The organism is Kitasatospora sp. NPDC003701, from assembly GCF_053587085.1.
On record NZ_JBSFNM010000016.1, the window covers coordinates 113,403 to 171,073 of the forward strand.

General features: G+C 72.4%; 44 protein-coding genes, 1 tRNA gene and 2 pseudogenes (2 of these 47 cut by a window edge). 24 read left to right on the forward strand and 23 right to left on the reverse strand.

Translation table 11 applies throughout. From position 1 onward, the window contains the following. On the reverse strand, positions 1–92 hold the 5' portion of the coding sequence (locus tag ACWDRR_RS17725) for a S1C family serine protease (RefSeq protein WP_449773097.1). It extends 1,606 nt beyond the left edge of the window; 92 of the gene's 1,698 nt are visible here — the first part of the coding sequence; its start codon is at positions 90–92; its stop codon lies beyond the left edge, outside the window. A 440-nt stretch (positions 93–532) separates the two neighbouring features. Between ACWDRR_RS17725 and ACWDRR_RS17730 the strand changes: the two genes are divergently transcribed. The 4 genes from ACWDRR_RS17730 to ACWDRR_RS17745 all read left to right on the forward strand — a co-directional run bounded on the left by ACWDRR_RS17730 (position 533) and on the right by ACWDRR_RS17745 (position 5,318). Further along, positions 533–2,002, forward strand: coding sequence for a purine-cytosine permease family protein (locus ACWDRR_RS17730; protein ID WP_449773098.1), 1,470 nt, complete (start codon positions 533–535; stop codon positions 2,000–2,002). 120 nt (positions 2,003–2,122) lie between these two features. Beyond that, on the forward strand, positions 2,123–2,947 hold the full coding sequence (locus tag ACWDRR_RS17735; protein ID WP_449773099.1) for a glycerophosphodiester phosphodiesterase family protein: 825 nt from the start codon (positions 2,123–2,125) through the stop codon (positions 2,945–2,947). Between the two features lie 653 nt (positions 2,948–3,600). Then, positions 3,601–4,041, forward strand: a complete 441-nt coding sequence (locus ACWDRR_RS17740; protein ID WP_449773100.1) for a hypothetical protein — start codon at positions 3,601–3,603, stop codon at positions 4,039–4,041. 290 nt (positions 4,042–4,331) lie between these two features. Continuing rightward, positions 4,332–5,318, forward strand: a complete 987-nt coding sequence (locus ACWDRR_RS17745; protein WP_449773101.1) for a DUF5926 family protein — start codon at positions 4,332–4,334, stop codon at positions 5,316–5,318. 340 nt (positions 5,319–5,658) lie between these two features. On the opposite strand, the gene ACWDRR_RS17750 is transcribed toward ACWDRR_RS17745, so the two are convergent. Continuing rightward, positions 5,659–6,297 (reverse strand): bifunctional DNA primase/polymerase, encoded by a 639-nt coding sequence (locus tag ACWDRR_RS17750; protein WP_449773102.1) that lies wholly within the window; start codon positions 6,295–6,297, stop codon positions 5,659–5,661. 591 nt (positions 6,298–6,888) lie between these two features. On the opposite strand from ACWDRR_RS17750, the gene ACWDRR_RS17755 reads away from it, so the two are divergent. Together ACWDRR_RS17755 and ACWDRR_RS17760 are read left to right on the forward strand one after the other, a co-directional pair. Then, a complete protein-coding gene (locus ACWDRR_RS17755; protein WP_449773103.1) occupies positions 6,889–8,391 on the forward strand; it encodes a PP2C family protein-serine/threonine phosphatase in 1,503 nt (500 codons plus the stop codon). 182 nt (positions 8,392–8,573) lie between these two features. Next, positions 8,574–10,073, forward strand: coding sequence for an aminopeptidase P family protein (locus ACWDRR_RS17760; protein ID WP_449773104.1), 1,500 nt, complete (start codon positions 8,574–8,576; stop codon positions 10,071–10,073). 52 nt (positions 10,074–10,125) lie between these two features. Here ACWDRR_RS17760 and ACWDRR_RS17765 read toward each other — a convergent pair whose 3' ends face one another. Continuing rightward, positions 10,126–11,535, reverse strand: coding sequence for a hypothetical protein (locus ACWDRR_RS17765; RefSeq protein ID WP_449773105.1), 1,410 nt, complete (start codon positions 11,533–11,535; stop codon positions 10,126–10,128). Beyond that, a complete protein-coding gene (locus tag ACWDRR_RS17770) occupies positions 11,532–12,224 on the reverse strand; it encodes an RNA polymerase sigma factor (RefSeq protein ID WP_449773106.1) in 693 nt (230 codons plus the stop codon). Before ACWDRR_RS17770 ends, ACWDRR_RS17765 begins: the two co-directional genes overlap by 4 nt. A 288-nt stretch (positions 12,225–12,512) precedes the next feature. Between ACWDRR_RS17770 and ACWDRR_RS17775 the strand changes: the two genes are divergently transcribed. Further along, the gene (locus tag ACWDRR_RS17775) at positions 12,513–13,550 is read left to right on the forward strand and encodes a helix-turn-helix domain-containing protein (RefSeq protein WP_449773107.1); all 1,038 of its coding nucleotides are present in this window, start codon (positions 12,513–12,515) and stop codon (positions 13,548–13,550) included. A 26-nt stretch (positions 13,551–13,576) separates the two neighbouring features. Here the strand turns inward: ACWDRR_RS17775 and ACWDRR_RS17780 are convergent, their stop codons facing one another. Then, entirely contained in the window at positions 13,577–14,353 is a 777-nt protein-coding gene (locus ACWDRR_RS17780; protein ID WP_449773149.1) for a MerR family transcriptional regulator, read from the reverse strand. A gap of 264 nt (positions 14,354–14,617) precedes the next feature. On the opposite strand from ACWDRR_RS17780, the gene ACWDRR_RS17785 reads away from it, so the two are divergent. Next, the gene (locus tag ACWDRR_RS17785; RefSeq protein WP_449773108.1) at positions 14,618–15,376 is read left to right on the forward strand and encodes an aquaporin; all 759 of its coding nucleotides are present in this window, start codon (positions 14,618–14,620) and stop codon (positions 15,374–15,376) included. Between the two features lie 17 nt (positions 15,377–15,393). Here the strand turns inward: ACWDRR_RS17785 and ACWDRR_RS17790 are convergent, their stop codons facing one another. The 7 genes from ACWDRR_RS17790 to ACWDRR_RS17820 form a co-directional block, all read right to left on the reverse strand. Then, positions 15,394–16,614 carry a hypothetical protein gene (locus ACWDRR_RS17790; protein WP_449773109.1) on the reverse strand — a complete coding sequence of 407 codons (1,221 nt, stop codon included), beginning with the start codon at positions 16,612–16,614 and terminating at the stop codon, positions 15,394–15,396. Between the two features lie 163 nt (positions 16,615–16,777). Further along, positions 16,778–17,977 carry an LPXTG cell wall anchor domain-containing protein gene (locus ACWDRR_RS17795; RefSeq protein ID WP_449773110.1) on the reverse strand — a complete coding sequence of 400 codons (1,200 nt, stop codon included), beginning with the start codon at positions 17,975–17,977 and terminating at the stop codon, positions 16,778–16,780. A gap of 423 nt (positions 17,978–18,400) precedes the next feature. Further along, entirely contained in the window at positions 18,401–18,979 is a 579-nt protein-coding gene (locus tag ACWDRR_RS17800) for a flavodoxin family protein (protein WP_449773111.1), read from the reverse strand. Positions 18,980–19,090: 111 nt separating this feature from the next. After that, complete coding sequence (locus ACWDRR_RS17805) at positions 19,091–19,966, reverse strand: NAD(P)-dependent oxidoreductase (protein ID WP_449773112.1); 876 nt, start codon at positions 19,964–19,966, stop codon at positions 19,091–19,093. A gap of 210 nt (positions 19,967–20,176) precedes the next feature. Further along, on the reverse strand, positions 20,177–20,590 hold the full coding sequence (locus tag ACWDRR_RS17810) for a YunG family protein (RefSeq protein WP_449773113.1): 414 nt from the start codon (positions 20,588–20,590) through the stop codon (positions 20,177–20,179). Between the two features lie 43 nt (positions 20,591–20,633). Continuing rightward, positions 20,634–21,050 carry a PPOX class F420-dependent oxidoreductase gene (locus ACWDRR_RS17815; protein WP_449773150.1) on the reverse strand — a complete coding sequence of 139 codons (417 nt, stop codon included), beginning with the start codon at positions 21,048–21,050 and terminating at the stop codon, positions 20,634–20,636. A gap of 260 nt (positions 21,051–21,310) precedes the next feature. Beyond that, positions 21,311–21,871, reverse strand: a complete 561-nt coding sequence (locus ACWDRR_RS17820) for a GlcG/HbpS family heme-binding protein (RefSeq protein ID WP_380572535.1) — start codon at positions 21,869–21,871, stop codon at positions 21,311–21,313. Between the two features lie 281 nt (positions 21,872–22,152). On the opposite strand from ACWDRR_RS17820, the gene ACWDRR_RS17825 reads away from it, so the two are divergent. Both ACWDRR_RS17825 and ACWDRR_RS17830 read left to right on the forward strand, forming a co-directional pair. Then, positions 22,153–23,415, forward strand: coding sequence for a sensor histidine kinase (locus tag ACWDRR_RS17825; RefSeq protein WP_449773151.1), 1,263 nt, complete (start codon positions 22,153–22,155; stop codon positions 23,413–23,415). Then, complete coding sequence (locus tag ACWDRR_RS17830; protein ID WP_449773114.1) at positions 23,412–24,056, forward strand: response regulator; 645 nt, start codon at positions 23,412–23,414, stop codon at positions 24,054–24,056. The genes ACWDRR_RS17825 and ACWDRR_RS17830 overlap by 4 nt, the downstream gene beginning before the upstream one ends. A 552-nt stretch (positions 24,057–24,608) precedes the next feature. On the opposite strand, the gene ACWDRR_RS17835 is transcribed toward ACWDRR_RS17830, so the two are convergent. Beyond that, positions 24,609–25,181, reverse strand: a complete 573-nt coding sequence (locus ACWDRR_RS17835) for a hypothetical protein (protein WP_449773115.1) — start codon at positions 25,179–25,181, stop codon at positions 24,609–24,611. Between the two features lie 248 nt (positions 25,182–25,429). Between ACWDRR_RS17835 and ACWDRR_RS17840 the strand changes: the two genes are divergently transcribed. The 3 genes from ACWDRR_RS17840 to ACWDRR_RS17850 all read left to right on the forward strand — a co-directional run bounded on the left by ACWDRR_RS17840 (position 25,430) and on the right by ACWDRR_RS17850 (position 28,485). Beyond that, positions 25,430–26,095 (forward strand): TetR/AcrR family transcriptional regulator, encoded by a 666-nt coding sequence (locus ACWDRR_RS17840; protein WP_449773116.1) that lies wholly within the window; start codon positions 25,430–25,432, stop codon positions 26,093–26,095. Positions 26,096–26,367: 272 nt separating this feature from the next. Beyond that, positions 26,368–27,147: an alpha/beta fold hydrolase gene (locus ACWDRR_RS17845; protein WP_449773117.1), complete on the forward strand. Its 780-nt coding sequence runs from the start codon at positions 26,368–26,370 to the stop codon at positions 27,145–27,147. A gap of 213 nt (positions 27,148–27,360) precedes the next feature. After that, positions 27,361–28,485 carry a nucleotide disphospho-sugar-binding domain-containing protein gene (locus tag ACWDRR_RS17850; protein ID WP_449773118.1) on the forward strand — a complete coding sequence of 375 codons (1,125 nt, stop codon included), beginning with the start codon at positions 27,361–27,363 and terminating at the stop codon, positions 28,483–28,485. 118 nt (positions 28,486–28,603) lie between these two features. Here the strand turns inward: ACWDRR_RS17850 and ACWDRR_RS17855 are convergent, their stop codons facing one another. Further along, the gene (locus ACWDRR_RS17855) at positions 28,604–31,084 is read right to left on the reverse strand and encodes an ABC transporter permease (protein WP_449773119.1); all 2,481 of its coding nucleotides are present in this window, start codon (positions 31,082–31,084) and stop codon (positions 28,604–28,606) included. After that, positions 31,081–31,815, reverse strand: a complete 735-nt coding sequence (locus ACWDRR_RS17860) for an ABC transporter ATP-binding protein (RefSeq protein WP_449773120.1) — start codon at positions 31,813–31,815, stop codon at positions 31,081–31,083. The genes ACWDRR_RS17855 and ACWDRR_RS17860 overlap by 4 nt, the downstream gene beginning before the upstream one ends. Positions 31,816–31,900: 85 nt before the next feature. Here ACWDRR_RS17860 and ACWDRR_RS17865 point away from each other — a divergent pair, with 85 nt between their 5' ends. After that, the gene (locus tag ACWDRR_RS17865) at positions 31,901–32,509 is read left to right on the forward strand and encodes a response regulator transcription factor (protein WP_449773121.1); all 609 of its coding nucleotides are present in this window, start codon (positions 31,901–31,903) and stop codon (positions 32,507–32,509) included. An 85-nt stretch (positions 32,510–32,594) separates the two neighbouring features. Here ACWDRR_RS17865 and ACWDRR_RS17870 read toward each other — a convergent pair whose 3' ends face one another. The 3 genes from ACWDRR_RS17870 to ACWDRR_RS17880 form a co-directional block, all read right to left on the reverse strand. Next, positions 32,595–34,718, reverse strand: coding sequence for a histidine kinase (locus ACWDRR_RS17870; protein WP_449773122.1), 2,124 nt, complete (start codon positions 34,716–34,718; stop codon positions 32,595–32,597). 709 nt (positions 34,719–35,427) lie between these two features. Then, the gene (locus ACWDRR_RS17875) at positions 35,428–35,940 is read right to left on the reverse strand and encodes a very short patch repair endonuclease (protein WP_449773123.1); all 513 of its coding nucleotides are present in this window, start codon (positions 35,938–35,940) and stop codon (positions 35,428–35,430) included. 101 nt (positions 35,941–36,041) lie between these two features. Next, the gene (locus tag ACWDRR_RS17880; RefSeq protein ID WP_449773124.1) at positions 36,042–37,484 is read right to left on the reverse strand and encodes a hypothetical protein; all 1,443 of its coding nucleotides are present in this window, start codon (positions 37,482–37,484) and stop codon (positions 36,042–36,044) included. A gap of 1,123 nt (positions 37,485–38,607) precedes the next feature. On the opposite strand from ACWDRR_RS17880, the gene ACWDRR_RS17885 reads away from it, so the two are divergent. Together ACWDRR_RS17885 and ACWDRR_RS17890 are read left to right on the forward strand one after the other, a co-directional pair. Beyond that, positions 38,608–43,212, forward strand: a complete 4,605-nt coding sequence (locus ACWDRR_RS17885) for a tetratricopeptide repeat protein (RefSeq protein ID WP_449773125.1) — start codon at positions 38,608–38,610, stop codon at positions 43,210–43,212. 185 nt (positions 43,213–43,397) lie between these two features. Further along, positions 43,398–44,461 (forward strand): annotated as a pseudogene (locus tag ACWDRR_RS17890) (IS630 family transposase). 328 nt (positions 44,462–44,789) lie between these two features. On the opposite strand, the gene ACWDRR_RS17895 reads toward ACWDRR_RS17890, so the two are convergent. Continuing rightward, a tRNA-Gly gene (locus ACWDRR_RS17895) sits at positions 44,790–44,860 on the reverse strand. Between the two features lie 278 nt (positions 44,861–45,138). Here ACWDRR_RS17895 and ACWDRR_RS17900 point away from each other — a divergent pair. Both ACWDRR_RS17900 and dcd read left to right on the forward strand, forming a co-directional pair. Next, positions 45,139–45,360: a hypothetical protein gene (locus ACWDRR_RS17900; protein ID WP_449773126.1), complete on the forward strand. Its 222-nt coding sequence runs from the start codon at positions 45,139–45,141 to the stop codon at positions 45,358–45,360. A gap of 71 nt (positions 45,361–45,431) precedes the next feature. Beyond that, positions 45,432–46,007: a dCTP deaminase gene (gene dcd, locus ACWDRR_RS17905; protein ID WP_449773127.1), complete on the forward strand. Its 576-nt coding sequence runs from the start codon at positions 45,432–45,434 to the stop codon at positions 46,005–46,007. Between the two features lie 85 nt (positions 46,008–46,092). Here dcd and ACWDRR_RS17910 read toward each other — a convergent pair whose 3' ends face one another. From ACWDRR_RS17910 to ACWDRR_RS17925, 4 genes and pseudogenes are all read right to left on the reverse strand, one after another. Then, positions 46,093–46,983 carry a metal-dependent hydrolase gene (locus tag ACWDRR_RS17910; RefSeq protein ID WP_449773128.1) on the reverse strand — a complete coding sequence of 297 codons (891 nt, stop codon included), beginning with the start codon at positions 46,981–46,983 and terminating at the stop codon, positions 46,093–46,095. Positions 46,984–47,116: 133 nt separating this feature from the next. Then, positions 47,117–48,157, reverse strand: coding sequence for a YIP1 family protein (locus tag ACWDRR_RS17915; RefSeq protein WP_449773129.1), 1,041 nt, complete (start codon positions 48,155–48,157; stop codon positions 47,117–47,119). Positions 48,158–48,361: 204 nt separating this feature from the next. Continuing rightward, positions 48,362–49,435 (reverse strand): annotated as a pseudogene (locus tag ACWDRR_RS17920) (sugar phosphate nucleotidyltransferase); the annotation flags it as partial. 363 nt (positions 49,436–49,798) lie between these two features. Then, positions 49,799–52,012: a (Fe-S)-binding protein gene (locus ACWDRR_RS17925; RefSeq protein WP_449773130.1), complete on the reverse strand. Its 2,214-nt coding sequence runs from the start codon at positions 52,010–52,012 to the stop codon at positions 49,799–49,801. Positions 52,013–52,330: 318 nt separating this feature from the next. Between ACWDRR_RS17925 and dnaK the strand changes: the two genes are divergently transcribed. The 6 genes from dnaK to ACWDRR_RS17955 form a co-directional block, all read left to right on the forward strand. Beyond that, on the forward strand, positions 52,331–54,169 hold the full coding sequence (dnaK, locus tag ACWDRR_RS17930; protein WP_449773131.1) for a molecular chaperone DnaK: 1,839 nt from the start codon (positions 52,331–52,333) through the stop codon (positions 54,167–54,169). After that, a complete protein-coding gene (gene grpE, locus ACWDRR_RS17935; RefSeq protein ID WP_449773132.1) occupies positions 54,166–54,786 on the forward strand; it encodes a nucleotide exchange factor GrpE in 621 nt (206 codons plus the stop codon). The genes dnaK and grpE overlap by 4 nt, the downstream gene beginning before the upstream one ends. A 165-nt stretch (positions 54,787–54,951) precedes the next feature. Continuing rightward, a complete protein-coding gene (locus ACWDRR_RS17940; protein ID WP_449773133.1) occupies positions 54,952–55,110 on the forward strand; it encodes a hypothetical protein in 159 nt (52 codons plus the stop codon). Further along, entirely contained in the window at positions 55,107–56,261 is a 1,155-nt protein-coding gene (dnaJ, locus tag ACWDRR_RS17945; RefSeq protein ID WP_449773134.1) for a molecular chaperone DnaJ, read from the forward strand. The genes ACWDRR_RS17940 and dnaJ overlap by 4 nt, the downstream gene beginning before the upstream one ends. Positions 56,262–56,268: 7 nt before the next feature. After that, positions 56,269–56,775: a heat shock protein transcriptional repressor HspR gene (locus tag ACWDRR_RS17950; RefSeq protein WP_449773135.1), complete on the forward strand. Its 507-nt coding sequence runs from the start codon at positions 56,269–56,271 to the stop codon at positions 56,773–56,775. 213 nt (positions 56,776–56,988) lie between these two features. Then, positions 56,989–57,671 carry the 5' portion of a hypothetical protein gene (locus tag ACWDRR_RS17955; RefSeq protein ID WP_449773136.1) on the forward strand. The gene runs 307 nt beyond the window's last position, so the window shows 683 of its 990 coding nt (coding positions 1–683); it begins with the start codon at positions 56,989–56,991; its stop codon lies off the right edge, out of view.

Sequence of the window (57,671 nt, forward strand, 5' to 3'; positions counted from 1 at the left end):
GGACCGTCATGAGCGGGACCCACTACCCCCTGGCCGTCGGAGGGCTGCTCCCCCTGTGGCCCGGTGGGCCCAACCTCGCGCTCGGTGCTCACGGACGACCTCCATAGCTGACAGGACCAACAACCATAGTTTTTCGCACACTCGATTCGATTGCCGTAAGGACCCCTCTGAAGAACTCATAAGAATCCTTAGCCCGGCCCGACAACCGGACCGCCAACCGGCCCGCCGACGGCCCCGTCCGGTGCCCCGGACCCGACCCGGACCCGCCCCCGACGCCCCGCGCGGGGCACCCGCGGGACGCGTCACGCGCCCACCCCGCGGCGTCCCGCGATGCGGACCGCCGGATGCCTGGCCTTGGCGTTCACCCCCGCGCCGGTTAGCCTGTCGCGACAAACTGACACGCGGGAGCTTGGACCCACCAGGCTGAGAGTGCGCCGGTCGACCGTACGCCACGGCATCCGTGGACGGACCGTCGAGGGGGCGCAGACCGCCGGAACCTGTCCGGGTAATGCCGGCGTAGGGAGTATCGGCCATGCCGCCTGCTTCGCCATCCTCTTCTTCGGGCGCCCCCGCGTCCAAGGGTTTCCCCGAGTCGTCCACGACCGTTCCTTCCGACGCCGCCGACGGCGCGCCCGGTTCCACGGGTGCCGCCACCGCCGTGCTGGACCGTCCGGAGCGGGCCGACCGGGTCGAGGCCCCGCTCGTCCTGGACACCGAGCCGCCGCGCACGCTCCGCTTCCGGGACCACTTCGCGCTCTGGATGAACCTCGGCGTCAGCCTGATCGGCTTCACCACCGCGGCCACCGTGCTCGGCGCGCCGGGCAGCGAGCTGTCGCTGGCCGCCGCCATCACCGCGATCGTGGCCGGCACCGTGGTCGGCACCGCGATGCTCGGCGTGGCCGCGCTGATCGGGGCCCGGACCGGCGCGCCGGCGATGGCGAACCTGCGCGGGCTGTTCGGCACGAAGCTCTCCTACGTGCCGACGGTGCTGAACATCGTCCAGTGCATCGGCTGGGGCGTGTACGAGCTGCTGGTCATCGCGATGGGCGCGCAGACGGTGGCGCACACCGAGGGCTACCGCTGGGTCTTCGTCGTGCTGGCGGGCGCGGTGACCACCGCGCTGACCATCTGGCCGCTCGGCGCGATCGCGGTGCTGCGTCGCTTCGTGGCCGCGGCGGTCGCGGTGGCGATGGTGTACTTCACCGTCCAGCTGGGCCGGGGCGGCGTGTCCGACCCGGGCGCGGGCAACTGGCACGGCTTCCTCAAGGCCACCGACGCGATGATCGCGGTGTCGATCTCCTTCGTCCCGCTGGCCGCCGACTACACCCGGCACTCGCGCACCGCCCGCTCCGCCTTCTGGGGCAGCTTCTCCGGCTACACGGTCGCCCAGGTCTGGTGCTACGTGCTCGGCCTGTTCGCGCTGCTGCAGGCCGACGGCGACGCCACCCGGATCTTCGACTCCTTCCTGGGCGTCTGGGCCGGCTGGTTCTTCCTGCTGGTGCTGGTGCTGCGCGAGACCGACCAGTCCTTCGCCAACGTGTACTCGACCGCGATGTCGATCCAGAACCTGCTCCCGAAGGTGGACCGCCGGGTGCTGACCGGCGGCACCGGCCTGCTGATCACCGTGCTGGCGCTGCAGATCACCGAGTTCACCGACTCCTACTACGCCTTCCTCGGCCTGATCGGCTCGGTGTTCGTGCCGATGTTCGCGGTGCTGGCGGTCGACTACTTCCTCGGCGCCGGCCGGCGCGGCTGGAACCTCGCCGCCGACGCGCCGTCCCGCTGGCTGATGCTGCTGCCCTGGGCGCTCGGCTTCGCGGTCTACCAGCTGATCGCGCCGACCGCGATCGCCGGCTGGTGGACGGACTTCTGGACGTCGGTGCAGGAGGCGCTGCACTTCACGCCCCAGGAGTGGACCTCGGCGTCGCTGTTCGGCTTCCTGGTGCCGGCCCTGGCCACCTGGGCGCTCACCCCGCTCACCCGCCGCACCACGGCGGCCTGACCGACCCGGACCGGCCTGACCGGCCTGACCGGTCCGGCACCCGGCACCGCAGCGAAGACGGCCCCGCAGGTTGGGGCCGTCTTCGCCTGCGTGTCACTTCCGCCGCCTATCGTGGACGGCGTGACCAGCCCAGACCTCTCCCCGGCGGCGGCGCGCACCGCGCCGCCCGTCCAGGTGATCGCCCACCGCGGTTCCTCGCACGCCCTGCCCGAGCACACGCTCGCCGCCTACCGCCGGGCGCTCGACGAGGGCGCGGACGCGGTCGAGTGCGACGTCCGGGTGACGGCCGACGGGCACCTGGTCTGCGTGCACGACCGCCGGATCGGCCGGGTCTCGGACGGCCGCGGCACGGTCTCCGCGATGACGCTGGCCCAGCTGGAGGCGCACGACTTCGGCGCCTGGAAGACGGGCGAGCCGAGCGCCGACCCGGACCTGCGCGGCGTCCTGCGGCTGGAGAGCCTGCTGGAGCTGGTCGCCGACTGCGGGCGACCGGTGGATCTGGCGATCGAGACCAAGCACCCGGTCCGCTTCCGGGGCCGGGTGGAGGCCGAGCTGCTGCGGATGCTCGACCGGTTCAAGATCGGCGGCACGCCGGAGGGCGACCGCCCGCAGGCCCGGATCATGAGCTTCTCGTCGCTGGCACTGACCAGGGTGGCCGCCGCCGCACCGGAGTACCCGCGGGTGTTCCTGTTCGAGCGGACGCTGCCCCTGCAGGGCCGGCTGCGCCCGGGCGCCTCGCTGCCGGGCGGGGCCCGCATCGCCGGTCCGGGCATCGATCTGGTGCGGGCCAGGCCCCGGCTGGTGACACGGCTGCGGGAGCTCGGCCACCAGGTGCACGTCTGGACCGTGGACGAGCCGGCCGATGTCGCGCTCTGCCTGGAGCTCGGGGTCTCGGGGATCATCACCAACCGCCCGGCGGAGGTCCTGGCCCAGCTCGGCCGGTGAGCCGGGCCGCCCCTGCGGGCGCTCCGCGCTCCCGGGCCCACGGGTTTCCGGGCACCGTGTTCGGACCCCGTGCCCGAGCACGATTTCCGAACACCAGGTGTTCCTCGGCAGGCGCCATTGCGCGGCGGCAGGCACTGTCGAGTCCCATCAGTCCCACCGGACTTTTCGTACCCCGTGAAGCCCGGTGACCACTCGCCTCGCTTCGGCCCTGTCCGACACTTCAGGCCCGTCGGTCGACGATCGCTTTGGTAGGGACTCAAACCTTCCCCGTCGTTTCCTGTCGGAGATTATGCGTTCTCACGACAGAGGGTGAGCGCGGAATCACCTGCCGCGCACCGTGTGTCGCTCGGCTTGAAATGTCCGCGCGGGATCGCCGTACGGTCGTTTCCGACGCATTACCAAGGGGCATCCATCCCTCGGCATACGCTGAAGGAGGTCCGGGGGTGGCGTTGATGGTGGCGCGTGAAGTGCCGACTTCATCGACCATGGCAGTGCCGCACGGCCCAGCGAGTGTCGGGGTCGCACGGCGCCGACTGCGTCGAGATCTGGGAGACCGGCAGATACCCGAACCGGTCATTGATGATGCTGTTCTGATCCTTTCCGAACTGCTGAGTAATGCATGTCGTTACGCGCGGCCGCTCGGCCCGCTGCCGGTGCTCGGTCGCAGCGCCCGGGCGGAGATCGTCGACCCGGTACTCGTCGGCGTCCCGTCGGGGCCGTCCGAACCGGTGCGGGCGCCCGGCGCCGCCGCGTCGAGCGGATCCCCGGCCCACCCCGAGGGGCCGGGCCAGGGGCAGACCGCGGCCCAGGCCCGGCCGGACGACGGCGAGGGCGACGGCGGCGTCCTGGTTCGCTGGCAGATGCACGCGGACGGGGTCCTCACCCTGGAGGTGACCGACGGCGGTGCCCAGACCCGGCCGTCCCCCGCCAGCCCGTCGCTGACCTCGCGCGGCGGCCGCGGACTGAGCATCGTCGACCAGCTGGCCAGCGACTGGGGCGTGCGCGACGCGCCCGGCGAGGTCACGGTCTGGGCCGCTCTGCCCGCCCGGGCCCGACACGCCAGGCGCACCGGCGGTGATGCCCGCAGCGCCTGACCGCCGTCCGAACGACCCCTCGCGACCCCGCACGGTGCCCCGGCCGACCGGAGGCACCCGGCACCGCCCGACCCCGTACGGCGGCCCCGTACGGCGGGTCCGTAAGGCGGCCCCGTACGGGCCCCGCGCGCCCGGCCACCGCCCCGGCGACGCGGCCCGGCGGCACCCGGTCCGGCACCGCCGCGAAAGCCTCCGCGGGGCGCTCCCCGCCCCGGCGCGTGCCCACGCGCCGGGGGAACGTCAGTAGGCTGCCCGGAGCACACCGAAACCGCCACCGGGAGAGCCGCACCATGGGCAAGAAGGCCGCCAAGAAGGCGCCGCAGCGCAGCCAGTCCACCACCGCCGTCACGGGTGAGATCCCCGTGGTCGGAGCCCGCGAAGACTGCCCGTGCGGTTCGGGCCGCCGGTACAAGGCGTGCCACGGCCGGGAGGCCTCGCACGCCGTGCAGGAGCTGGTGCACCGCCCGTTCGAGGGTCTGCCCGGCGAGGCCGACTGGGTGGCGCTGCGCGAGCTGGTCCCGGCCGCGACGGTGCCGCTGACGCTGGCCGCCGGGGTGGCCGAGAGCGCCAACGGCGACGTCCCGTCGGTGACGCTGGCCACCGTGCTGCCGCTGGCCTGGCCGGCGCTGCGCCGCCAGGACGGCTCGATCCTGCTCGGCCTGCAGACCCAGTCCGCCTCCGGCGACCTGAGCCGCGACCTGGCGGACGCCCTGGAGCTGGCGCTGGCCGCCGAGCCGGGTTCGCCCGTCCCCGCCCGCCGGACCGTCCCGGGCGGCCGCCGCCTGCAGGACCTGCTGGACGCCTCGGCCGCGTTCACGCCCGCCGTGCACACCGGCTTCGAGTTCTGGCTGGAGGACGCCGAGACCGCCACCGGCGAGGTGGCCGCCTCCCTGGAGCGCGCCAACGCCTCGGCGATCCCGACCGAGAAGCTGGCCGGCGTGGACTCCGCGTACTGGTGCGGCACCCCGGACAAGAACCACCTGCGCTGGGTGATGACCGTGCCGGAGGAGCAGCTGCTGGACGCGCTGGCCCGGCTCACCGCCGCCGACCGGTCCTCGCTCGGCCCGGACACCCGCCTGGTCGGTTCCTTCCGCGCGCACGGCCTCACCGTCCCGGTCTGGGACCTGCCGCTCGCCATGACCGCGACCGACTGCGAGAAGCCGGCGGCCGAGTTCGCCGAGCGGCTCGCCGCGACGCTGGCCGACCCCGCGCCGCTGACCGGCGAGGAGCGTCGGGCCCGGGCCAACCTGGTGAACCGTCAGGTCACCTTGAACTAAAGGGGACTCGGATCCGGGTGATACGCGTCACATTGTCCGCCGGTACCGCAATTTCCGGGCGGGCAGGGCCTCTTGGAAATTGGCGCGGGCGCGGATCCTTGTTACTGTCTAAAGAGTCCGGTCGCTGGTGCATCCCCCGTCGCCAGCGGCCGGATCTTTTGTTTTTCCGGCCCGGCCGGTGAACCGTGCCCGATCAGTACGCCGACCAGCGCCGCCGACCACGGCCGGCCCGGGCCCCGGCGAGGTCGGGGGCACGGACCGGACCGCCGACGGGAGCACGGACCGAACCGCCGGCAGGACCGCGGACCGGACCGCCGGCGGGAGCCCGCCGAAGCGCCGGTCAGTACGCCGAGCGCCCGCTGTCCAGTTGGACCGTCGCCTCGACCAACTCCCCCAGCAGCGGCCCGACCTCGGGCAGCCACACGCCGCCGTCCGCCGCCGGACGCGGCGGCAGCACCCAGCGCACCCCGCCCCCCAACCCGCCGCCGGGCGGCAGCGGCAGGAAGCCGCCCGACCCGTGGTACCGCAACGAGCCCGGCACCCAAGGCAGTTGGGCGAGCATCTCGCCGAGCGCGTCCAGCGAGTACGGGGCCACCAGCATCGCGTACCGGCCGGGCATCGACAGGACCGGGCCGAGCGGCAGCCGCAGCGCGGCGAGGTAGGCCAGCGCCCGGGCACCGGCGGCCGCGGGCAGGCTGACCGCCGAGAGCGTCCCGCCGGTCGCCGCGAGCACCGGCGCGTCCGGGCTCTGCCGCTCCCACCACCAGCGGACCATCCGGGCGTCGGTGGTGGCCGCCAGCAGCGGCGGATCGTGCGGGTGGGCGCCGGGCACGGAGCAGTCCTCGTCGCCGCACGAACAGCGGCCGCCGCGCAGCAGCGTGCCGGGGACCACCGGCCAGCGGTGGTCGACGGCGGCGGCCAGGGCGGCCGCCAGCCGGGTGGAACGTGCTGCCGACCAGCTCCTCGAGTTCTCGCGCATGGCGCTCGTTCCTTTCCGTGACCGCTCGGGTCGCTCCGGCCCCGCCGGCCCACATCGGGGAACGCCGCACCGGCCCGAACCGGGCCGGCGGGCTTGGCGAACGGCGTGGCGGGGGTGGAGCACGGTGTGGAGCACGACATGAAAGAGCCGCGATCAGAACAGCCCTTGGAACGAGAATCCCGTATGCGACCGGATGGACGCCGCCCGGGCGCGGTTGGTTCCACCGTACGAGTGAGTGACTTCCGGCCGACCCGGCCGACGGGCGGCGAAAGCATACGATCCGGACGCCCGCGGGAGCCGTCCTGACCGTTCTGCCCGTTCTCGGCCGCTCCATGCCCACGGGGCCGGCCGGGGCGCGCACGAACGGAACGGGCCCCGGGCCGGGCCCGCGCAGGACGTGGAACCGGCCACCCGCGTCGTCATGGATCTGGACATGCCCCGAATGGCCTGTGTAGAAGTGGTGGCATTGCTGTCGATCAATGACGAGTAGTAGCGAATCGAGGCGAAACACGCCCTTTTGGCCGTGCTCGCTCCAATCGGCCGTACCTGGGGGTTCCGCATGACACGTACCACCGCGTCAGGAGTGGCGGCATGACCGAGTCCCACCCACCGTCGACATCCTCCGAGCCGGGCGACCCCCGTCGCCCCCGCGGGCTCTCGGTGCTCGACCACCCGGGCTTCCCCGCACCCCCCGCCGGACCGGCCGGGCAGCAGGTCTGCCCCGCCGACGAGCCCCGGGCCGCCGACGGGCCGCCGGCCGCCACCGAGCCGGCCGGCGCCCCGGAGGCCCGCACCGCACCCCCGGCCGGCGTGCAGGACCGTTTGGCCGGACGGCTGTCCGATTTCACCAGCCTCCACGAGCACACCGAGCGGCTCGCCCGCGCCCGCGGCCTGACGGCCACCCTGGAGGCCGTACTGGCCTCCGGCGCCGCGCTGCTCGGCGCCCGCCGCGCCCTGCTGGTCACCGTGCTGCCCGGCGGCGGGCACAGCCAGCCGATCGGGTACGGCCTCGACCGCGCCAGCCTCGGCGCGCTGGAGACGGTCCCCACGGAGCAGAGCCCGGTCGCCCGACTGCTGCGCGAGCACGACCGGCCCGCCCGGCTGGAGTCGCACGACCTCGCCGACGACCCCGCGATCGGCGCCCGGCTGCGCGAACTCGCCGCCCACCTCGGCCTCGGCGGCTGCCACGGCCTGCCGCTCGCCACCGAGGAGGACGGCCCGCTGGCCGCCGTCCTCTGGTTCTACGACGAGCCCGCCGAGCCCACCGAGCGCCAGCGCGAGCTGGTCCGCCGGTACTGCGACGTCGCCGCTCCGCTGCTGGCCAAGCAACTGGACGCGGAGCAGGTCCGGCGCACCACCGAGGCGCTGCGCCGCGGCCTGCTCCCGGACCGCCTCCCGCAGCCCGCCGGCCTGCGGCTGGCCGCCCGGCTCGTCCCGGCCGGGCTGGACCGCTCGGTCGGCAGCGACTGGTACGACGCCATCCCGCTGCCCGACGGCACCGTCGGCCTGACGGTGGGCAGCGTCTCCGGCGACGGCCCGGGCGCCGGCCCCTGCTCCGCCCCGGGCGCGGCGGCCGCGATGGGCCGGGTCCGGGCCGCGCTGCGGGCCTACGCCGTACTGGAGGGCGAGGACCCGGTCTCCGTCCTGGGGGACCTCGAACTGCTGCTCAAGACCACCGAGCCGGCCCGCAGCGCCACCGCCCTCTACGCCTGGATCGAACCCGAGGAGCGCAGGATCACCCTGGCCGGGGCCGGGCACTGCCCGCCGGTGCTGGTCACCCGGCAGGGCGCCGAGTTCGTGGAGACCTCGCTCTCCGCGCCGCTCGGCATGCTCTCCTGCTGGGAGGCGCCGGGCGTCGAGCTGACCGCCGGGCGCGGCGACACCCTGGTGCTCTACACCGAGGGCCTGGCCCGCCGCTGCGGCCCGACCCTGCACGCCGGGCAGGCCAACCTGCGCCGGGCCGCCGCCGACGCCCCGCGCGACGTGCGGATCGACCCGGACCGGCTCTGCGCCCACCTGCTGGCCGTCTGCGCGGACCGGGACACCGGGCCCGCCACCGATGACCTGATGCTGCTGGCCGCGCGCTTCGAGTAGCCCGCGGCGCCCGCGGCGGCGGCCCCGCGGCGGTACCTCCCCGGCCGAAGGCCGCCGGAGGTCGAGCGGCCGGGCGTCCGTACCATGGACGCACGGCCGCCCACGTGTGTCGCGATCCGACGCCCCCCGGCCTTCGCCCGGGGGACCCCCATGGGCGGCACCCGCGCAAGGAGGCGACGTACGTGACCGAGGACCGCACCCCCGCGGTGGCCGAGAACCCCGAGGCCACCGGCGGCGAGGAGCCGCAGGAGTTCAAGGGCCGCAAGAACGGCCTGTACTCGGAGGTCTCCGACGAGCTGGCCGCCTCGATGAAGTCCGGCTGGGCCGACACCGAGCTGCACGGCCTCACCCCGGTCGCCCAGGCCCCGTACGCCGCCGAGCGCCGCGCCCGGCTCTCCGCCGCCTTCCCCGGCGAGCGGCTCGTCGTCCCGGCCGGCACCCTGCGGGTCCGGGCCAACGACACCGACTACAACTTCCGCGCCGCCAGCGAGTACGTGCACCTCACCGGTGACCAGACCGAGGACGCGGTGCTGGTCGCCGAGCCCACCGGCGAGAGCGGCCACGCCTTCGGCCTCTACCTGCTGCCCCGCTCCGACCGCGAGAACGGCGAGTTCTGGCTGGACGGCTACGGCGAGCTGTGGGTCGGCCGCCGCCACAGCCTCACCGAGCAGGAGCAGCTGCTCGGCCTGCCGGTGCGCGACGTCCGCAAGGCCGCCGAGGAGCTGGCCGAGCGCGCCAAGGCCGACGCCGTCCCGACCCGGATCGTGCGCGGCTACGACGCCGGCCTGGAGGCCGCGCTCACCGACGTGCTGGACGCCGACCAGGACGCCGGGCTCAAGGAGTTCCTGAGCGGTCTGCGACTGGTCAAGGACGAGTGGGAGATCGGCGAGCTGCGGGCCGCCTGCACCGCCACCGTCAACGGCTTCACCGACGTGGTCCGCGAGCTCGGCCAGGCCGTCGCCACCTCCGAGCGCTGGATCGAGGGCACCTTCTGGCGCCGCGCCCGGGTCGAGGGCAACGACGTCGGCTACGGCTCCATCTGCGCCGCCGGCCCGCACGCCACCACCCTGCACTGGGTGCGCAACGACGGCGAGGTCCGCCCGGGCGAGCTGCTGCTGCTGGACGCCGGCGTGGAGACGCACACCCTCTACACCGCCGACGTCACCCGCACGCTGCCGATCGACGGCCGGTTCAACGCGCTCCAGCGCAAGATCTACGACGCGGTGTACGACGCCCAGGAGGCCGGCATCGCCGCGGTCCGGCCCGGCGCCCGGTTCCGCGACTTCCACGACGCCTCGCAGCGCGTGCTGGCCGAGCGCCTGCTCGCCTGGGGCCTGCTGGACGCCTCGGTGTACGACCTGGAGAAGGTCCTGGAGCTGGGCCTGCAGCGCCGCTGGACCCTGCACGGCACCGGCCACATGCTCGGCCTGGACGTCCACGACTGCGCCCACTCGCGCACCGAGGAGCACGTCGACGCGCTGCTGGTGCCCGGCATGGTGCTCACCGTCGAGCCCGGCCTGTACTTCCAGCAGGACGACCTGACCGTGCCCGAGGAGTACCGCGGCATCGGCATCCGGATCGAGGACGACATCCTGGTCACCGCCGACGGCAACGAGAACCTCTCGGCGGGCCTGCCCCGCCGCGCCGAGGACGTCGAGGCGTGGATGGCCTCGCTGGCCTGACCGACGCACCGCGGGCCCGGCTCCCCGAACGGGGGGCCGGGCCCGCGGCATGCTACTTGGCGACGACCTTCAGCGGGATGACGACCTCACCGGGGACGGCGTAGCTCCCCGTGTCCGGCACCGGGCGGGCGTACCGGATACTCAGCGGGAAGGTGTCCGGCTTCTCCGTCGCCGCGATCTTCAGGCGGTACTTCACCGTCGCGCTCTGGCCCGGCGCCAGGGGCAGTACCGGAACAGTGTCCGGGTCGGACGGCAGCCAGAAGTCCAGCGGCTTCCAGTTCGCTCCGTCCAGGCGCTCCAGGGTGCCCTTGGGGAACTCTTCCGCAGTTGTGTACAGCCCGGGGTAGAAGTAGACCTTGGCGCCCGAGTAAGTCGTCCTGCCGGTGTTCTTGAACGTCACCGAGAACTCCACCGGGGTCCCGTCGTTCGGGACCGCCTGCCCTGCGCTGAGGCCGGTGGTCGAGACCGTCACATCACCCGAGTACGGCGCCGGGTGGCCACTGACGTCCAGGCTGTTGACGATCGCCTGCAGTCCGGCCTGGTAGTCGGACTTGAGACCGATCGCCGACACGAACACCTGGTCCTTGGGCAGGGCCCACATCTGCGCCGTGAAGGACTCCTTCGGGTTGCAGGTGACCTGCCACTGCGACTTGCGCGCGGGGCGGCCGGACACGGTGGGCGTGGTCTTCACCGGGCCGGTGCTCGTCAGTCGTTCGGAATCGGTGGGAATATGGGGATTGTCCCAGACCGGGCAATTCGGCTGCGAACTCCAGCCTCCGGGCGAATCCATGAAGTACACCGACGGCCAGGACTCCGCCTCCACGTCGAACACGTTCAGCGTCACGCCGTACGGGTCGCAGTCGCGGGAGGTCGCGTTCTGCGGTGCCCCGGGGCTGAGAACGCAGAGTCTGTCGCTGCTGGCGGCGTCCGCGGCAGGAGCGGCCCGCCACCCCGCCGGGATCTTGAGCTTCACGCCCCGGAAGGTGTACGGCGTCGACGGCGCCGCCGGGGGCGTGGTGGTGGTCGCGGTGGTCGGGGTGCCCGTCGTGCTCGGGACGCCGACCGGTGCCTCGGTCACGGGGTCGGCCGCCGGCGTGGTGGTCGCGGCCGTCGCCGAAGGGCTCTCCGACGGGGTCGGCTCCGCGGTCGGGCTCGCGCTCGGGCTCACGGTGGCCGTGACGGTGGCCGCCGGGCCCGGGTCCTCCTGCTTGGCCACGGTGTCACCGCGGAAGCCGAGCACGCCGAACGCCATCGCGGCGGCCAGGCCGAACAGCGGCACGGCGGCGAGGTGGACCGGCTTCAGCCGGCGCATCCGCCGGCTCGGCGGGGCGGCCGGGCGCAGGTCGTGCGCGGTGATCTGCATCGCCCGGGCGCTCATCGCCTCGCGGAGCAGCCGTTCCATCGGGGTGTCGTCCGGCCCGTCACCGTCACCGCCGGACCGGCGGGGAAGCTTGTCGGTCATCGAACCTTCTCCAGATGCTTTTCCAGGGCGTCCAGTGCCCGGCTGGCGGTGGACTTCACGGCGCCCCGGGACAGCCCCAGGGTCTCGGCTATCTGTGCTTCGGACATGTCCGACCAGTAGCGCAGCACCAGCACCTCGCGCTGGCGGGAGGTCAGCTCCTGCAGGGCGACCAGGACGCGCCGGTGCTCGTCGTTGAGCACGGCGTGGTCCTCGGCCGACGGCGCGTCGGCCTCGTGCGGGGGAACGTACTCGCGGGCCGTCTTCCGGCGGCGCAGCATCGACCGGGCGCCGTTGACCACGCTGGTGCGCAGGTAGCCGAGGGCGTTGTCCAAGTCCTCCAGCTGCTCGCCGTGCCGCTGGTAGAGCTGGGTGAAGGCCTCCTGGACGACGTCCTCGGCGAGGTCCTGGTGGTCGACCAGCAGGACGGCCATCCGCACCAGGCCCAGCCGGTGCGCATGGTAGAGGTCGGTCAGGGTGGGCCGCTCCTCCGGCTCCGGCTTCCGGCCGCCGCGCAGCAGCCGGAAGCCCGACCGCCGCTGCACCACCTCCTGTTCGGAGCTCGCCGGGGCACTGTCGAGGGCGGGTGCTCCGCCTGCTTCCTGCGCACCGAAGAGCAGCCCGATCAGCCCGGAGCCGAAGAAGCCGCCACTCCTCCCGCGTCCCGCAATCGGCCCGATGGCCATGGACATCCGCGTTCTGCTTTCCCCCGGGACGGTGCCCGGCGTGGACCGGACCGTCATGACACATGATCAAGATCGTGATCGGCGGGAATCCTGCCATTGCCGCGGCTGTCGGCAGTATCCGCCCCCCTGTGGTGATGGACGCGCGACAACGCCCGGGGTTGCAGGTGACTTCCGAGAAGATTTCGGCCTGGCCGGGACGGCTACACTCACCGGCATCCCGCCACCCGGCACCCCGCCGGCCGGCATCCCGCCACCCGCCACTCAGCCACCCGACACTCAGCCCGAGGGGACTTCATGGCCGACCAGCAGACCACCCGCCCGGTGGCCGTCGCGATCGGGCGGCGGCCGGAGCCGGTGCACGACGTCGCGGTGTACGCCTTCGACGGCATGACGCCGTTCGAACTCGGCGTGGTGGTGGAGGTGTTCGGGCTCGCCCGACCCGAGCTGAGCGGGCTGCTGGCCGCCCCCTGGTACGGGCTCAAGGTCTGCGCCGACCGGCCGGACACCGCGCTGCGGTCGGTCGGCGGCTTCTCCCTGACCGCCCATCACGACCTGGAGGACCTCGCCGCCGCCGACACCGTGGTGATCCCGGGGGTGCCGAACGCCTTCAGCGGCGAAGTCTCCCCCGGACTGGTCGCCGCCCTGCGCACGGCGCACGAGCGCGGCGCCCGGATCGTCTCGATCTGCTCCGGCGCCTTCGCACTGGCCGCCGCCGGTCTGCTGGACGGCCGCGAGGCCACCACCCACTGGCGGTACGCCGAGCTGCTCCAGCAGCGCCACCCGTCCGTGCGGGTCAACCCGGACGTGCTGTACGTGGACAGCGGCTCCGTCCTGACCAGTGCGGGCAGCGCGGCCGGGATCGACCTCTGCCTCCACCTGGTCCGCCGGGACCACGGCGCCAAGGTGGCCAACAGCGTCGCCCGCCGCTTCGTGGTGCCACCGCACCGGGACGGCGGGCAGGCCCAGTTCATCGAGGCGGCCGTCCGGCCGGTCGAGGAGGAGGACGACGGCGTCGCCCGCTCCATGCAGTGGGCGATGGACCACCTGTCCGACCCGCTGACGATCTCCCTGCTGGCCCGGGCCGCCCGGATGTCCGACCGCTCCTACCTGCGGCACTTCACCGCCCGCAACGGCACCAGCCCGATGCGCTGGGTCGTCACCCAGCGCATCGCGGCCAGCCTGCCGCTGCTCGAATCCCCGGACGGCTCGGTGGAGGAGATCGCCACCGCCGTCGGCTTCGAGAGCGCCGCGACCTTCCGGCACCACTTCGGCCGGGTGATGCGCACCTCCCCGACCGCCTACCGGCGCAGCTTCGGCAGCGGCGCGGCCTGACTCCCCCGCGGCCGCGGGGCCGGTCCCTACGCCTGCTCGCCGGTGCGCAGGGCCGCGTTGGCGAGCATCGCGTCGTGCAGCCACCGGGCGAGGCCCGGGGCGAGCTGCTCGTAGGTGGCGGTGAACCTCGGGTCGGCGAGGTACATCCCGGCGATGCCGCGGTGGATCTCGAAGGTGCAGTCGTAGAAGTTGTCGCAGATGTGCTGCCGGTGGACCTCGGCGAGGTCCATGGCCGGGCCGCCGTCGGCCGGTTCGCCGGCGGTGAAGGCCTCGACCAGGCGGGCGTTGAGCGCGTCCGTCTCGGCCTTGATCCGCTGCCAGTCGTCCTTGCTGTAGCCGCCGGTCCGGCGCTGGGACTGCGCCCAGGCGTCGGTGTCGCCCCAGCGCTGCTCGGCCTCGGTCTCCCAGTCCTCCTGGTAGGACTCGCCGAAGACCTCGAACTTCTCCTCCGGGGTCAGCTGAATGCCCATCTTCCGTGCCTCCATGGCGTGTTCGACAGCCGCGGCCAGTTCCTGGAGGTGGCCGATGCGATCGGTCAGCAGCTTGTGCTGGCGCCGCAGGTGCTCGCTCGGGCTGACCGAGTCGTCGTCCAGGATGGCCGCGATCTCTTCCAGGGGGAACCCGAGTTCGCGGTAGAACAGGATCCGCTGCAGCCGGTCGAGGTCGGAGTCCTGGTACCGGCGGTAGCCGGCCGGGGTGCGCCCCTGGGGGGCGAGCAGTCCGATCTCGTCGTAGTGGTGCAGGGTGCGGACGGTCACCTTGGCGATCTTCGCCACGGCACCGACCGAGTAGCCGCCGCTCATCCGGGTCGCTCCCTTCTCGCTGACCACGACTCTCCCGCCTCCCGTTGCGTGAGGGTCAAGCCCAGTCTCGCGGGGAGCGCGCCACGAGCCGCGTACGGCCGGTCCGCCCCGCCGGCCCCGGCTGCCCGGCCCGTCCCGCCGGCCCCGTCGGCCCCGGGGGCCGACGGCCCCGTGCGAGTCTCCGAGCGGACCGCCCCGGACGGGCCCCGGCTTGGACGAAGCCGCCTATTGCCGGGGCCGGACGGCAGCCGCGACCATGGCGCCATGACCACCACCGCTGCGCCCCTGGTACGACGACTGGCCGCGGAGGCGGTCGGCACGGCCGCGCTGGCCGCCGTCGTGGTCGGCGCGGGCATCCAGGCCGCCGCGCTCAGCCAGGACGGCGGGGTCCGGTTCCTGGCCGACGTCGGGGCCTCCGCACTGGCCCTGGCCGTGCTGATCGAGCTGTTCGGCCCGGTCTCCGGCGGGCACTTCAACCCCTTGGTGACGGTCGGCGCGTGGTGGGCCGGCCGGCGCGACGGCAGCGGTCCGACACTGCCCGAACTCGGCGGGTACGCCGCCGCGCAGGCGGTCGGCGCGGTCACCGGGACGGGCCTGGCCAACGCGATGTTCGGGCGGCCGTTCGTCGAGCCCTCCGGGCACGGCCGGGACGGCGCCGCGCTCTGGCTCGGCGAGGCGGTGGCCACCGGGACGCTGCTGCTGGTGGTCGCCGGGCTGAGCCGCAGCGGGCGCGGCCGACTCGTCCCGGCGGCGGTCGGCCTCTGGGTCGGCGCGGCCTGCTGGGCCACCTCCTCCGGCGGGTTCGCCAATCCGGCGGTGACCCTCGGGCGGGCGCTGACCGACAGCTACACCGGGATCGCGCCCGGCTCCGTGCCCGGGTTCGTGCTCGCCCAACTGGCCGGGGCGGTGGCCGGTCTGGCGCTGGCGGCGGCGCTGTTCGGCCGCTCCGGGCCCGCCCGGCCCGCCTCCGTGCCGGACGACGCGCGCGATCTCGTCCCGGGCCCGGCGACCGCGGCCGGCTGAGCCGGCCGCACCACCGGTCAGCCCGCGGCGCCCACCAGCGCCCGCTCGCGCCGCCGGGCGGACCGGCCGCCGCCGTCTCCCCCGGAACGCGGACGGCGGTCCTGCCGGGTGGGCCAGAGCAGCACGTACGCGGCCGACAGCACCACGAAGGCCAGCCGGACGAAGCCGCGCGCCGAGTCGGACGGGATCAGCAGCGTGCCGCCGTAGAGCGCGGCCAGCGCGATCCAGCTCCACCACGGCACCAGCCGCTTCTGGCCGACCGCGTCCCAGAGCAGGGTGCCGAGCAGGATCGACGCGCTGTAGTAGGTGTAGACGCTGGGGTCGAACAGGATCCGGGCGTCCGCCCCCAGTAGCACCACGGCCGGCCACCGACCGCGCCACACCGCGATGCTGCCCAGCGCCAGGCCCAGGCCGAACTGCAGCGGCCGGTCCCACCACGGGGTGGTCGGGTCGGTCACCCCGAACCAGCGCAGCGCCGAGGCCGGCTGGTTGGGGATGGTGAACTTGGCGGCCGCCACCGTGTCCAGGTTGCCCAGGTAGAACGGCAGCCAGGCGACGGCCACCAGGGCGACGAACCACAGCGCCGTACGCAGCCAGGCGGGCCGGGGCAGCGCGAGGATCAGCGGGGCGAAGGCCAGCGCCCAGGGCTTGGAGTCCACCGCCAGCGCCAGGTAGACGCCGACCTGGACGGCCCGGCCCCGGCTGAGCGCGTGCGCGGCGAGGGTGGTGAAGAACAGCGCCAGCACGTCGTCCAGGTGCGCGAAGCGGACCGAGACCTCCACCCACATCGGGATGAACGCCAGCCCGGCGACCAGCAGCCGCTGCTGCAGCCGGCGGTGGTTGGTGCCGGTGCCCAGGTAGTACCAGGCGGCGGTGCGGCCGACCAGCACGAGCATCACCAGGCCGAGCCCGGACATCGCCGCCTCGGCCACCACCTGACCGGTGTGCGCGGGGAACGGGCTGAAGAGACGGGCGACGGCCAGGCTGACCGGGCCGATCTGCAGCTCGGGGTGGTGGGCGTAGAGCGAGAGCCCGCCGTCGGCCTGTCCGCTGAAGAGCAGCTCCTCGCCCTGGCGCAGGTAGTGCCAGGAGAAGCCGCCGCTGGGCTCGACCAGCAGGAACCAGAGGATCGTCCAGCCGACCAGCAGGACGTGGTGTCTGCGCACCGGCAGACCGGCGATCCGCCCGGTGGCGGCCTCGTAGTCGGTGGTGGACCGTGCCGTCCGTGCTCCCCGCACCCCTGTACCTCTCCCGACGCCGAGCCCCCCTTCGGCCGGTCATCCTATGTGACCTGACGGAAGGCGAACGCGCCCCTCGGGTGTCCGGTGGAGGGACACCCGAGGGGCGCGGTCGACGGCGGGGCCGGAACCCGGCGCGGCCGGGGGCTCAGCGGAGCCGGTGTCAGCCCTGCTGGGCGGACTTGCGGCGACGGAGCAGCACGAGGGTGCCGGCACCGGCCGCGAGGACGGCGCCACCCGCGATGGCGATGACGGTGGTGTCGTCACCGCCACCGGTCTGGGCCAGCGCCTTGTCGGCGTTGTCGGCCGCGGTCTTGGCCTTGGTGACGGCGGCCGGGGTGAGCTTCGGCGGCGTCACGGTCGGCACGGTCACCGGGAAGTCGATCGGCTCCTGGGTGCCGGTCCCGCCGGTGGCCGGGGCGGAGGTGGTCGCACCGGTCGGCTGCGCGGTCGCGGAGGACGACGCGGTGGCGGACGCCGAGGGGCTGGCCGACGCCGAGGCGGTGGGCGTCGCGGACGACGTCGCGGTGGGCGTCGTCGACGGCGTGGTGGTGGCGGTCGGCGTGGGCGTCGCGGTGGTGGTCGCCGTGGCGGTGGCCGTGGGCGTCGGCGTGGCGGTCGCCGAGGGCGAGTGGCTCGGCGAGCCGCTGGGCGACTGGCTGGCCGACGGGCTGCCGGTCGGCTTCACCGTGGGGCTCGGCTTGCCGGTGCTCGGGCTGGCGGTCGGCTTGCTCCCGGCCTTGATGGTGAAGCCGGCGCCGGTGATGCCGTCGCAGCTGAAGTGACCGTTGCCGACGGGCTCGTGGGTCTGGTCGTCGAGCTGCTCGGAGAAGACCACCGGGACCACGCCGGCCTTGCCGAGCGGGGCGTCCTTGGTGAACGAGGCGCGGACCTTGATGGAGACGTCCTTGCCCCGGTTCACGCCGAGCAGCGCGTCGTCGGAGTCGACCCCGCCGAGCAGGATGAGCACCGCGTCGTCGTCGGAGTCCCCGCCGCCGGGTGCCACCGAACCGGGCAGCCAGCCGCCGCCGGGCAGCTGGTACTCGACCTTGAGGTCACCGGCCTCCAGGCTGCCCGCGCGGTTCTTGAACTTGAGCAGCGGGATAAAGACGAAGTCGTGCCGGGTCGAGTTGTCGATCCGGAAGGTGAACTCGCGGGCGTCGCCGCCCGCGATGAAGGTGTCCGGCACTCCGCGCACGGAGAGGTCCAGGCTCTGGCGCGAGGCCTTGTCGGCCTGCGGCGTCGCGGCGGCGGACGGGGAGCCGGTGGTGCCGACGGCGACGGCGCCCTGGGCACCGGCCAGCACCATCGAGGAGGCGAGGGCGGCGGCGCCGGCAAGGGCGAAACTGCGACGTATGGACATGGGCAAGGAAGACCTCACGAGAGAGTCCGGGCGCGGCCCGGGAGCGCGGAAGGACGGGGCTGTCCGAACAGTGGTCCCCCCACAAGCTGAAAGTCCGACGGAGACTACCGAAAGATCCAGCCACTCCGGAAGGCGGGTGCCACCCTTCGTGCACCACCCTGACCGGATACTGTCCGATTGGCCCAACTCCGTCACTTCATAAGGCTTTTGTGTCCGACCGTCAGCTGATCCCAGTGTGACCGGTACACGTCCGGAACGCTGCGTCGGGTGGGCGGGCGGTGGCCGAAAATCGCTGTCGGGCGGCCGGTCCACGACCTGCCGCCCCTCAACGGCCGCGTCAGCGTGCGTCAGCCCGCGTCAGCGTGCGCCCGTGTCGGCCCGGACCAGCCCGGACCGGCCGGTGCCGGCCGGTGCCGGCCGGTGTCAGCCGGCGAAGAAGGACTTGGCGGCGACCAGCGCCCGCTCGTCGTTCAGCACGTCCCCCGGGCGGGTGCCGTTGCCGAGCAGCGCGCCGCCCCAGCGCATGCCCATGTAGTCGGCGCAGAGCCGCAGGGTGGCGATCAGCGGATCCGCCTTGTCAGGCTCGGTGGCCAGGGCGGTGACGGCCCAGATGGTCCCGCCGGACAGCCGGGCGCGGAAGTCCGCCCCGGGCACCCGCAGCCAGGCGGACCAGTGGTCGAGGTAGAGCTTGGCGCTGGTCGGCAGCGAGTACCAGTACACCGGCGCCACGAAGACCAGGTCGGTCGCGGCCAGGGTGGCGTCCAGCAGGGTGCGTTCGTGGCCGACCGGCTCGCGGAAGCCGCCGTCGTCGCTGTGCCGGCGGTCCTCGAACAGCGGCAGCGGGTACTCGCTCAGCCGCAGCCAGCGCTGCTCGGCACCGGCCGGCAGGCTCGCCTCGGCCGCCAGGCGGGCCAACCGCTCAGAGTTGCCGTCCGGGCGTGAACTGGCGTTCAGGAAGAGGAAGGAACGCGGCGCTGCGGCGCCGGCGGTGTGCTCGGACATCAGGACCCCCGTGCGGACGGTGACAGAAACCCCGAGCCTACGACAGCGCGCCGACGGCTCCGCCGGGCGTGCGGCACCACCCACCGACGCCACCACGGCGCCCGGTGGCCGCTACGCCGGCAGGCCCGCCCGGCGGCGGGCGACGGCCGCGACGGCCGCCCAGTCCTTCTCGCCGTCGCCGTGCGCGAGCGCGTCGAGGAAGGCGTCCCGCAGCACGCTGCCGAACGGCAGCGGCACCCGCGCCGCGGCACCGGCGGTGAGCGCGAGGTCGACGTCCTTGAGCCCCAGCGGCAGCTTGAAGCCGGCCGGCTCGTACCGGCGCTCGGCGACCATCGCCCCGTAGCCGGAGTAGACCGGCCCGGGGAAGAGCGTGCCGGTGAGCATCTCGACCAGGTCGGTCGGGCGGACGCCGTTGGCCTCGGCCAGGCTGCACGCCTCGGCCATCGACTCGATCGCGCAGGCCAGCAGGAAGTTGGCGCTGATCTTGGCGGTGTTGGCCTGGCGCGGGCTCTCCCCGAAGTGCCACGTCCGGCGCCCCATCGCGGCGAGCAGCGGCTCGGCCCGGGCGAGCGCCTCCGGGGCTCCGGCGGCCAGGATGTTCAGCTCGCCGGCCGCCGCCACCGGGGGCCGGCCGAGGACGGGCGCGGCGACGTAGCCGATGCCGTGCTCGGCGTGCAGGGCCTCGGCCCGCTCCGCGAGCGCCACCGAGACCGTCGCCATGTTGACGTGCAGGGTGGCCCGGGCTCCGGCCAGCAGGGCGGGGTCGAGCAGCAGCCGCTCGACCGCGTCGTCGTTGGCGAGCATGGAGACCACCGCCTCGGCGGCGAACGCGCCGGCCGGTCCGTCGGCGGCCTCCGCGCCCTGGGCGACCAGCGCGGCCACCGGCTCGGGCGAGCGGTTCCAGACCCGGACGGGGTGTCCGGCCCGCAACAGGCTGGCGGCCATGCCCTGCCCCATCGAGCCGAGCCCCACGAATCCGACCGTCATCGCGGCCATCGCACACTCCCGTCGTCGCCCGGCGGCCCGACCGGCCTGCCCCGGGGCCGGCGGCTCCGGCCGGCCGGAGCCGCCGGGCCGACGCCGGTGTGCCGGTGGGCCGGAGCGAACGCGCCGGATCAAGTGGGCCGGAACGGCTGGGCCGTCCGGCCACGATCCATGCGTTTCCGACTCTACGTCAGCCCGCCGACACCGCCGCGGTCAGGCGCACGCACGCTCCGGCAGCCGGGGGCGGCCCGCCTCCAGCTCGGCGACGACCCGGTGGCGCAGCAGCTCGTACTGGGCCTGGAGCCGCCCCGGGCGCTGCGGGCGGGCGACCGGGCGACCGGGGCCGACCCGCTCGTCCGGGCCGAACTGCTCACGGGTGAGGTCGATCTCGAAGCCGGTGGCGAACCGGTTCCACCAGTGCAGGTCCGTCCGGACGCCGCCGACGTGCACCTCGCCCATCATGAGCTCGCCGCCGAGCAGGTCGTGCAACACCATCGCCGTCACCCCGCACTGGCCGCGGGCGGGATTGTCGGGACGCCAGTGGGCCAAGTCCTCGGGCGCACAGGTGTCGACACCCCAGGAGGAGCGGATCGCACGTTCGATGTCGTTGAGGGTCCACGCCGTCATAGCGGGAAGCCTGCCACGCGCCACTGACAGCGGCACAGGCTTTTCAATGGGCCACCCCGTGTTCTGCGGTGACCTTCTCGATCTTCACCCGTACGAGCAGCTCGCCGGGGACGCCGTTGCGGGCGCCGTACTGCTCGGCGAGTTCCTCGCCCATGTACCGGGCGGCGATCCGGGTGGCCCAGGCGCGCACCTCGGCCAGGTCGTCGCCGAGCCGGGCGGTGCCCTGGACGAGGGCGTAGGAGAACGGCGGCCGATCGTCGTCCACGCAGATCATCACCCGGCCGTCCCGGGCCAGGGTGCGGCCCTTGACGGTGCCGGCGCCGGTGTTGAACACGATCTCGTCGCCCTCCAGCAGGAACCAGACCGGCGCGACGTGCGGCCGGCCGTCGGCCCGGGTGGTGGCGATCTTCGCGGTACGGGTGCCGGCGGCGAGGAACGCGCGCCATTCGGCCTCGGTCATGTGGGGCATGCGTCCATCCTGGCCGCTCCGGCGCCGGGGCGCAGCGGATACCGCGGACCCGGTACGCCGGACGCGGACCCCGCCGCGACGGCGGGCCCCCGCCACGACGCGGGCACCGGCGGGTACGGGCACGGGCACCGCCGGGTACGGCACCGCCGGGCACGGGAACGCCGGGCACGGGAACGCCGGTGCACCGGAGCGGTCGGGGGTCCGCTCCGGTGCACCGGCCGCCGCGGCGGGCGTCCGCCGCCCGCCGCCCGCTACTTGCCGAGCGCCGCGACACCCGCCTGGGCGAACTGCTCGTCCAGGTCGCCGCTGGGCGCGCCCGCGACGCCGATCGCCGCGACCGGTGCGCCCTTGGCCTGCACCGGGGCGCCGCCGGCCAGGAACAGCGTGCCCGGGATGTCCTTCAGGTTGGGCGCCTGCGCCAGGCGCTTGGCCAGCTCGGAGGTCGGCGCGTTCCAGGAGACGGCCGTGAAGGCCTTGCGCTCGGCCGACTCCGGCGACTGCGGGCCGGCGCCGTCGCCCTTGAGCAGCACCCGGGTGATGCCGTCGCGGTCCACCACCGCGACCGAGACGTGCTGGCCGGCCTTGGTGGCCGCGTCCAGGGTGGCCTGGGCGGCCTTGGTGGCGGCCTCGATGGTCAGCCCGGTGGTCTGGGTGAGGTTCTTGTTCTGGGTGTCGGCCTTCACCGCCGCGGCGGCGGCCGGGGTCTCGGTGGTGTCGGCACTGGCCGAGACGGCGCCGACGGTGGCGGCGGCCAGCGCGGCGGCGGCGACGGTACCGGTCAGCACACGGGTGCGCACGGAGGTCTTCTTCATGGTCAAGCTCCTCGTCGGATCGTTCGGGGCCACGGCCGGAATCAGGGGGCCGGTCGGGCTCGGCGGCTTCGGTATCGATCCTCCGGTCGCCGACCCCCCGGCCGCATCGACGGTCCGGCCGCCGCCGGCGCGCATGATGGAGGACGGCCCCGTCAACCGATCGGCTGATGCGCGACCGGGTCGGACGGGTCACCATCGAGGGATCGGCGCAGGTCAGCGCGGTAGCCATGAGTGTCGACAGCAGAGTGGGAAGGAGCCGCCCCGTGGCGCAGGACCACCCCGTGGAGCAGGACCGTCCCGCCCCGGACGCCGGCCTCGCCCCCGACGACCCGGACGCCGGCCGACTGGCCGTCCTGCTGGACTCCGCCTTCCTGCTGCTGCTCGCCACCTCGCTCGGCCGCTACCTCACCCACCACCCCGGCAACCCCCGCATCCCCTGGGTGATCGGCCTCGGCGTCGCCCTGGCCGTCGCCCAGCCGGTCGGCTCCTGGCTGGCGCATCGCCGGCCGCCCGCCCCCGGGCACCGGCGCAGGCTCTGGCCACTGGCCCTGGTGGTCGCGCTCTGGGTGGTGCTGGTGCTTCTGGCGCCGAGCTTCGCCTGGTGCGCCGTCCCGCTGGTCTACACGGCCCTGCGCACCCTGCCCGCCCGGGCGGCCATCCCGCTGGTGGCCGCGCTCACCCTGCTGGTGGTGATCGGCGAGGTCCGGCTGGGCGGGGTGGACGCCAATCTGGTGCTGCTGCCGCCCGCCGTGGCGGCGCTGGCCACCGCCGTCTTCCTGTACATGGAGCGGCAGGCCGAACGGCAGCGGGCGCTGATCGCGGACCTCGTCCGCACCCGGCGCGAACTCGCCGCCACCGAGCGGCGGGAGGGCACCCTGGCCGAGCGCGAGCGGCTGGCCATGGAGATCCACGACACCCTGGCGCAGGGGCTCTCCAGCCAGCAGATGCTGCTCCAGGCCGCCGACCGCACCTGGGAGGCCGACCCGGTGACGGCCCGGACCCATGTCCGCACCGCCGCCGAGGTGGCGGCCCGCAACCTCGCCGAGGCCCGCCGCTTCGTCCACGACCTCGCGCCCGCCGAGCTCGCCGACGGCCGCACCCTCGACCAGGCGCTGCGCTCGCTCGCCGAGCGGGAGTCCGCCGAGAGCGGGCTGCCGGTCCGGTTCCACCTGGACGGCGCCCCGGTGCCGCTGCCCGCCGCCGCGCAGTCCGCGCTGCTGCGGATCGCCCAGGGCGCGCTGGCCAACGTCCGGGAGCACGCCGGGGCCTCGGCCGCCGCGCTGACCCTCTCCTTCCTCGGCGACCAGGCCGTGCTGGACATCGCCGACGACGGCCGGGGGTTCCACCCGGTCGGGCCCGGCGGCCCGCGCCCCGGCCCGCCGGGCGCCGACGGCGGCGGGCGCGGTCACGGCCTGCCCGCGATGCGGGCCCGGCTGCGGCAGCTCGGTGGCACCCTGACCGTCGAGAGCACCCCCGGCGAGGGCACCGTCGTCTCCGCCGCGATCCCGCTGGAGCCCCGCCGAGCCCCCTTGGAGCCCCGATGAGCACTGCCCCCGCGACGCCACCGGTGCGGCTGCTGGTCTGCGACGACCACGCCGTCGTCCGGGCCGGCCTGCTGGCGCTGCTGGCCAGCGCCGGTGACATCGAGGTGGTCGGCGAGGCGAGCAACGGCGAGGAGGCGGTCGCGCTGGCCGCCCGGCTGGCGCCGCAGGTCGTGCTGATGGACCTCCAGCTCGGCGAGGGCATCGACGGTGTCGAGGCCACCCGGCGGATCACCGCCGCGCCCGGCGCACCGCACGTCCTGGTGCTCACCACCTACGACACCGACGCCGACATCACCCGGGCGATCGGCGCGGGCGCCACCGGCTACCTGCTGAAGGCCGAGCGGCCGGAGGAGCTGTTCGCGGCGGTGCACGCGGCCGCGCGCGGCCGTACGGTGCTGTCGCCGCCGGTCGCCTCCCGGGTGATGGCCCAGATGCGGGCCCCCGTACCGCAGTTGACCGAGCGTGAGCAGGAGATCCTCGCCCAGCTCGCGCAGGGGCTGGGCAACCGGGAGATCGCCCGGGCGCTGTTCATCAGCGAGGCCACGGTGAAGACCCACCTGGGCCGGATCTACGACAAGTTGGGCGTCGACACCCGGGCGGGCGCGGTGGCCGTGGCCAAGGAGCGCCGCCTGCTGCGCTGAGCACCCGCCCGGTACCGCTCCGTGCCGGGCGCACCCCCGGAGTGTCGGATTCCGGACCGGCCGACGCCCGGCGCCCGCTCCGGGCGTTCGACCGGACGGGTGAGGCCGGACCGGCCCCGGTCCCTCCGTCCCCGCTCCCACCGTCCCGCAGGGCCCCCGCGCCGGCCGATCAGCACGTATACGGATCACCCTTGCCGGAAAAGGCCTTCCCGGAGTCCGACCGGTGACGCCCCCTCAGCCGGCCGCACCCACCCGGAGGCCCGCCCCGAGAATGTGGATGTTTCGTGGATCTCACTATTGACAAACCAACCACTCGGTTTGTTAGCGTGGAGATCAACGACGCCCCCGGTGGTGGGGCCTCGCCGGGGTCTGTGCGACCCACCCTCGCCGGAGGGTGGCTGCCAGGGGGGTGCGGCGAGGGGACCGGGGAGTCGGGGGGTACGGCGTGCCGATGCCGTGTGCGGGGAAGGCGCGGAGCGAGTCCGGGGGGACTCGCTCCGCGCCTTCTCGACACCCCTCTTCGACGCGGCACCACCGCGCACGCCGCCCGGATCAGACCATCGCGCTCCAGAACGGGCAGCAGACCTCCGGCAGTGGCCTCACCGCGCCTGCGGCGAACGGGACTTCGGGCCCGCCGCGGGCACCGTCCGGCCGCGCGGAGCGGGCCACCCCCGGCGAGGTCGCCGTCAGCCGGGCCTCGCCCAGCCCGCCGAACTCCAGTGCGAGCCGGTAGCCGTCCGGCGTGACCGCGGCGACTCCGGGCAGGTCACGACCGGCGTTCACCGAGGTGATGGTCCAGCCGCGCCGCCGCCACCCCGCCTCCACCATGACCGGCAGCTCCCCCCGGCGGGCGGCCGAGATGATCGTGACGATGTCCCGGCCGCGCCCCACGTACCACTGGACACCACCGTCGGCCGGGCCGGAGCCGGGTGCCGGCAGGCGCGCCCCCGCGCTGGGCGCGGCACGTCGCCAGGACAGTGCCGGCCGGACGGCGTCCAGCGTCTCCCGCAGCAGGTGCTCGCAGCGTTCGGCGGCGGCGTCCTGGTCCACCGCGGCCCGCGCGGGCCGTGCGGGGGGTCCGGCGGGCGCCGACCGCAGCGGCCCGGCCGGGATCTCGACGTTCACTTCGGCTCCACCTGACTGCACCGGGCCCTCCGCACTTCTCCCGGCGTTCGACCCGGGAAGGGATTCCGTCACTGCGTGGACGGCACGCCGGAGCGCCACAGTTCCACGCCCCGTGCGGCCCGGCGCAGTTCCACCCGCCACGGCGCACGGCGCAGTGCCGCACGGTGTCGCGCGCGCCGCACCGGACGCACCCCCCAAGAGTAAACTGCACCGAGTAGTGCAATCCAGGCCGCGAAGGAGAGACCCCGATGACCGCAGGGACACCAGGAACGCCAGGGGCCCCGGCCGCCGCCGCGAACTCGCGGCGCATGCCGGAGAAGCGCCGGGCCATCGCCCGCGCGGCGAGCACGGTCTTCGGTCGCGAGGGCTACACCCGGGCCAGCGTGGACACGATCGCCGCCGAGGCCGGGGTGTCCAAGCGCACCATCTACAACCACTTCGGCGACAAGGAGAAGCTGTTCCTGTCCGTCGCCCTGGAGACGGCCGGCGAACTGACCGAGGTCATCGCCCGGTTGGCCGACCGGCACCTGCACAAGATCGTCGACCTGGAGGCCGACCTCACCGCCTTCGCGGTCGACCGCGCCCGGGCCGTCCTCACCGCGGGCGACCACTACGCGCTCGGCCGGACGATCCGCGCCGAGGCCGGCAACATCCCGCCCGAGGTGCTCAACGCCTGGCTGGACGCCGGCCCGCTCGCCTCCCAGCGCGACCTCACCGCGCACTTCGGCCGGCTCGCCGGGCTGGGGCTGCTACGGATCGAGGACGCGGAGCTCGCCGCCACCCAGTTCACCCTGCTCACCTTCAGCGGCGCCGCCGACCGCACCTTCTTCGGCGCGGTCCACGTCCCCGAGGCCGAGCTGCTGCCCGGCATCACCGCCGGGGTCCGCGCCTTCCTGCGCCTCTACGGCAGCTGATCCGACCCCGCGCACGAGGGCCGGCCCCACCCCGGGGCCGGCCCTCGCCGCACACCCGGGCACCACGCGTCGGCACCCGGGCGGCAGAACGGCCGGGCCCTCACGGGCGCCCAGGGCTCCCGCGGGCTCCCACGGGCTCTCACGGACTCCAAAGTGCACTGCACGGTGTAGTTGTCTCAGTTACCTACACCGTGTAGTTTACTTTCTGTCGGAAGGAGCCAGCGGCTCCGCCCGACGAACGACCCGCACCCGCCCGCCGAAGGGACCAAGCCATGCCCACCATCACCGTCGACTCCGCCCGCATCCCCTACCGCGTCGTCGGCGAGGGCCCCGAGACCCTCGTCCTCGTCCACGGCACCGGCCCCGGCTCCGGCATGTGGGACCACCTGCTGGACGGCTTCACCGACCGCTACACCGTGCTGCTCCCCGAGCTGTCCGGCAGCGAGGCCGCCGAGGACGACGGCGGCGAGCTGACCGTCGAGACCCTCGCCGCCCAGGTCAACGCCGTCATCGAGGACGCCGGCCGCGGCCCGGCCGACCTCGTCGGCTTCTCGCTCGGCGCCGTCGTCGCCACCGCTGCCGCGGCCCGCCGCCCGGAGCAGGTGCGCCGCCTGGTCGCCGCCGCGGGCTGGATCAACGCGGACGACGAGTACCTGCGCAACATGATGACCGTCTGGCTCGCCATCGCCGACGACACCGCCGCCTTCGGCCGCTACGCCACCCTCACCGCGTTCAGCCGCGGCTTCCTCAACGGGATCGGGCGCGAGGGCGTCGAGGCCAACGCCACGTTCATGCGGCCGACCCCCGGCACGCTGCGCCACATCGGCCTCAACCTGAACCTCGACATCACCGAGCTGCTCCCCCGCGTCCAGGCCCCGACCCTGGTGATCGGCTGCACCCAGGACGCCACCATCCCGGTGGAGAACGCCCGCCGCCTGCACGCGGCCATCGCCGGCAGCGAGTACACCGAGTTCGACACCGGCCACGTCGTGGTCTTCGAGCAGTCCGAGGCCTTCACCTCGACGGTCCGCGGCTTCCTCGCGGCCGCCTGACCGGAAGGCGACCCGCCTCGTCGCCACGGCGGCCACCGCCGGAGCGGTCGGACGGAGCACATTCCGCTCCCGTCCACAAGGCCTGTGACAGAACGTCCGATAATCGATCCTGCCGGGAACGGGAATTGACCGATCGTCAGTTCACGGAGAGAGCGGGCCCCGGCCCGCACCAGCCAACTCCGAACCAGCTCGAAGAACGCCCAGGAGACAATCGTGCGCATCCTCTTCACCGGCCCGGCCGCGGCCAGCCACCTCTTCCCGATGGTGCCGACGGCGCAGGCCCTGCGCGCCGCCGGGCACGAGATCCTGTTCGCCAGCCCGAAGCCCATGGACCAGCTCCGGGAGGCCGGCTTCCCGATCGTCGAGATCGGCGACGGCCGGCCGCTCCGGGAGGCGTTCGAGGAGTCCACCGGCCGGACGAGCTACGCCACACCGGACCTGGACCAGGACGAGATCCTCGACCTGGCCGCCGCCGCCTTCGCCCACGCCTCCCGCTCCACCGTGGACGACCTGCTGGCCACCGCCGACGCCTGGGCGCCCGACCTGCTGATCCACGACTCCTGCCTGGCCTCCGCCCAGTTGGTCGCGGCCAAGCTCAAGATCCCGGTGGCACTCCAGAACTTCGGCTTCACCTCCGGCCTCGACATGGCCGCGCGGCTCGCCACCCACTTCACCGACGTCTACGAGGCGCACGGCGTGGCCGGCCCGGCCGAGTCCACCCCGCTGGACATCGTCCCGGCCTCGCTCGGCGGCGACCAGGGCGGCCTGCGGATGCGCTACCTCCCCTACAACGGCGGCGGCGTCGTCCCCGCCGACCTGCTGCGCCGCGGCACCCGGCCGCGGGTCGCCGTGACCCTGGGCACCGTGGTCGCCGACATGGACGGCGTGCACGCGATCACCCGCCTGATCGAGTCGGCCGCCTCCGTCGACGCCGAATTCCTGCTCGCCGTCGGGGCCGCCGACCTCACCCACCTCGGCACCCTCCCGGCCAACGTCCGGCCGCTGCCGTGGGTCCCGCTCGCGGAGCTGCTGCGGGTCTGCGACGCGGCGATCCACCACGGTGGCTCCGGCAGCACGCTCACCGCCCTGCAGGCCGGACTGCCCCAACTGCTGCTCCCCCAGGGCGCCGACAACTTCGCCGTCGCCGACATCCTCACCGCCACCGGTGCCGCCCTGCGCTCGGCCTCCGACGACGTCGACGCCCCCCTGCTCACCCGTCTCGTCTCCGACCCGGCGCTGCGCGACGCGGCGGCCCGCCTCCGTGCCGAGAACGAGGCCCTCCCCACCCCCGCCGCCCTCGTGCCGGCCATCGAGGCCCTCGCCACCGGCCCGCGCTGACCCGCCGGCGCCGGCCCGCACCGAACCGGGCCGGCCCGGGCTCGCGTCCGCGCAAGCCCGGGGACGGCAGCGGCCGCAGGTCGAGTGACCTGCGGCCGCTGCCGTACCGGACGCTTGCTCAGGCCGACCGCTCCCGGCCGCGCAGCGCGGCGCGGGCCGGCAGCCAGGTGCCCACGGCGGCGAGCGCCGCACCGCCGGCGAGGACGACCGCGAGCAGGCCGATCGGCACGGCGACCGCGGCGGTGCCCCGGGTGATGCCCCGGGCGTAGGTGGTGAGCACCGCGAACGCGATCCCGAGACCGAGGACGGTGGCGATCGCGACGGAGGTCGCGGTCTCCCAGCCGAGCATCCGGCGGACCTGGCGGCGGGTGGTGCCGATCAGCCGCAGGGCGGTGAACTCCTGACGGCGGTCGGTGATGCTCATGGCGAGGGTGTTGAGGACGGCGATGGCGACGAAGGCGATGATCAGGCCGAGCGTGACGTAGCCGATCTGGGCGCTCGTCCGGTTGCCCGCGGCCTGCGCGGCGGCGCGGTCCAGGACGCCGAGGCCGGGCTCGGCCCGCAGCGCGGCGGCCAGCGCCGACCGGGTGACGCCCTCCCCCCGGACGAGCAGGTTGTCGTCGAGGGGGACGTCGACGTGCGCGGCCACCAGGTCGTGCGCCAGCGTCAGGTCGCCGAAGCCCAGGCCCCGGGCGTACAGGGCGACGACGGTGACCTCGGCCGGGGTGCCGTCGGCGAGGGTGAGCCGGATCCGCTGGCCGAGGCGGTAGCCCAGCCCGTCCGCGGCCGCCGCCGTACCGTCCGCCAGCGTGCCGATGTCGCCCGCGGTCACCCCGAGGTCCAGGGTGTCGGTCAACCGCTCGGGCGTGACCGCCTGGACGCTGCGCTTGGTCAGGCCGTCGCGGACCTGGGTGTGCAGCACCCGGGTCACGGTCCGCACGCCGGGGACGGCGGCGACCGACGCGGCGGCGGAGGAGGGGACGCGCGGCCCGACCACGAAGTCGGCGACGCTCCCGCGGTCGCGCTGCGCACCCGAGGCCCGGTCGACGGTGGTCTGGGTGAAGAGGATGGTGCAGGCCATCGCGACCAGCAGGGTCAGCGGGGTGACGACCGAGGCCAGCCGGTGCGCCGCGGCCCGCAGGTTGTGGGCGGCGAGGTAACCGCCGACCCGGGACACCCGCAGCGGCAGGCCCAGCACCGCGACAGCGGCCCGGACGACCGGCGGACCGAGCAGCGACAGCGCCGTGCACCACAGCAGGACGGCGATGAAGCAGACCGGGGTGGAGGCCTGGTCCGAGTGCAGCGCGGTGAGCAGGGCGGTGAGGACCACCGCGCCCACGGTGGCGAGGACGCCGAAGACGATCCGCGCCCAGCCCAGCCGCGGCGGCTTGATCTCGGCCTCGCCAAGGGCCTCCACCGGCTTGATGGCGGTGGCCCGCCGCGCCGAGATCCGGGCGGCGCCCCAGCCGGCCAGCAGGGTGGCGCCGGCGGCGGCGAGCACGGGGAACGGGGAGAGGACGACGGGGAGGTTCTCGGGGATCACGTCCAGCGCGACGAACCGGTCGCGCAGCCAACCGCCCAGCGGCAGGCCGGCGGCGGCGCCGAGGACCCCGGCGGCCAGGCCCACGGCGAGCGCCTCGCCGCCGATCATCTTCCGGACCTGCCGTCCGGTCGCGGCGACGGCGCGCAGCACCGCGATCTCGCGCTGACGCTGCTGGATCGACAGGCCGAAGGTGCCGACGACGACCAGCAGGGCGACGAGCAGGGAGGTGCCGGCCAGGACGGCGCCCATGCTGACCAGGCGCACCTGGGCGTTGGCGGCGTCGGGGAACTCCACCGGTCCGCGGTCGTCACCGGTGCGGGCGACGGCGGCCGGGGCGGCGGCCGTGGCCGGGACGCTCCGGAGCAGGGCCTCGACATCGGCGGCGGCCGAGGGCGCGGCCGGGAACACGCCGATCGCGCTCAGCAGGCCGTCGTGGCCGGCGAGCTGCCGGGCCCGCTCGGGGGCGAAGTACACCGCCGCCTGACTGGCGAAGCCCTGGCCGGTGACGCCGACGACGCGCAGGGTCAGCGTCCCGGTGGCGGTGCGGGCCTGCACGGTGGAGCCCGCGGACAGGTGGGTCCGGGCGGCCGTGGCCGCGTCCAGCACGACCTCGTCGGCAGCCGACGGCGCGCTCCCGGCGGCCAGCGTCACGCCGGCCAGCGGCGCGGACTCCCAGCCGTGGCCCCAGGACTCGCTCGTGGGGCCGCCGGGCAGCAGCACCGGGAAGGTCACCTCCGTGGCAACCTCCCGCACCGAGGGCAACGCCTTGATGCGCTCGGCGAGTGCGGCGGGCACCCAGGCGTGGTCGGCGATCGGCTTGGCCTTCTCCTTGACCTTGCCCTTGCCCTTGTTCTCGACGTGGTGGACGTTCTGGTCCCCGGCGACCACGATCGGCGCGGCCGCGTACCGCTCGGGCTGGACGCTGCCGAGCAGCCCCGTGGCGAGCAGCGTCCCGCAGCCGCAGACCAGCGCGGCGGCGCAGAACAGGGCGACGAAGGCGCCGGCGAAGCCGGCCTTGCGGTGCCGCAGGGTGGCGAGCGCGAAGCTGAGCATCATCGGTTCCACGCTCCCAGGCGGATCATGCGGTCGGCGACCTTGGCGGCGGTCGGCGCGGACATCGTGTCGGCGACCCGGCCGTCGGCCAGGAACAGCACGTCGTCGGCGTAGGACGCGGCGACCGGGTCGTGGGTGACCATGACGATGGTCTGGCCGAACTCGTCGACGGTCTGCCGGAGCAGGGTCAGGACCTCGCGGGCGGTCATGGTGTCCAGCGCGCCGGTCGGCTCGTCGGCGAAGAGCACCTCGGGGCCCGAGATCAGGGCCCGGGCGATGGCGACGCGCTGCTGCTGGCCGCCGGACAGCTGGCCCGGCCGGTGCCCGGTCCGCTCCTGCAGTCCGACCCGGCCGACGAGTTCGGCCAGCCGCGCGGTGTCGGCGCGGCGGCCCGCCAGGCGCAGCGGCAGCGTGATGTTCTGCTCGACGGTCAGCGAGGGGATGAGGTTGAAGGACTGGAACACGAACCCCGCACGCTCCCGGCGCAGTTCGGTCAGCCTGGTCTCGCTCAGCCGCGACAGGTCGGTCTCCCCCAGGCGGACCGTCCCGGACGTCGGGCGGTCCAGGCCGGCCGCGCAGTGCAGGAAGGTGCTCTTGCCCGAACCGGAGGGCCCCATCACCGCGGTGAAGCCGCCCTTGGGCAGCCGCACCGTCACCTCGCGCAGTGCGGCGACCGCGCCCCGCCCCTTGCCGTAGACCTTGCTCACGGCTTCCAAAGTGATCGCTTCGCTCATGCCTCCAGCCTGCCGAGCCGTGAACTCCCGGGACAGGGAGCGGATCACGAGCCAACCGTGACATCGTCACGGGTAGGGTCGTCGCATGATCAGACTCCTGCTGGCGGAGGACCAACACGTGGTGCGCGGCGCGCTGGTGGCGCTGCTGGAGCTGGAGCCCGACCTGGAGGTGGTCGCCCAGGCCGGCTCGGCCGACGACGTGGTGCCCCGCGCCATGGTCGTCACGCCCGACGTGGCGGTGCTCGACATCGAGATGCCGGGGCGCACCGACGGCCTCCAGGCCGCGGCGGCGCTCAAGGAGAAGGTGCCGAACTGCCGGACGCTGATGCTCACTTCGAACGGACGCCCCGGGCTGCTCCGGCGGGCCCTGGAGGCCAAGGTCGACGGCTTCCTGCTGAAGACCGCTCCGCCGGAGGAGCTCGTGGCGCCGATCCGGCAGGTCGCCGGCGGCGGCCGGGTGCTGGACCGGGGGCTCGCGGTCGCGGCCTGGGACCTCGCGGACAACCCGCTGACCCCGCGTGAGAACGACGTGCTGCGGGAGCTGGCCGGAGGCGCCGAGCCGCCGGAGATCGCGGCGCGGCTGCACCTGTCGACGGGGACCGTCCGCAATGTGCTGACCGCGGTCGTCGGCAAGCTCAACGCCCGGAACCGGACGGACGCGGTGCGCATCGGGCGCGAGGCGGGCTGGCTGTAGCGCCCGGGCCGTCGGCCGCCCGGGTCTCGGGCGGCCGGGTGTCGGGCGGCCGGGTGTCGGGCGGCCGGGCCCCGGCGTCCGGGCGTCAGCCCGTCGGTACCTCGGCCCGCAGCAGGTACCAGCCGTCGTCCGGGCCGGCCGCCAACGTCCCGCCGATCGCGGCGAGCCGGACGGTGAGGCCACCGATCCCGGAGCCGGGCGCCCGGACCCCGTCCGGCACCCCGTCGTTCTCCACCTCCAGCCGCACCGCGCCCTCGTCCACCGACGTGGCGATGCGCGCATGGCGGGCGCCACTGTGCCGCAGGATGTTGGTGACGGCCTCCCGGAGCACCACGCTCAGCACGGCCCCCGCCGCCGCCGGCACCGGTACGTCGTCGACCTCGACCTTGATCGCGGCCGCCTCCAACACCGCCGCCGCCGAGTCCAGTTCGGCGGCGAACGACAACTGCGGGCTGTCGCCGACCACCGTCCGCAACTCGCTCTCCCCGCGCGCGGCCAGCCGCACGATGTCCCGCAGCTCGGCCCGGCCGCGGCCGGGGTCGGTGGCCGCCAGGCGCCGGGCGAGCTCGGCCTTGAGCAGGATCGCGGTCAGCCCGTGGCCGAGCAGGTCGTGCAGGTCGCGGGCGGCGCGCAGGCGCTCGGTCACCACCGCGGCACGGGCCAGGCCCGCCCCCGCCCGTTGCAGCTCCCGCACCAGGCGGACCAGCCGCAGCAGCCCGTAGACGACGACGCAGGTGATCAGGGCGTCGACGGCGGCGAGCAGCGCGGGTACCGCGCCACCACCGGTGATCACGCCGCCGGCGACCGCCGCCGCGACGGCGAGCACCGGCCCGGCCCGCAGCGGCAGGGCGATCAGCAGCGCGCCGGCGAGGATGCCGGGCGCGCCGATCCAGTTCCGCCCGAACCAGGGCAGCGGAGCGAGGGCGACGGCCGCCGAGGCGAGCAGGACGAGGCGGGCGTGGCGCGGCGCGTCCTGGGTCGCGAAGCGGATCTGCAGCCCGCAGAACACCAGCAGACACGGCACGCCGAGACCGAGCAGGGGCACCGGCAGGAGCAGCACGGCCTTCACGCAGAAGGTGCCCAGCACGAGGAAGTACAGGCCGAGCACGGTACGCAGCTCGGGCGGATCGGCGGCCGCCGCCGGCGCGGGGGTGGTCGCGACCGCCGCCTCGACGGCGAAGCGGCCGTCCGGTTCCAGACCGGCCGTCAGCCGCCCGCCGACGGCGCGGACCCGGTCGGCGAGGCCGTCCAGGACGTCGGCGCCGAGCGCGGCCGTCGGCACGCCGTCGCTCACCACCCGCAGCACCACCTGCCCGGCCCGCTCGCCGGTGACGATCTCGCACCACCGCGCGTCACCGACCCGCACCACCGCGGTGACCGCCTCGCGCAGCACCGTCGCCAGCACCGTCCCGGCCGGTCCGAGCGGCTCCGAGTGCCCGACCCGGAGGTCGGCGGCGATGCCCGCGGACGTCAGCAGGGCCCGGGCGCTGGCCGCCTCGGGAGCCAGCGACAGGCTGCGCAACTCGGCCGCCGTGGCCCGGGTCGCCGCCAGGGTCCGGCGCGCCGCGGCGATGAGCTCGTCCAGGACCGTCGGGTCGCCGCGCAGCGCCAGACCGTGGACCTCCGCCAACCCCTCGGCGAGGCCGGTCTCCAGGCCGGCCGCGATCCGCAGCCGCTCGGCGGTCACCGCGGAGGCCGCCAGCGTGAGCCGGGCGGCGTGCGCCCGCGCCGCGAACAGCGCCAGCGTGGTGACGGCGTACAGCATGACGCCGCCGATCGCGACGATGAGCGTCATGTCCGCGGTGTCGCGCACACTGCCCGACCGCGTCAGCTCGACCAGCGCCGCGGAGCCGCCGAACAGCGGCAGCAGAACCCGGCGGCGTTCCAGCAGCAACGAGGCGGCCGGCAGGCAGAGCAGGCCGATCGACACCCCGAGCGGCACGACCGCGAGCCAGCCGACGGCCAGCTCCACCGCCGTCCACACCCCCGGCGCCACCGGAACGATCCGCCGCAGCCCCGGCGAGCTGTGGCGGAGCTGCACCACCACCAGCACGAGACAGGCCACCACGACGCCGAGCCCGACCCCCGGCTCGGCCGGGACCCGCGCCAGCCCCTTCAGCAGGTGCACCGAGGCCATGGCAGCCGCCGTCGCGACGACCAGCGCACGCGACAACCGCGCCCCGACGTCCCTCCCCGATGCCCCCTCCACCCGGGGCATGCTACGCGCAAGCCGATCAAGGAGACACGCCCCTCGGCCCGCCCGCCACCGGCGGCACATCACCCCGGAAAACAGCGAAACCGCAGATCGAATGATCTGCGGTTTCCCGATATGGAGCGGGCGACGAGAATCGAACTCGCGCTATAAGCTTGAGAAGCTTTGGGCTTTCAGGCGGAAAATGTCCCCTGACCTGCGACGATACCGGCGCAACCAGCCCTTCGGACGCCCGACAGAGACCGCTGTTATCCGCCGCTTACCACCCGTTCTGGCACAGATCCGGCACGCGCCGTAGCCGCACCAGAAGGGGCCCTCGATAGATCGAATATAAGTTCGACCAAGTGTCCTCCTACAGGTACAGACTTCGCTGGCACCTGCTCGGAGGATGGTGCTGGGGAGATCAGCCCGCCATCCTTTCGAGGTCTGTCGTGTTGGGAGCCATCGCCGAGTGGAGTGTCCTCCTGATCTGGGGCGTCTCGCTTGTGGGCGTCCTACTCGAGAGAGTGCGAGTGCTCTTGGAGAGGGCTACCTGTGTCGTTCGCGCTTGGCGTGAACTACGCCGGGAAATGCAGCCGCCCGCCGCCGACGCGGACCGGCGAATGGCCGATCCGTGATGCATTCGCCCGGACGGCCACTCGCATGGCAGGGCCTGCCCAGCGTCTCGGGGTGCGGCAACGCCATGCACCAGGCAGCAGCCCCTACCTCAGGGGCCAGTGAAGACCTGCTCGTTTTCTCTGATCACCGCCCCGCTCCGGGCCCGGATAGCCACGGCCCGCGGGTGTCCCTGGTGTGCAAGTGCCTCGACCACCTTGGCCACTGCGGTCTCCACGGTTTCGTGCTCCCAGACCCGCAAGGGGAGCCACCCCAGCCGGAGGAGGTGTGCGTCGGTGTCCTTGTCACGACGGACATTGTTCTGAAGCTTGTCCCACCACCACTCCGCATTGTGCTTCGGCATGTGCAGGTGCTCGGGGCACGCGTGCCAGAAGCAACCCTGCACGAACACCGCAGTCCTCCAGCGCACGAACGTGACGTCCGCCCGACGCCGCCGCTTCTTCGGGATGGGAAGGTTCACCCGGTACCGGAACCCCAACGAGTGCAACGCCCGCCGCAGCGCGAGTTCGGGCCGGGTGTTCACACTGCGCTGCGCCATCATCACGCGCCGGGCATTGGCGTCCCGGGGCGGCGGCACACCCGCCCGGCCAGCTCTGTCTCCCATGCGCTGACCAACCGCGATCCGGAGTCCTGGTCACTCCCGGCCCCTCGTCTCGGGCCTACACGTCATCGCACTGCTCCGATGGGTCTGGTTTCGGCCGCAGGCTACGCGAACGGCCAGGGGAACTCGCGTGTGTTCAGCGAGCCCAAGTAGGGCGCAAGGTTCTGCCGGCTGGGCGTCGGTTCGGGCGGCAGGGCCACACCGGTGACCACCGGGTCGATGGAGTCGGCGTGCGCCTCCGCCCAGCGGAGCCAATCAGTGGTCGACTCGGTGACGGTACCGGTGGCGTTCTCCCGCAGTTCCGCGCAGAGGCTGCGGATCTCGTTGGCTACGCGCCGGGCGTCCAACTGCTCTAGCAGCACCTTGAGCCTGTGGTCGTCGATCAGACTGCGGTGAGCCTGATCAACGGCCTCGCGCCAGCGTTGCTCACGGAGCCGCTCAGCCTGCTCACGCTCGACCCGCTGCTCCTCAGCCCGTACAGCCCGCTCCTCGATCGCCGCCAAGAGAGTGCCGAGACGGGATTCGAGGGTCCAGCGCACGCCGTCCGAACAGTCGTACATGCGGTGTCCGTAGGTCCGGTCGTGACCGGGCTCCTCGATCATCAGCCGCCCGTCGGGCACGTGGTCGTACTTCGGCAGGCGCCTCCGCATCCACTCCGGCTGCCTCTCGGCATCACGCAGTTCCTTGGGCGTCGGCTCGTGCGGGTGCTTGCTGGTGCGCTCGCAGATCTCCAGGGGAAACGCATGTCCCTTCACGATGATCACGACCTCGGGTTCCGGCTCGGCCCGGCCCCTCCAAGCGGTCTGCGGCGCCCAGGCCTCCACGGCGTATCCCCGCCGCTCGGCCTCGGTGAAGAGACCCTGCATGATCCGTAGGGCCCGGTCCACGAGCGACCTGGAGACGTGTACCGGCACGACCCCCTGCTGTCCACGGGTGTCAGCCATCCCGGTCAGGCCCCGCCCCAGGGCCCTGCGCGTCGCTGCGATCAGGGGGTGCGGACGAGCGAGATCAGCCGGCACATCGACGACCGGCACCGGTGGGGGTGACGGAGACTCCTTCGCGAGGTCGACGAGCCGGAGCTTGAGGTCCCCCCTCTCCCGCCCGGTGAGCCTCAACTTGTGCCCTGACGGCAAGAGGTCGTTGTTCACCGCGTGGTAGAACGCCCTTGCCCACCGGCCCCGGGTCATGACGCCCGGGTCCGGAACGATGACGTTCCCGCCGGCCGCTTCGAGCCGGCGAATCAGGTCGGCCCCGTCGACCGGGGCGTCCTTCACCGTTTCCAGATCACGAGCATTGCGCTGGGCCTCTCGCTCGGCCTCCTCCGGATGCCGTCCGTGCTGCAGGTAGTACCTCCCCTGCTCCGATACGACCGCGGTCTGGATCTGGCGGCCCTCCTTCGTGACGGAGAATTTCCGCGCGACCAGCCTCCGCTGTTCGAGGGCCCACAACGTGTTCGTCTTGTGCGACTCGACCTCGGCACCGGGGTTGGCGGCGAGCCACCGCAACATCTCGGCCTGGATCTCGGTGGGAGCCAGTGAGAACTTCACGTGTCGCACCGTACGGAGACCCCAGCAGGTGCGGACGAACTCGGAGGAAATCGAGCGACGCCGGGCGGGAGGTGTTATTGGCCGCTGCTGGGTCTGCTAGCTGGCTTCTGCCGCACCGGTCCACGCCGCTGAAGGGGCCCGTACACGCGTGCCGTGCCGGCTGTAGGGACTGCGTCCGGCGATCCGGCGGTGCGGAGGATCCACTTCGACGGTTCCCAACCCCGGTTGCCACACTGGCGCTGGAGCCGCGGACCAATCGGGCAACTCAGGGCGTGGAGAACGGAGCGTCCCCTGCCGATGCCGTGGTTCTCGCCTCCGCACACACAATCACACGGGGTTCCCGAGGCTGCGTCGGCACAGCTTGTTGAGCCGCAGAACGGGGTGCCGTCTCCGTCTGGGTGATACAAGCAGAGTCTTGGGGCACAAGGGTCTGGAGGTACCAGTCGAGGCACGCGATGGCTCCGGTCAACTCACGGTCGAGGAAGGCGAGTAAAACGGGTCCAACGTCCTCTGTAGTCGTAATGACGCTCCAGTAGGTAACCGGGGGTGCGTTACCGGGGACCAGCCCCTGATATCCGGAGGCGAACGTCCGTGCTGCCGCGTGATTGCCGACCGCGCACATGTCCGTGCTCACGCCCAGCGGGCGGGCATCACCGATTACCCATGAGTCATCAGACACATGGGCCCATCGACTACCGGTTGTCTCGCACCAGACCTTGCCACCACGTATCTCAGCCCACTCGTTCACCATGCCGACGAGCACGGCTTCCGTGTCCCGACCGTCCGAAAGCGTCCGCTGCTCAACGGGTGCCTTCGCTAGAACACGGCGGAGTAGATCCTCGCCTTGCCGGGTAGCCGGTTTGTTGGGATACGACCTGCCACGTGACGCCTTCAAGCAGCACCTCTCGCCGGGTCGGACAATCTGGGAACGGAGCGATCCTGCTCGCCATTCAAGGTTCGCAAACCGGAACTCTGTTAACTTCGGACAACTGCTGACGAGTTGGCAGCTCACTTGAGCTGCTCCTCCCTTTGGTCTCGATGACCGTGTCATCGACGCAGAGTCATGCCCTGAGGCGGCGCTGCCTCGCCCCCAATGTCAGTGGCATGTCTCAGCATGGTCAGCATGACGTCCTATGCGCTGGCTGGCCTTGGCGCCCAGCGATTCGAGCAACTGTCCCAGGCACTCGCCCTGAAGACTCTCGGGGTCTCCGTGGAGATCTTCGGCGACGGGCCGGACGGCGGACGAGAAGCAACTTTCCAGGGGCTGACGCACTTCCCGAGCGCCGACGCACCGTGGACCGGCTACGGCGTTCTGCAGGCCAAGTTTCGCAGCCGCCCGGAAGGTACGGGCAAGGACGCCGATTGGCTGATCAGGCACATCAGAGCGGAACTGGACGCATGGGGCGATCCTGCTTCCAACCGGGTCCGAAACGGGCGCCTGCCGGACTACCTCCTGTTCACCACCAACGTCGTCCTGTCCCCCGGTGCGGGCAACGGGGGCATCGACCGCGTCCATGCGGCGGTGCGCGAGCGCGTGGATCAGCTGGGCCTCCCGGTCAAGGGGTGGGACGTCTGGCACTACGACAAGATCTGTCGACTGCTCGACAACAACGAAGACGTGCGCCACGCCAATGCCGACGCCGTCCTGCCCGGAGACGTCCTAGCCCGTCTGCACACGCTGCTCGAGGAGTTGGAGGCGTCTCGAGCACCGTCCGGACCGCCTCGGGGCTACGGACTGCCACGAGAGCTGCGGCCGCTGGTGGGGCGCGAAGAAGTGCTCGCGGATGCGCTGGCAGCCCTCGACGCTCCCGGTCCCGAGAACAGGTGCTCCGTGTTGTTCACCGGTGGGCCGGGCATCGGGAAGAGTTCTCTGGCTCTCAGGTTGGCGCACGTGCTGGAGGAACGCTATCCCGACGGGCAGCACCACCTCGATCTGGCCCTGGCCGCCGGCGAGGGCTCCGAGGTCGACCTGGTGTCGATGCTCCTCCAGACCCTACGGCCCGTTGGCGATCCGATCCCCGAGGGTCGCAGCCAACGTCGTGCGCTCCTGCGCGCGACGTTGGCCGACCTCAAGGTCCTCCTATTGGTGGACGACATCGTCTCGGAGGAGGCGCTGTTGGAGGTACTGCAGATGGACGGCCCATTCGCACTCGTGTGTACGAGCAGGGCGAAACTCAGCGGTCTTGCCGGCCTGGTCCACTGCGTCGAAGTCGGTCCTTTGCCGACCGAGCACAGCGAGACACTCGTGAAGACCGTGACCGGGCCGTCACGGCTGACCGACGCGCAAGCGTCAGACCTCGCCGATGCCTGTGGTGGACACCCCCTTGCGCTCCACATCGCGGCCGCTCACCTCGCAAGGCGCCCCAAGGTGGACGCAGACCGGTTCATCCAGGACATCGCGAGCCCTGACCACGGGCTGCGGGCTTTGCGGGCTGGCCAGACCTCCATCGAGCCCGTGATCGAGCGGAGCTTCGCTGCTCTTGACCCAGATCAGGCTCACCTGTTCACGGTGCTCGGGATCCTGCCGCACATGTCCATCACGATCGATGTCGCCGCCGCAGCACGTACCTCGGAAGAGGATCTCGCTGACGTTCGCCTCGACGCGGTTGCGGAACTCCTCGACGAGCTCTTCGAGCTGAGCCTCATCGAGCAGGTTGACGAAGAACGCTACGTCTTTCACGAAATCCTGCACCGGTTCGCCCGTCTCAAGTCGCGCTCCGCCACAGTGGAATGCCGTGAGAGTGCCATTCGGCATGCTTGTCTGATGACCGCTGCCCGCGCCGAGTCGGCCACGGGGTCGATCGGTTTCACCGACAGGGAAGCCACTGTCCCAGCGCCGAGCAACCTGAAGGCCTTGCAGCGGCTGAGCGCGGACCGGCCAGGTGCGGTCGCCCTTGTCGAACTTGCTCGGGATCACCAACTCTGGGGGCCACTCGTCACACTCGCGGCTGACTACACAGCCGCTCTGTGGCACGGCAGCCACTGGGGTGACATCGAACGTGTCTACCGCTGTGTCCTGGAGGCCGGCACCGGGTCCGACAACCCCGCCTGGGCGGCAACCGCCTTGCACAACCTCGCCATGGCCTCCGCCCATCTCGGCGACAGCCAGCATGCCGCCGAGTTGTACCAGCAGGCGGCCCAGACTGCCCACGACGCTGGCGACCCCTACCTGATGCACCTTGCAGAGCTGGCGACAGCCTCTCTGCTCATCAACCTCGGCCGTGCGCGTGACGCGATCCCCTACTTGCGCCACGGACTGCCGTTCTGGCGTATCACTGAGTCCCAGGAGGTACTGGCCCAGGCCCTCGGTAACCTCGGGCAGGCGTACCTCGCTGTCGGTCAAGTGCGCAGGGCCGAGCATTACCTGCGAAACAGCCGCAACCTCTTGAAGCTCGGCACTGCTGCGGATCTGTGGAACCGCAGCGCCCTCGGCGCACTGCTACGTGCCGGCGGTCGTACGGTTGAGGCCGCACAGCAAGCCGCTCAGGACATCGAACGAGCCCGTGCGGTGGGAAGCCGGGCATGGGAAGCCACAGCCCTGATGGCGCTCGCCGAGACGCCTCCGCAGGACCGACCGGGGTCCGCTCCTGTGGACCCTCTCGATGCGGCGTTGGCGATCTACCGGGACACCGGAGACGTCCAAGGTCAGGTGCGGGCGCTCTACCGTCTTGGAAGTCAGGCCGCCGAGCGCGCAGAGGTCGAGACGGCCGCCGCGCGCCTGGGCGAGTGTGCACGTTTGGCGACCAGCATCGGCAATTACGAACACGCGTCCCAGTCGCTGGCTTACCTGGCGTCCTACCACGGGCGCACCGGGCATCTGGACGAAGCAGAAGATCTCTTCACGCAAGCCCAGGACATGGCCCGACACACCGGAAACCCCGTCGTGCAGGCGCAGACTCTGCAGAAGCACGCCGAATTCCTGTGGTGCGCAGGCCGAATCGGCCAGGTCGTGGCGCTACTGTCCGAAGCCGTGGGCCTGCTGGAAGAAACCGAGCACAAGCAGGCCAAAGCCCAAGCGAAGGCCGCCTTCGGGGAAGCACTCCTGGTCTCGGGCCAATGGCAGGAAGGGGCCCGCATCCTGGAGCAGGTCACCTCCATCACGTCCGATGAAGCCATGCCCTCAACCAAGGCCCAGGCGAGCCGCGCGCTCGCGATTCTCTATTCGCGCCGGGGCCTCCATGCTGAGGCCATGACCATGATCACAAGGGCACTGGACGCGTGCAACCGTGCCGGCGACACTGCGGCCGTTCTGCGCACCAGAATGGCGCTCGCAAACATGCACGTCCGCAACCAGGAGTGGCAAGAGGCAGTCAGCGAATATCGCAAGGTCGAGAGTGTCGCCGAGGCACAAAAGGACATCCACATCCTACTCACTGCGAAGACGCAGGCCGCCATGTGTCTCTTGTTCGGAGAAGACCCGGATCAAGCCATTGCCAAGCTCAATCGTCTCTTGCCGCTAGCGCAGAAGTTGGGAATGCTCTCCCTGGAAGCGGCCATCCACGTCAATTTGGGTGCGCACTGCGCCGATTCCGGCGAGCATCCCTCGGCCCTCGAAAGGTTCACGCAAGCCAGAACGTTGATCGAGGAACTCGCCGACGACACTCTACTGGCTCCCTGTCTGATGAACCTGGCCCGCTCCTGCAAGGCCCTCGGCCAGATCGACTCCGCCCGGAGCCATGCGCGCGAGGCCTTCGGCGTCCACCAACGCATCGGAAGCTGGTCGGGAGCTGGAGAAGCGCTGCTGGAGCTCGCCCGTCTTCACACCATCGGCGACGCGGACACCGAGGAACCCACCCTTGCTGACCTCCTCGGCGCCCAGAAGCTGCAGGACCGCCGAGTTCTGGAGTCCATCCGGACCCGCCTTCAGCCCGCTGACCAGAACCTCATGTTCCCAGCCGATCACGGCATGGGGCCCCCAACGACTGCTCCGGACGGGAGGCGCATCAACATCGCCTCGTCGGTACGGCGGGGACTACCCAGCCGCGACATCACTGGAATGCTCGCTCGGCTCTCCAACTCTCGCCAGACCTGCGACGCGTGCAATCTGGCGATCGCCGAGACCGGCGACGCCGAACTGCTGTTGCTGCGCCACCCGGACACGGACCAGGTCACGGTGCGTCTTGCCCACCCCCAATGCGTCGCTTCCCAGGTGATCCAACTCAGCGGGAAGGCACCCAAACCACCCAAGATGACCTCCGAGGTCGAGTGCATCCTGTTCGGTGGCGACGGGGCGGGAATCATCGTTGACTGCTATGGCGGATGGGGCTCAGTGGGCGATGGCCCCGTCCGAGATCTGGTCCTGGACACCCATCTTGCCGCCGGGTTCACCGATCTCGGAGGTTTTATCGACGGCCTGGAGGACGGCGACGTCCTGGACCTCAGAACCATCCCCCCAGTCCACGACAGCGATGTGCAGGCGCGATTGGAAGACAACCGGCTCTCCGTCTCCGGTCCTTCCGGGGACCTGCTGAGCGGCATGCCACTCAACTTCTTCCCCCACTGGTACCAGGCCGCCCGCGAGGGAAAGCTAATCATCGTAGTCGGCCGAAACCTCCAGGGGATGGCCGCAGATGACATGTCCTACTTGCTGGAGGCGATGCATTCCGGCCAGGCTGTCGGCGGCACTGTGCCGCTGTCCGTGGCGCGCCCGCGAAGGAATGCACCCTGTCCGTGCATGATGCGGACCGGACGCAAGTTCAAGCACTGTTGTGGCGGGAGCAGCGCTTAATGGTGTTCTGAACCGTCCTGTACCACCCGCAAGCACAGATGGTCACCTTATGAGCGTCGCTACACGGGCTGGGGCACTTCGCGAACCGACCGCATCGGTGCCTCGGCTCCGCTACTGAACTTGATTGAGTGATGTCGGGGCTGTTTGTCTGACAGCGGTGGGTGAGTTCCGGTAGCCCTGGCTTCGTGAGATATGCGCAGGGCGGCGGGCTGACCGACGCCGAGAGGGCCGCGCGGGAGCGGATCCGGCTGCAGGCGGTGGAGCGTTTCGAGGGCGGGGAGAAGAACGGGGAGATCGCTGCCGCGCTGCGGGTGAGCGAGCGGTCGGTGGAGCGATGACGTCGGGCCTGGCGCGAGCATGGAGAGGCCGGCGTGCAGTCGAAGGGCTCGCCGGGCCGCCCGAGGCTCGGTCCGGCCCAGATCGCCAGGCTGGAGAGGGAGTTGGAGCGCGGTCCGCTCGCCCACGGCTGGGCGGACCAGCGGTGGACGCTCGCGCGGATCAAGACGCTGATCGGCAGGCTGTTCCACGTCTCGTACACGGTCGAGGGCACGTGGCAGTTGCTCAAGCGGCACGGCTGGTCGTGGCAGCAACCTGCCCGCCGGGCGATCGAGCACGACGACGCGGCGGTCGAGGTGTGGAAGAAGGAGACCTGGCTGCGGGTAAGAGCACCGCGGCGGAGCGCAACGCATGGATCGTCTTCGAGGACGAGGCCGGGCAGTCGATGACTCCGCCGCGCGCCAGGACTTGGGGCCGGATCGGCCGGACCCCGGTCGTGAGGATGAGGGGCCGGGGCTCGGGGCGGGTGTCGATGGCGGGCATGACCTGCTACAAACCCGGCGAACGGTCCCGGCTGATCTACCGCATCCGCGAATACCGAGGCCGCAAGGACGAGCCGAAGGGCTTCGGCTGGCGCGACTTCCACGACCTGATCGTCCGTGCCCGCATCCAGCTCGGCGGACCGATCGTGCTGGTCTGGGACAACATCCGCCTGCACCTGACGGCCGGCATGCGGGAGTTCATCGACGCGAACGCCGAGTGGCTCACCGTGTTCCAGCTGCCCACATATGCCCCGGACCTCAACCCGATCGAGGGCGTCTGGTCGCTGGTCAAGCGTGACATCGGCAACCTCGCCGCGGCCGACCTCGGTCAGATCACCCGCGCCGTGAAGCACAAACTGAAGATGCTGCAGTACCGACCGGAGGTCATCGACGGCTGCCTCGCCGGCACCTACCTGGTCCTGGACCTGTGAGCGCGCGGCCGACGGCGCTGGCTACGGCCACCGTCCTGAACCCGAGCTGACAACACCTGGCGGTCTCGGACCCTGACGCCGCCGCCGCGAGCCGTCCGACATCACGAGTTCAAGTTCAGTACCATCCCGAGGCTGAAGTCCCCGCACGCCAACTCGCGGCCCTGCCATTTGTGCGCTCGCCACCCCGCCCGTCGTGTGTCCCTGATGGGCCGAATCCACCACTCAAGCGCGCACGCAAACAGCCTTCTGGCACGGATCTGCACGGCAGGGGTGAATTGGTCTAGACAACGCGAAAGCCCCAGGTCGCTGACCTGGGGCTTTATTGCGGAGCGGGCGACGAGAATCGAACTCGCGCTATAAGCTTGGGAAGCTCATGTTCTACCATTAAACTACGCCCGCCTGATGGGCCGTCAGAGACCGCTCATCTGCCCTCACTGTACCCCATGCGTGACGCCCGTTGCACAGGTGGCCCGGGGTCGTGGCGGAGCCGCCCGGGGCGGGGGTGGAGGCGTACTGTGTGGGCCGCGTGAGAGTGCTCCGGCGGGCGGGTTCCGGGGCGGCGAGCCATCCTGCGGAATGTCCGGAACATCCCCTAATGTGACGCTGTCCCGAGGGCTCCGCCGTTCGGGGTGCGATGAGTACGGGTGAGTACTGGGGTAAGGATGGGAAGGGGACCGATGGAGCAGCGCGCCGTCGTTCGTTGTGCCGAGGGGCACCTGTTCAGCACCACCACGTTCCCGATGCAGAACCTCGGGCCGGGCCGGCTGGGGCCCGGGCGGTTGATCCGGTGTCCGCAGTGCGGCCGGATGCGCAGTTCGGTGCTGGCCGACGTACGGGAGCTGTCCGCGCCGCAACTGGCCCGGGCGATGCGGCTGGAGGCCGTGGAGTTCCTGGCCTGACGACGGGCACGAGGACGGAACGGGCCCCGGGCGATTCGTCCGGGGCCCTGTCGTGCACGTAACCTCGAAGCGTGCTGCTCTCTGACAAGGACATTCGGGCCGAAATCGACAAGGGCCGGGTCGTGATCGACCCGTTCGACCCTGCGATGATCCAGCCCTCCAGTATCGATGTGCGACTGGACCGCTTCTTCCGGGTGTTCGAGAACCACCGGTATCCGCACATCGACCCCTCCGAGGAGCAGCCGGACCTGACCCGGCTGGTCGAGCCGGAGGGCGACGAGGCGTTCATCCTGCACCCGGGCGAGTTCGTGCTGGCGTCGACCTACGAGGTCATCACGCTGCCGGACGACGTCGCCTCGCGGCTGGAGGGCAAGTCCAGCCTGGGCCGGCTCGGCCTGCTGACGCACTCGACGGCCGGCTTCATCGACCCCGGCTTCAGCGGTCACGTCACGCTGGAGCTGTCGAACGTCGCGACGCTGCCGATCAAGCTCTACCCGGGGATGAAGATCGGGCAGCTCTGCCTGTTCCGGCTCTCCTCGCCGTCCGAGCACCCGTACGGCTCGGCGCGGTACGGCTCGCGCTACCAGGGCCAGCGCGGCCCGACGCCGTCCCGCTCGTTCCTGAACTTCCACCGCACGAAGGTCTGAGCAGAGCAGACGCACGACGCAGCACGCACGACGGGCGGCCACCCCTGGACGAGGGGGTGGCCGCCCGCGGCGTTGTCGGCGGTGCTCAGGCGCGCTTGGGGCGGGTGACGGCGACGAGCTCGCTGCCGTCCTCGGAGAGCCGCAGCTCGGTGCGGAGCTCGGCCAGCTCGCCCAGGTGGTGCAGGTGGGTGCCGCCGCAGAAGATCTGCGCGGGGCCCTCGGGCAGCTCGCAGTGCCACTGGCGGCGGGCGGTGAGCTCGGGGCCGGGGACGTCGATGCGGACCGGGGCGTCGGCGGCGACCCAGGCGGCCAGCTGCCGGTTGACCGCCTCGGTGAGCGCGGGCAGGGCGTCGGCGAGGGCCGGGAAGTCCTCGGTGGCCTCGGCGGTGAAGCCCTTCTTGCGGAGCGACTTGCCGAGCCGGTAGGTGTCGGTGCTCGCCTCGGTGTCCATCACGGAGGTGGCCATCGCGAGGCTGTCGAAGTCCGGGTTGCCGAAGGCGTCGGAGCGGCCCGGGTCCTTGCGCCAGCGCGGCGCGAGGGCCGCGTTCAGGGCGAGGGCGAGCAGGTGGCAGCCGCTGTGCGAGGCGCAGAGCGCGGCGCGCCGGCCGGGGTCGACGGCGAGGGTCGCGGTCTTGCCGGCGAGGTCGCCCGGGTCCCCCTCGACCACGTGCAGGACCAGCCAGGACCACTCCTCGTCGCCGCGGCGGACCGGGATGTCGGCACCGACCAGCGGCGCGCCGCCGTCCGGGCCCACCGCGCCGGTCAGGCAGTCGACGACGGCCAGTTCGGCGCCGTCCACGGTGAGGGTGCCCAGGTCGGCCGGCTGGTCGGGCCAGGTGTGGTCGAGCGGGTGGAACGGCGTCGCCTCGGTGACGACCGCGTGGCGGCCGCCGTCCAGCGGGTGCACCGCGAGCACCGGGGACTCGCCGGTCACCGCCCCGGCCGGGAAGCTGACGTGGGTGGTGGGGAGGGTCATGCCTGGCTCCGTGCGCGTGAGGGTGGTGGAAGCGGAACGGGCCCCGCAGGCGGGGCCCGTCGACCATTCTCCCCCCGGGCCGCCGCCGGGCGGCCCTCGGTCGCTCAGCCGCCGCCGGGCGGCCCTCGGTCGCTCAGCCCAGGGTGGGCAGCTTGATCAGCACCAGCAGCGCCAGCAACTGCAGCGCGGCGGCGCCGGCGGCCTTGCCCCACGGCAGGTCGTGCACCCGGCGGACCATCGTGGTCAGCAGCACGGCGCAGAGCAGCCAGGTGGCCCAGCCGACGACCTGGACGACGATGTTGTCGGACGGCAGCACGAGTGCCAGCAGCAGCCGGGGCGCGTCCGTCGTCCAGCCGATCAGCACCGCCAGGCCGACCGTCGACTTCCACGGGCCGTCCCCGCCGAACTGGCGGGCCAGCGCGTAGGTGACCCCGCCGAGGGTGGCGCCGGCCAGGGTGAAGCCGATCGCGGCGACCACCATGGCGGTGAGCGCGCTGGTGAAGGTCGAGTTGACCACGTCGTCGTGGGTCAGGCCGATGCCGAGCACGGCCAGCGCGCCGTAGAGCAGCGAGACGGTGAGCGCGGGCAGCCAGACCTGGTGGTCGCGGACCCGGTCGAAGGTCGCGGTCGGGCTGCGGAAGATCCCGATCAGCAGCTCGCGCCAGTGCGGGCGCGGGCCGGTGGCGTGCGGGGCGGCCTGGCCGCCGGCCCGGTACACCGCGACGTTGTCCTCGCCGTGGCCGTCCTGGCCGTACCCCGGCTCCTGGCCGTAGCCGTACCCCTGGTCGTAGCCCTGCTGGTAGCCCTGGTCGTAGCCGCCCGGCGCGTACGGCTGCTGCCCGTACTCCGCCGGGTACCCCTGCTGCGGGTACGGCTCGCCCGCGTACGGGTCGCTGCCGGTCGGGAAGGCCCGGGTGTGGCCGGGCTGGTCGGCGGCGTACGGGTCGTACCCGCCGGGACCCCCGGAGCCCCCGGGTCCCCCAGAACCTCCGTGCCCCCCAGGCCCCCCCGGACCCCCGGGACCGCCCGCGGGCGCCCCCCGGTGCGGAGCCGTGAAGTACTCCGGACCGTCCGCCTGCCCGTACCCCCCGGGCGCCCCCGCCGAGGGGGGAGGAGCCGACCACCCGCCGCGGGGGTCGGCACCCTGACCGCTGTCGTATCGATTACCAGCCACGCTCCGAAGGTACCCGCCCGGCCGACTCCGCGTCGGTCGGGCACCGAGCCGGGGCCGGTTTGCAGCGAGCCTGTGACGACGGCGCTCCCCCGCCGCCGCGGCGGCCGGGGGACGGAGCGCCCGCCGCCGCTACCGCTGCGCGCTCACGGCCGGCGCGTGCACCGCCGCGGCCGCCGAGGCACCGGCCGGGCAGCCGCCCGGACCGGCCGAGGTGCGAACCGCGCCGACCGGCAGCAGCGTGCCGCAGGCGACCCGGATGCCGGTCGGCAGCTCGTTGTCCGACTCGACGATCGCGCCGTCGCCGATCACCGCGCCGTCCAGCGCCGTGCGGTCGCCGACGGTCGCGTACGCGCCCACGATCGAGTCCTTGACCAGGGTGTCCGGGCCGATCGACGCGCCGGGCAGGATCACGCTGCCCTCGACGATCGCGCCGGCCTCGACCACCGCGCCCTCGGAGACCACGGTGCCGCCGCTCAGCACGGCGCCGGGGTGGACGGTCGCACCGGGCAGCAGCAGGGCGTCGCCGGTGGGGCCGGGGACGGCCGGGGAGTCGACCTTGCCGAGCACCAGGTCGGCCGACCCCCGGACGAAGGCCGCCGGCGTGCCGAGGTCCAGCCAGTACGAGGTGTCCACCACGCCGCGCAGCAGCGCGCCGGTGGCCAGCAGCTCGGGGAAGGTCTCGCGCTCGACGGAGACCTCGCGGCCCGCCGGGATGCGGTCGATCACCGAGCGGGTGAAGACGTAGCAGCCGGCGTTGATCTGGTCGGTGACGATCTGCTCGGGCGTCTCCGGCTTCTCCAGGAACTCCAGCACCCGCCCGTCCCCGTCGGTCGGGACGAGCCCGAAGGCGCGCGGGTCCTCGACCCGGGTGAGGTGCAGCGTGACGTCGGCCCCGGCGGCCACGTGGCCGTCGCGCAGGGCGGCGATGTCGACGCCGGACAGGATGTCCCCGTTGAAGACCAGGACCGGCTCGTCGGGGCCGCAGGTCAGCCCGGAGGCGGCGTTGCGGATGGCGCCGCCGGTGCCGAGCGGCTCCCGCTCGGTCAGGTAGACCAGCTCGATGCCGTACGGGGTCCCGTCCTGGAAGTGGTCCTCGAAGACCTCGGCCAGGTAGGAGGTGGCGAGCACCACGCGGGTCACCCCGGCCGCGGCGGCACGGGCCAGCTGGTGCGCGATGAACGGAACGCCCGCCACGGGCAGCATGGGCTTGGGGGTGTGGGTGGTCAGCGGACGCAGTCGCGTGCCCTTACCACCGACCAGCATGATCGCCTCGGTCATGGTCTGCGCTGTTCCCCTTGTGGTCTCTGCGGCCCGGCCCGGCGGGCCGATACCTCCGTCAGTGATCTGGACACCCGCCCGGAGGGCCGGAACGGGTCGACCGGCACGGGGCCGGTCCGGCGCCTACTGTATTTCCTTCCGACGCGGGCGCTGCCGGGCGGTCCGCCGGTTGGCGCCCGGACCGGTAGGCGGCGGCCCGGGGAACGCGGTACGGAGTCCGCCCGGAAGCCCGGTGGGAGCCGGACGGGGGGCGGGCGAAAAGTCCGGCCCGGCGGGCGCTGGTCGCACCCACCGGGCCGGGCAGTTGTAACAGAACTGTCGAACAGCCGGGCGGTCGGGGCCCGGCCGGGCCGACGGTACCGGTCAGGCGTCGACGGTCTCCACCGTCTCGGCCGGCGCCGCCTTCACCGAGTCGAGCAGCAGCTGCGCGACGTCGACGACCTTCAGGTGCTCCTTGGCCGCGCCCTCGTTCTTCTTCCCGTTGACCGAGTCGGAGAGCATCACCAGGCAGAACGGGCAGGCGGTGGAGACGATGTCCGGGTTGAGCGACAGCGCCTCGTCCACGCGCTCGGTGTTGATCCGCTTGCCGATGCGCTCCTCCATCCACATCCGCGCACCGCCGGCGCCGCAGCAGAAGCCGCGCTCCTTGTGACGGTGCATCTCCTGCTGGCGCAGGCCCGGGACCTTGTCCATGATCTCGCGCGGCGGGCTGTAGACCTTGTTGTGCCGGCCCAGGTAGCAGGGGTCGTGGTAGGTGATCAGGCCCTCGACCGGGTTCACCGGGACGAGCTTGCCCTCGTCGATCAGGTGCTGCAGCAGCTGGGTGTGGTGGATGACCTCGAAGTGGCCGCCCAGCTGCGGGTACTCGTTGGCGATGGTGTTGAAGCAGTGCGGGCAGGTGGCGACGATCCGCTTCTTCGGGGCGTCCTCCAGCGCCGCGTTCAGGGTCTCGACGTTCTGCGCGCCGAGCATCTGGAAGAGGAACTCGTTGCCCAGGCGGCGGGCGGAGTCACCGGTGCAGGACTCCTCCTTGCCGAGGATCGCGAACTGCACGCCGGCGGTGTGCAGCAGCTCCGCGAAGGCCTTGGTGGTCTTCTTGGCGCGGTCCTCCAGGGCGCCGGCGCAGCCGACCCAGTAGAGGTACTCGACCTCGGCGGGGTCGATGTCCTCGCCGATCACCGGCACCTCGATGCCGGTCTCCTTCTTCAGCTCCTTGACCCAGTCCAGGCGGGCCTTGGTGGCCATGCCCCACGGGTTGCCCTTGTTCTCCAGGTTCTTGAGCATCGTCCCGGCCTCGGTCGGGAAGGAGCTCTCGATCATGACCTGGTAGCGGCGCATGTCGACGATGTGGTCGATGTGCTCGATGTCCACCGGGCACTGCTCGACGCAAGCGCCGCAGCTGGTGCAGGACCAGAGCACGTCGGGGTCGATGACGCCGTTCTCCTCGGCGGTGCCGATCAGCGGGCGCTCGGCCTCGGCGAGCGCCGCGGCGGGCACGCCGGCCAGCTGCTCGGGGGTGGCGATCTCGTTGCCCTCGGCGTCCTTGCCGCCGCCCGCGAGCAGGTACGGCGCCTTGGCGAAGGCGTGCTCGCGCAGGCTCATGATCAGCAGCTTCGGCGAGAGCGGCTTGCCGGTGTTCCAGGCGGGGCACTGCGACTGGCAGCGGCCGCACTCGGTGCAGGTGGAGAAGTCGAGGATGCCCTTCCAGGAGAAGTGCTCGACCTGGGAGACGCCGAAGACGGCGTCGTCGGCCGGGTCCTCGAAGTCGATCGGGGCGCCGCCGCTGGTCATCGGCCGCAGGGCGCCGAGCGCGGTGCCGCCGTCCTCCTCGCGCTTGAAGTAGATGTTGAAGAAGGCGAGGAAGCGGTGCCAGGCCACACCCATCGAGGGGTTGATGCCGATGGTGATCGCCCAGGCGAAGGAGATGCAGATCTTCAGCATCGCGAAGAGGTAGATCAGGTTCTCCAGCACGCCGTGCGACAGGCCCTTGAAGGCCAGCACCAGCGGGTAGGAGATCAGGTACGTCGCCTCGTACGAGCCGACGTTCTCGAGCGCGCCCTCCAGGCCGCGCAGGATCATGATGCAGAGGCCGATGCCGAGGATCGTGTACTCGACGTAGAAGGCCTGCCAGGCGATCGAGCCGGCGAACCGGGACTTGCGGCCGGACCGCGAGGGCAGGCTCAGCAGCCGGATCACGATCAGGGTCGCGATGCCCAGGGTGGTCAGGGTGCCGACCAGCTCGGTGAAGAGCTCGTACGGCAGCCAGCCGCCGAGCACCGGCAGGACGAACTCGGCGTCGAACAGCTGGAAGAAGGCGGTCAGCAGGGTGAGGCCGAGGGTGAAGAAGCCCACCGCGACGAACCAGTGCGCGACGCCGACGACGCCCCAGCGGTTCATCCGGGTGTGGCCGACGAACTCGACCGCCACGGTCTTCGCCCGCTGGGCGGGCGCGCCGAATCTGGTGGGGTCCGACTGTCCGGTCCTCACCACCTTGAAGATGTACATCGCCGCACGGGCGGCGAGCGCGGTGCCGATCACAAACGTGACCAGCGAGATGACGATCGCTGCTAGCTGCATCGGCTCTCCGTCTCCTGCGGCTTCCCTGGTGAGCAGTTTCTACGCGTGTGAGTGTACTCGCCGGTAACTTCCCGGGCCGACGGCCCGGACATTACCGCTCGCCACACTTCTCCAGAAGATGCTCAAGGTATGGCGGCAGTCACGTGAGTCCATACTCACCACGCCCTCCGGGCGGGTCGACCCCGTCGACGACCCGTGTGCGACGCAGTTTTCGGCTCAGCAAAGTTGAGCGCCAGCGACTCATAGCTGTTGACGCCCTCCGTCGAGTCGTGCATCCTTGAGCCTGTAAAGCTCAACTCTTCCGTGGAGGTACCAACGATGGCACGCGCGGTCGGCATCGACCTCGGTACGACGAACTCGGTCGTCAGCGTCCTTGAGGGTGGCGAGCCCACCGTCATCACGAACGCCGAGGGTGCGCGGACCACGCCGTCCGTCGTCGCCTTCGCCAAGAACGGCGAGGTGCTGGTCGGCGAGGTGGCCAAGCGCCAGGCGGTCACCAACGTCGACCGGACCATCCGCTCGGTCAAGCGCCACATGGGCACCGGGTGGAAGATCAACCTGGACGGCAAGGACTTCAACCCCCAGCAGATCAGCGCCTTCGTGCTGCAGAAGCTGAAGCGGGACGCCGAGGCCTACCTGGGCGAGACGGTCACCGACGCCGTCATCACCGTCCCGGCGTACTTCTCCGACTCCGAGCGTCAGGCCACCAAGGAGGCCGGTGAGATCGCGGGCCTCAACGTCCTGCGCATCGTCAACGAGCCCACCGCGGCCGCCCTGGCCTACGGCCTGGACAAGGACGACCAGACCATTCTCGTCTTCGACCTCGGCGGCGGCACCTTCGACGTGTCCCTGCTGGAGATCGGCGACGGCGTCGTCGAGGTGAAGGCCACCAACGGTGACAACCACCTCGGTGGTGACGACTGGGACCAGAAGGTCGTCGACCACCTGGTGAAGGTCTTCCAGGCCGGCCACGGTGTGGACCTGTCCAAGGACAAGATGGCCCTCCAGCGCCTGCGCGAGGCCGCCGAGAAGGCCAAGATCGAGCTGTCCTCGTCCTCCGAGACCTCGATCAACCTGCCCTACATCACGGCCTCCGCCGAGGGCCCGCTGCACCTGGACGAGAAGCTCACCCGCGCCCAGTTCCAGCAGCTCACCTCCGACCTGCTGGAGCGCTGCAAGGTCCCGTTCCACAACGTCATCAAGGACGCCGGCATCGCGCTGTCCGAGATCGACCACGTGGTCCTGGTCGGCGGCTCGACCCGGATGCCCGCCGTCGCCGAGCTCGTCCGCGAGCTGACCGGCGGCAAGGACGCCAACAAGGGCGTCAACCCGGACGAGGTCGTCGCGATCGGCGCCGCGCTCCAGGCCGGTGTCCTCAAGGGCGAGGTCAAGGACGTCCTGCTGCTCGACGTCACCCCGCTGTCCCTCGGCATCGAGACCAAGGGCGGCATCATGACCAAGCTGATCGAGCGCAACACCACGATCCCGACCAAGCGCTCGGAGATCTTCACCACGGCCGAGGACAACCAGCCGTCCGTGCAGATCCAGGTCTACCAGGGCGAGCGCGAGATCGCCGCGTACAACAAGAAGCTCGGCATGTTCGAGCTGACCGGTCTCCCGCCGGCCCCCCGCGGCCTGCCCCAGATCGAGGTCACCTTCGACATCGACGCGAACGGGATCATGCACGTCGGTGCGAAGGACCTCGGCACCGGCAAGGAGCAGAAGATGACCGTCACCGGCGGCTCCGCGCTGCCGAAGGACGACATCGAGCGCATGATGCGCGAGGCCGAGCAGTACGCGGAGGAGGACCACAAGCGCCGCGAGTCGGTCGAGACCCGCAACCAGGCCGAGCAGCTCGTCTACTCGACCGAGAAGTTCATCGCGGACAACGCGGACAAGCTCCCGGCCGACGTCAAGACCGAGGTCGAGGCCGCCATCGGCGAGCTCAAGGAGGCCCTGAAGGGCGAGGACATCGCGGCCATCCGCGAGGCCTCCGAGAAGGTCTCCACCACCGCCCAGAAGCTCGGCCAGGCGCTCTACGCCAACGCCGACGCCGCCGGTGCCGCCCCGGCCGGTGACGCCGCCGGCGCCAAGGACGACGACGTCGTCGACGCCGAGATCGTGGACGACGAGAAGCCCAAGGGCGGTGCGGCATGACGGAGAAGCCGCAGGGTGCTGAGCCCGGCGACGACTCCGCCGCCGAGGAGGCCGTGATCGAGGCCGCCGAGGAGGCCGCCGCGGCCGGTGACAGCACCGGTGGCGCGGGTGACGCGGCCGCCGCCAAGCGCGAGCTTGCCGAGCGGACCGCCGACCTGCAGCGCCTCCAGGCCGAGTACCAGAACTACCGCAAGCGGGTCGAGCGGGACCGTCTGACGGTCCGCGAGATCGCGGTCTCCAACATCCTGGAGTCCCTGATCCCGGTGCTGGACGACATCGGCCGGGCCCGCGAGCACGGCGAGGTGACGGGCGGCTTCAAGTCCGTCGCCGAGTCGCTGGAGACGGTCGTGGCCAAGCTGGGCCTCCAGCAGTTCGGCAAGGAGGGCGAGCCCTTCGACCCGACCATGCACGAGGCGCTGATGCACAGCTACTCCTCGGACGTCACCGAGGACACCTGCGTCCAGATCCTCCAGCCCGGCTACCGGATCGGCGAGCGGATCATCCGCCCGGCGATGGTGGCGGTCGCGGAGCCCCAGCCGGGCACCCAGACCACCTCCGGGCCGGACGCCGACAAGGCTCCGGACGCCGACAAGGCCGACGGTGGCTCGGAGAGCTGAAAACCTGTGCGCTGCGGAGTCGTACGCCGGCCAGTACGGCGGCCGGCTCCGCAGCGCCGTATCCGTTGACCCGGCTCCCCGTGACGGGGTGACCGGTGGATCCGGGCCCGGCGGGCGCACCCGCCCCGGATCCCTACCTGTTGACTCCGGGAGGTGGCGGCAGCCATGAGCGAGCGCAGCGAGCGAATCGACCGGGGGAGCGCGTTCCGCGCAGCGGCTGCCGAGCGAAGCGAGGTGGGCGTCATGAGCGAGCGCAGCGAGCTCGTCATCGAGGGGAGCGCGTTCCGCGCAGCGGCTGCCGAGCGAAGCGAGGTGGGCGCATGAGCGGCAAGGACTACGTGGAGAAGGACTACTACAAGGTCCTCGGCGTGCCCAAGGACGCCTCCGCCACCGAGATCAAGAAGACGTACCGCAAGCTGGCGCGCGAGTTCCACCCCGATGCGAACAAGGGCGACACCAAGGCCGAGGACCGCTTCAAGGACATCTCCGAGGCCTATGACGTCCTGTCGGACGACAAGCGCCGCAAGGAGTACGACGAGGCGCGCACGCTCTTCGCCAACGGCGGCTTCCGCTCCGGCGGGCCCGGCGGCGGCAACTACAGCTTCGACTTCGGCGACCTCTTCAGCGGCAGCCAGGGCGGCGCCGGTGGCGGCGGCGGGATCGGCGACGTCTTCGGCGGCCTGTTCAACCGGGGCGGCCGGCAGGCCCAGCCCCGGCGCGGCGCCGACGTCGAGACCGAGGTGACGCTCTCCTTCGAGGAGGCGGTGGACGGCGCGACCGTGCCGCTGCGGATGACCAGCCAGGCCGCCTGCCGTACCTGCAGCGGCACCGGCGCCAAGGCCGGCACCACCCCGCGGGTCTGCCCGACCTGCGTCGGCGCCGGCACGGTCAGCCGCGGCCAGGGCGCCTTCGCCCTCTCCGAGCCGTGCCGGGACTGCCGCGGCCGCGGCATGATCGTCGACGATCCGTGCCCCGACTGCCACGGCAGCGGCCGGGCCAGCTCGGCGCGCACCATGCAGGTCCGGATCCCGGCCGGCGTCCAGGACGCCCAGCGCATCCGGCTCAAGGGCAAGGGCGCCCAGGGCGAGCGCGGCGGGCAGTCCGGCGACCTCTACGTCACCGTGCACGTCGACGCGCACCCCGTCTTCGGGCGCAAGGCCGACAACCTGACCGTGACCGTGCCGGTGACCTTCCCCGAAGCGGCTCTGGGCGGCACCATCGAGGTACCGACGCTCAACGGCCCCTCGGTGAAGCTGAAGCTGCCCCCGGGCAGCGCCAACGGCCTCACCCTGCGGGCCCGCGGCAAGGGCGCCACCCGCAAGGACGGCACCCGGGGCGACCTCCTGGTCACCGTGGAGGTCGTGGTGCCCCAGCACGTCACCGGCGACGCGCTGACGGCCCTGGAGCAGTACCGCGAGGCCACCGCCTCCGACGACCCGCGAGCCGCCCTCTTCAAGGCGGCGAAGGGAGCGTGACGACCAGATGACCCCCGACAGCGGCCCGATCGGCCCCGGCATCGGCGAAGGCCTGCCCGGCGGCGCCCCGCGCGCCCGCCGCACGGCACCGCCGCCGCACTACGTCCTCACCGAGGACACCCCGGTCTACGTGATCTCGGTCGCCGCCGAGCTCTCCGGGCTGCACCCGCAGACCCTGCGCCAGTACGACCGCCTCGGGCTGGTCTGTCCCGACCGCACCGCCGGCCGCGGCCGGCGCTACTCCAGCCGCGACATCCAGCAGCTGCGCGAGGTCCAGCGGCTGTCCCAGGACGAGGGCATCAACCTGGCCGGCATCAAGCGGATCATCGAACTGGAGAACCAGGTCACCGCGCTCCAGTCCCGGATCGCCGAGCTGGTCGACTCGCTCGAGGGCGCCGCCTCCGCGCTCCAGCAGCGCGAGGCCGCCGTGCACGCCTCCTACCGGCGGGATCTCGTCCCGTACCAGCCGCCGAGCCAGTCCAGCGCACTGGTCGTCTGGCGTCCCAAGCGGTAACCCGGCCACCACGGCACCCGCCGCCGGCTCCCTCCTGATCGGGGGGTGCCGGCGGCTCGCTTGTCTGTGAGAGAGTGCTGGACCGGAGCGTGCCCCTGGCAGGCGGTGCTGTCGGTGGCAGTCCTCCTGGCCGCGATCGCAACCTAGGATGCCTGGTACAACCGACTTTAAGAACGTTGACTACTTGTCCGGGTCGACGACAGGGAGCCGAAGATGAGTGGGCGAGAGCAGCCCGGTTCCGCAGGTGGCGGATCGCGAATACTGTCTGCGGATGCCCGAACGCTCTATCTCAGGACCGTCCACGGCAATGGCCGGCTGGCGATCGGCGCCGGCCCCGGTGAGAGCGCCGCGCTCCGCGAGCTCATGGACCTCGGTCTCCTCATTCCCGACAGCGACGAACCCGGCTCGCTCATCGCCGTCGACCCGGCCCAGCTCTCCTTCAGCCTGAGCTCCGCCTGGCAGCGCCAGGCGCTCGATCTCCTGGCCCGGGCGGTCGCCCTGCCGACCGATCTCAGCGAATTGGCCGACGCCTTTCACAGCCCCGACCAGTCGGGCGGCCCCATCGAATACGTCCAGGGCAAGGCGCTCATCAATCAACGCCTTCAGCAGTGCATGGCCACCGGTATGACCGAGGGGCTCGCCATGCAGCCGGGCGGCCCGCGCCCGCCCGAGCTGCTCGCCGCGGGAATGGAACGGGACCTCAAGAGCCTGCAGCAGGGCGCTTCGATGCGCACGATCTACAACGCGAGCACCCGATACCACCAGCCCACCCGGGAATACGTCTCACGGCTGGCGAAGGAGGGTTATCAGTTTCGCACCCTGGACGAGCCCTATGCCCGCCTCATCATTGTCGACCGGCGCCTCGCGGTAATTCCGGTGGGCGATGACGACCTGGC

Bases quoted from the DNA above. Each gene is read 5' to 3' on its own strand.
- ACWDRR_RS17730 (WP_449773098.1), top strand. From the start codon at position 533: ATGCCGCCTGCTTCGCCATCCTCTTCTTCGGGCGCCCCCGCGTCCAAG.
- ACWDRR_RS17745 (WP_449773101.1), top strand. From the start codon at position 4,332: ATGGGCAAGAAGGCCGCCAAGAAGGCGCCGCAGCGCAGCCAGTCCACC.
- ACWDRR_RS17750 (WP_449773102.1), bottom strand. From the start codon at position 6,297: ATGCGCGAGAACTCGAGGAGCTGGTCGGCAGCACGTTCCACCCGGCTG.
- ACWDRR_RS17755 (WP_449773103.1), top strand. From the start codon at position 6,889: ATGACCGAGTCCCACCCACCGTCGACATCCTCCGAGCCGGGCGACCCC.
- ACWDRR_RS17765 (WP_449773105.1), bottom strand. From the start codon at position 11,535: ATGACCGACAAGCTTCCCCGCCGGTCCGGCGGTGACGGTGACGGGCCG.
- ACWDRR_RS17770 (WP_449773106.1), bottom strand. From the start codon at position 12,224: ATGTCCATGGCCATCGGGCCGATTGCGGGACGCGGGAGGAGTGGCGGC.
- ACWDRR_RS17775 (WP_449773107.1), top strand. From the start codon at position 12,513: ATGGCCGACCAGCAGACCACCCGCCCGGTGGCCGTCGCGATCGGGCGG.
- ACWDRR_RS17780 (WP_449773149.1), bottom strand. From the start codon at position 14,353: ATGAGCGGCGGCTACTCGGTCGGTGCCGTGGCGAAGATCGCCAAGGTG.
- ACWDRR_RS17785 (WP_449773108.1), top strand. From the start codon at position 14,618: ATGACCACCACCGCTGCGCCCCTGGTACGACGACTGGCCGCGGAGGCG.
- ACWDRR_RS17795 (WP_449773110.1), bottom strand. From the start codon at position 17,977: ATGTCCATACGTCGCAGTTTCGCCCTTGCCGGCGCCGCCGCCCTCGCC.
- ACWDRR_RS17800 (WP_449773111.1), bottom strand. From the start codon at position 18,979: ATGTCCGAGCACACCGCCGGCGCCGCAGCGCCGCGTTCCTTCCTCTTC.
- ACWDRR_RS17805 (WP_449773112.1), bottom strand. From the start codon at position 19,966: ATGACGGTCGGATTCGTGGGGCTCGGCTCGATGGGGCAGGGCATGGCC.
- ACWDRR_RS17810 (WP_449773113.1), bottom strand. From the start codon at position 20,590: ATGACGGCGTGGACCCTCAACGACATCGAACGTGCGATCCGCTCCTCC.
- ACWDRR_RS17815 (WP_449773150.1), bottom strand. From the start codon at position 21,050: ATGACCGAGGCCGAATGGCGCGCGTTCCTCGCCGCCGGCACCCGTACC.
- ACWDRR_RS17820 (WP_380572535.1), bottom strand. From the start codon at position 21,871: ATGAAGAAGACCTCCGTGCGCACCCGTGTGCTGACCGGTACCGTCGCC.
- ACWDRR_RS17830 (WP_449773114.1), top strand. From the start codon at position 23,412: ATGAGCACTGCCCCCGCGACGCCACCGGTGCGGCTGCTGGTCTGCGAC.
- ACWDRR_RS17840 (WP_449773116.1), top strand. From the start codon at position 25,430: ATGACCGCAGGGACACCAGGAACGCCAGGGGCCCCGGCCGCCGCCGCG.
- ACWDRR_RS17845 (WP_449773117.1), top strand. From the start codon at position 26,368: ATGCCCACCATCACCGTCGACTCCGCCCGCATCCCCTACCGCGTCGTC.
- ACWDRR_RS17855 (WP_449773119.1), bottom strand. From the start codon at position 31,084: ATGATGCTCAGCTTCGCGCTCGCCACCCTGCGGCACCGCAAGGCCGGC.
- ACWDRR_RS17860 (WP_449773120.1), bottom strand. From the start codon at position 31,815: ATGAGCGAAGCGATCACTTTGGAAGCCGTGAGCAAGGTCTACGGCAAG.
- ACWDRR_RS17865 (WP_449773121.1), top strand. From the start codon at position 31,901: ATGATCAGACTCCTGCTGGCGGAGGACCAACACGTGGTGCGCGGCGCG.
- ACWDRR_RS17875 (WP_449773123.1), bottom strand. From the start codon at position 35,940: ATGGGAGACAGAGCTGGCCGGGCGGGTGTGCCGCCGCCCCGGGACGCC.
- ACWDRR_RS17885 (WP_449773125.1), top strand. From the start codon at position 38,608: ATGACGTCCTATGCGCTGGCTGGCCTTGGCGCCCAGCGATTCGAGCAA.
- ACWDRR_RS17900 (WP_449773126.1), top strand. From the start codon at position 45,139: ATGGAGCAGCGCGCCGTCGTTCGTTGTGCCGAGGGGCACCTGTTCAGC.
- ACWDRR_RS17910 (WP_449773128.1), bottom strand. From the start codon at position 46,983: ATGACCCTCCCCACCACCCACGTCAGCTTCCCGGCCGGGGCGGTGACC.
- ACWDRR_RS17925 (WP_449773130.1), bottom strand. From the start codon at position 52,012: ATGCAGCTAGCAGCGATCGTCATCTCGCTGGTCACGTTTGTGATCGGC.
- dnaK (WP_449773131.1), top strand. From the start codon at position 52,331: ATGGCACGCGCGGTCGGCATCGACCTCGGTACGACGAACTCGGTCGTC.
- grpE (WP_449773132.1), top strand. From the start codon at position 54,166: ATGACGGAGAAGCCGCAGGGTGCTGAGCCCGGCGACGACTCCGCCGCC.
- ACWDRR_RS17940 (WP_449773133.1), top strand. From the start codon at position 54,952: ATGAGCGAGCGCAGCGAGCGAATCGACCGGGGGAGCGCGTTCCGCGCA.
- dnaJ (WP_449773134.1), top strand. From the start codon at position 55,107: ATGAGCGGCAAGGACTACGTGGAGAAGGACTACTACAAGGTCCTCGGC.
- ACWDRR_RS17950 (WP_449773135.1), top strand. From the start codon at position 56,269: ATGACCCCCGACAGCGGCCCGATCGGCCCCGGCATCGGCGAAGGCCTG.